The organism is Nostoc sp. DedQUE04 (assembly GCF_034530995.1).
Lineage (GTDB): Bacteria > Cyanobacteriota > Cyanobacteriia > Cyanobacteriales > Nostocaceae > Nostoc.
The window spans coordinates 145,166-202,836 of record NZ_JAVRCA010000004.1 but is presented as its reverse complement, the minus strand read 5'-3'; the positions used below and the strand labels follow the sequence as shown (position 1 = coordinate 202,836).

48 protein-coding genes and 1 pseudogene (2 of these 49 running past the window's edge) are annotated in these 57,671 nt (G+C 41.8%); 33 read left to right on the top strand and 16 right to left on the bottom strand.

Going from position 1 to position 57,671, the window contains the following annotated elements; genetic code table 11:
• Positions 1–560, top strand: the 3' portion of a protein-coding gene (locus tag RM049_RS04520) for a tetratricopeptide repeat protein (RefSeq protein ID WP_322703320.1). Its footprint begins 364 nt before the window's first position; 560 of the gene's 924 nt are visible here — the last part of the coding sequence; its start codon lies off the left edge, out of view; its stop codon occupies positions 558–560.
• Positions 561–571: 11 nt separating this feature from the next.
• On the opposite strand, the gene RM049_RS04515 is transcribed toward RM049_RS04520, so the two are convergent.
• Entirely contained in the window at positions 572–1,198 is a 627-nt protein-coding gene (locus tag RM049_RS04515; protein WP_322703319.1) for a Uma2 family endonuclease, read from the bottom strand.
• Positions 1,199–1,629: 431 nt separating this feature from the next.
• Between RM049_RS04515 and RM049_RS04510 the strand changes: the two genes are divergently transcribed.
• Together RM049_RS04510 and RM049_RS04505 are read left to right on the top strand one after the other, a co-directional pair.
• A complete protein-coding gene (locus RM049_RS04510) occupies positions 1,630–2,439 on the top strand; it encodes a hypothetical protein (protein WP_322703318.1) in 810 nt (269 codons plus the stop codon).
• Positions 2,440–2,451: 12 nt separating this feature from the next.
• Entirely contained in the window at positions 2,452–3,006 is a 555-nt protein-coding gene (locus RM049_RS04505; protein WP_322703317.1) for a hypothetical protein, read from the top strand.
• Positions 3,007–3,076: 70 nt separating this feature from the next.
• On the opposite strand, the gene glgX is transcribed toward RM049_RS04505, so the two are convergent.
• The gene (gene glgX, locus RM049_RS04500) at positions 3,077–5,203 is read right to left on the bottom strand and encodes a glycogen debranching protein GlgX (protein ID WP_322683642.1); all 2,127 of its coding nucleotides are present in this window, start codon (positions 5,201–5,203) and stop codon (positions 3,077–3,079) included.
• A gap of 541 nt (positions 5,204–5,744) precedes the next feature.
• On the opposite strand from glgX, the gene RM049_RS04495 reads away from it, so the two are divergent.
• Together RM049_RS04495 and RM049_RS04490 are read left to right on the top strand one after the other, a co-directional pair.
• Complete coding sequence (locus RM049_RS04495) at positions 5,745–7,838, top strand: TonB-dependent receptor (protein ID WP_322703316.1); 2,094 nt, start codon at positions 5,745–5,747, stop codon at positions 7,836–7,838.
• Between the two features lie 228 nt (positions 7,839–8,066).
• The gene (locus RM049_RS04490; protein WP_322669940.1) at positions 8,067–8,363 is read left to right on the top strand and encodes a hypothetical protein; all 297 of its coding nucleotides are present in this window, start codon (positions 8,067–8,069) and stop codon (positions 8,361–8,363) included.
• A gap of 169 nt (positions 8,364–8,532) precedes the next feature.
• Here the strand turns inward: RM049_RS04490 and nifH are convergent, their stop codons facing one another.
• Positions 8,533–9,426: a nitrogenase iron protein gene (gene nifH, locus RM049_RS04485; protein ID WP_229464468.1), complete on the bottom strand. Its 894-nt coding sequence runs from the start codon at positions 9,424–9,426 to the stop codon at positions 8,533–8,535.
• A gap of 224 nt (positions 9,427–9,650) precedes the next feature.
• On the opposite strand from nifH, the gene RM049_RS04480 reads away from it, so the two are divergent.
• On the top strand, positions 9,651–9,788 hold the full coding sequence (locus RM049_RS04480) for a hypothetical protein (protein ID WP_322703315.1): 138 nt from the start codon (positions 9,651–9,653) through the stop codon (positions 9,786–9,788).
• 869 nt (positions 9,789–10,657) lie between these two features.
• Here RM049_RS04480 and RM049_RS04475 read toward each other — a convergent pair.
• The gene (locus RM049_RS04475) at positions 10,658–11,638 is read right to left on the bottom strand and encodes an AraC family transcriptional regulator (RefSeq protein ID WP_322703314.1); all 981 of its coding nucleotides are present in this window, start codon (positions 11,636–11,638) and stop codon (positions 10,658–10,660) included.
• A 209-nt stretch (positions 11,639–11,847) separates the two neighbouring features.
• Between RM049_RS04475 and RM049_RS04470 the strand changes: the two genes are divergently transcribed.
• From RM049_RS04470 to RM049_RS04445, 6 genes are all read left to right on the top strand, one after another.
• Positions 11,848–12,249 (top strand): cupin domain-containing protein, encoded by a 402-nt coding sequence (locus tag RM049_RS04470; protein ID WP_322703313.1) that lies wholly within the window; start codon positions 11,848–11,850, stop codon positions 12,247–12,249.
• Positions 12,188–12,370 (top strand): hypothetical protein, encoded by a 183-nt coding sequence (locus RM049_RS04465; protein ID WP_322703340.1) that lies wholly within the window; start codon positions 12,188–12,190, stop codon positions 12,368–12,370. Before RM049_RS04470 ends, RM049_RS04465 begins: the two co-directional genes overlap by 62 nt.
• A 52-nt stretch (positions 12,371–12,422) precedes the next feature.
• The gene (locus tag RM049_RS04460; protein ID WP_322703312.1) at positions 12,423–12,776 is read left to right on the top strand and encodes a cyclophilin-like fold protein; all 354 of its coding nucleotides are present in this window, start codon (positions 12,423–12,425) and stop codon (positions 12,774–12,776) included.
• A 48-nt stretch (positions 12,777–12,824) separates the two neighbouring features.
• Positions 12,825–13,598, top strand: coding sequence for an SDR family oxidoreductase (locus RM049_RS04455; RefSeq protein ID WP_322703311.1), 774 nt, complete (start codon positions 12,825–12,827; stop codon positions 13,596–13,598).
• Positions 13,576–13,842: a hypothetical protein gene (locus tag RM049_RS04450; protein ID WP_322703310.1), complete on the top strand. Its 267-nt coding sequence runs from the start codon at positions 13,576–13,578 to the stop codon at positions 13,840–13,842. Before RM049_RS04455 ends, RM049_RS04450 begins: the two co-directional genes overlap by 23 nt.
• 175 nt (positions 13,843–14,017) lie before the next feature.
• Positions 14,018–15,025, top strand: coding sequence for an aldo/keto reductase (locus RM049_RS04445; RefSeq protein ID WP_322703309.1), 1,008 nt, complete (start codon positions 14,018–14,020; stop codon positions 15,023–15,025).
• A gap of 165 nt (positions 15,026–15,190) precedes the next feature.
• Here RM049_RS04445 and rsgA read toward each other — a convergent pair whose 3' ends face one another.
• The gene (gene rsgA / locus RM049_RS04440) at positions 15,191–16,252 is read right to left on the bottom strand and encodes a ribosome small subunit-dependent GTPase A (protein WP_322703308.1); all 1,062 of its coding nucleotides are present in this window, start codon (positions 16,250–16,252) and stop codon (positions 15,191–15,193) included.
• Positions 16,253–16,718: 466 nt separating this feature from the next.
• Here rsgA and RM049_RS04435 point away from each other — a divergent pair, with 466 nt between their 5' ends.
• A complete protein-coding gene (locus tag RM049_RS04435; RefSeq protein ID WP_322703307.1) occupies positions 16,719–19,100 on the top strand; it encodes a glycoside hydrolase family 31 protein in 2,382 nt (793 codons plus the stop codon).
• Positions 19,101–19,290: 190 nt separating this feature from the next.
• Positions 19,291–23,334 carry a PAS domain S-box protein gene (locus RM049_RS04430; RefSeq protein WP_322703306.1) on the top strand — a complete coding sequence of 1,348 codons (4,044 nt, stop codon included), beginning with the start codon at positions 19,291–19,293 and terminating at the stop codon, positions 23,332–23,334.
• Positions 23,335–23,678: 344 nt separating this feature from the next.
• On the opposite strand, the gene RM049_RS04425 is transcribed toward RM049_RS04430, so the two are convergent.
• A complete protein-coding gene (locus RM049_RS04425) occupies positions 23,679–24,161 on the bottom strand; it encodes a DUF4168 domain-containing protein (protein ID WP_322703305.1) in 483 nt (160 codons plus the stop codon).
• A 109-nt stretch (positions 24,162–24,270) separates the two neighbouring features.
• Positions 24,271–25,260 carry a DNA polymerase III subunit delta gene (gene holA, locus RM049_RS04420; RefSeq protein ID WP_322703304.1) on the bottom strand — a complete coding sequence of 330 codons (990 nt, stop codon included), beginning with the start codon at positions 25,258–25,260 and terminating at the stop codon, positions 24,271–24,273.
• Positions 25,261–25,673: 413 nt separating this feature from the next.
• On the opposite strand from holA, the gene RM049_RS04415 reads away from it, so the two are divergent.
• Positions 25,674–26,462, top strand: coding sequence for a DUF1868 domain-containing protein (locus tag RM049_RS04415; RefSeq protein WP_322703303.1), 789 nt, complete (start codon positions 25,674–25,676; stop codon positions 26,460–26,462).
• Between the two features lie 62 nt (positions 26,463–26,524).
• Here the strand turns inward: RM049_RS04415 and RM049_RS04410 are convergent, their stop codons facing one another.
• Both RM049_RS04410 and RM049_RS04405 read right to left on the bottom strand, forming a co-directional pair.
• Entirely contained in the window at positions 26,525–27,310 is a 786-nt protein-coding gene (locus tag RM049_RS04410; RefSeq protein WP_322703302.1) for an RDD family protein, read from the bottom strand.
• Positions 27,311–27,355: 45 nt separating this feature from the next.
• Complete coding sequence (locus RM049_RS04405) at positions 27,356–28,201, bottom strand: hypothetical protein (protein ID WP_322669954.1); 846 nt, start codon at positions 28,199–28,201, stop codon at positions 27,356–27,358.
• An 80-nt stretch (positions 28,202–28,281) separates the two neighbouring features.
• Between RM049_RS04405 and RM049_RS04400 the strand changes: the two genes are divergently transcribed.
• Positions 28,282–29,235 carry a stage II sporulation protein M gene (locus tag RM049_RS04400; protein ID WP_322703301.1) on the top strand — a complete coding sequence of 318 codons (954 nt, stop codon included), beginning with the start codon at positions 28,282–28,284 and terminating at the stop codon, positions 29,233–29,235.
• A gap of 54 nt (positions 29,236–29,289) precedes the next feature.
• Here RM049_RS04400 and RM049_RS04395 read toward each other — a convergent pair whose 3' ends face one another.
• The gene (locus RM049_RS04395) at positions 29,290–29,691 is read right to left on the bottom strand and encodes a pentapeptide repeat-containing protein (protein WP_322703300.1); all 402 of its coding nucleotides are present in this window, start codon (positions 29,689–29,691) and stop codon (positions 29,290–29,292) included.
• Between the two features lie 159 nt (positions 29,692–29,850).
• Here RM049_RS04395 and pstS point away from each other — a divergent pair, with 159 nt between their 5' ends.
• From pstS to RM049_RS04350, 9 genes are all read left to right on the top strand, one after another.
• A complete protein-coding gene (gene pstS / locus RM049_RS04390) occupies positions 29,851–30,894 on the top strand; it encodes a phosphate ABC transporter substrate-binding protein PstS (RefSeq protein WP_322703299.1) in 1,044 nt (347 codons plus the stop codon).
• Positions 30,895–31,074: 180 nt separating this feature from the next.
• Positions 31,075–32,052 carry a phosphate ABC transporter permease subunit PstC gene (pstC, locus tag RM049_RS04385; RefSeq protein ID WP_322703298.1) on the top strand — a complete coding sequence of 326 codons (978 nt, stop codon included), beginning with the start codon at positions 31,075–31,077 and terminating at the stop codon, positions 32,050–32,052.
• A 73-nt stretch (positions 32,053–32,125) separates the two neighbouring features.
• Complete coding sequence (gene pstA, locus RM049_RS04380) at positions 32,126–33,007, top strand: phosphate ABC transporter permease PstA (RefSeq protein ID WP_322699040.1); 882 nt, start codon at positions 32,126–32,128, stop codon at positions 33,005–33,007.
• A 71-nt stretch (positions 33,008–33,078) separates the two neighbouring features.
• Positions 33,079–33,858: a phosphate ABC transporter ATP-binding protein PstB gene (pstB, locus tag RM049_RS04375; RefSeq protein WP_322669961.1), complete on the top strand. Its 780-nt coding sequence runs from the start codon at positions 33,079–33,081 to the stop codon at positions 33,856–33,858.
• A gap of 416 nt (positions 33,859–34,274) precedes the next feature.
• Positions 34,275–35,054 carry a phosphate ABC transporter ATP-binding protein gene (locus RM049_RS04370; protein WP_322669962.1) on the top strand — a complete coding sequence of 260 codons (780 nt, stop codon included), beginning with the start codon at positions 34,275–34,277 and terminating at the stop codon, positions 35,052–35,054.
• Positions 35,055–35,235: 181 nt separating this feature from the next.
• On the top strand, positions 35,236–36,510 hold the full coding sequence (locus RM049_RS04365) for a transposase-like zinc-binding domain-containing protein (RefSeq protein WP_416212611.1): 1,275 nt from the start codon (positions 35,236–35,238) through the stop codon (positions 36,508–36,510).
• A gap of 81 nt (positions 36,511–36,591) precedes the next feature.
• Positions 36,592–37,296 (top strand): SDR family oxidoreductase, encoded by a 705-nt coding sequence (locus RM049_RS04360; RefSeq protein ID WP_322682449.1) that lies wholly within the window; start codon positions 36,592–36,594, stop codon positions 37,294–37,296.
• Positions 37,297–37,402: 106 nt separating this feature from the next.
• Positions 37,403–38,509 carry a 4-hydroxyphenylpyruvate dioxygenase gene (gene hppD, locus RM049_RS04355; RefSeq protein WP_322703296.1) on the top strand — a complete coding sequence of 369 codons (1,107 nt, stop codon included), beginning with the start codon at positions 37,403–37,405 and terminating at the stop codon, positions 38,507–38,509.
• 118 nt (positions 38,510–38,627) lie between these two features.
• A complete protein-coding gene (locus tag RM049_RS04350; RefSeq protein WP_322703295.1) occupies positions 38,628–39,308 on the top strand; it encodes an HAD family hydrolase in 681 nt (226 codons plus the stop codon).
• 166 nt (positions 39,309–39,474) lie between these two features.
• Here RM049_RS04350 and RM049_RS04345 read toward each other — a convergent pair whose 3' ends face one another.
• A complete protein-coding gene (locus RM049_RS04345) occupies positions 39,475–40,101 on the bottom strand; it encodes a CPP1-like family protein (protein ID WP_322703294.1) in 627 nt (208 codons plus the stop codon).
• A gap of 650 nt (positions 40,102–40,751) precedes the next feature.
• On the opposite strand from RM049_RS04345, the gene RM049_RS04340 reads away from it, so the two are divergent.
• Positions 40,752–41,471, top strand: a complete 720-nt coding sequence (locus tag RM049_RS04340) for a response regulator transcription factor (protein ID WP_194040360.1) — start codon at positions 40,752–40,754, stop codon at positions 41,469–41,471.
• A 651-nt stretch (positions 41,472–42,122) separates the two neighbouring features.
• On the opposite strand, the pseudogene RM049_RS04335 reads toward RM049_RS04340, so the two are convergent.
• Positions 42,123–42,314 (bottom strand): annotated as a pseudogene (locus tag RM049_RS04335) (DUF2811 domain-containing protein); the annotation flags it as partial.
• 471 nt (positions 42,315–42,785) lie between these two features.
• Here RM049_RS04335 and RM049_RS04330 point away from each other — a divergent pair.
• Positions 42,786–44,060 (top strand): MFS transporter, encoded by a 1,275-nt coding sequence (locus RM049_RS04330; protein ID WP_322703293.1) that lies wholly within the window; start codon positions 42,786–42,788, stop codon positions 44,058–44,060.
• A 37-nt stretch (positions 44,061–44,097) separates the two neighbouring features.
• On the opposite strand, the gene hisIE is transcribed toward RM049_RS04330, so the two are convergent.
• Positions 44,098–44,748 (bottom strand): bifunctional phosphoribosyl-AMP cyclohydrolase/phosphoribosyl-ATP diphosphatase HisIE, encoded by a 651-nt coding sequence (gene hisIE, locus RM049_RS04325; protein WP_322703292.1) that lies wholly within the window; start codon positions 44,746–44,748, stop codon positions 44,098–44,100.
• A gap of 230 nt (positions 44,749–44,978) precedes the next feature.
• Between hisIE and hemL the strand changes: the two genes are divergently transcribed.
• A complete protein-coding gene (hemL, locus tag RM049_RS04320; RefSeq protein ID WP_322703291.1) occupies positions 44,979–46,277 on the top strand; it encodes a glutamate-1-semialdehyde 2,1-aminomutase in 1,299 nt (432 codons plus the stop codon).
• A gap of 719 nt (positions 46,278–46,996) precedes the next feature.
• On the top strand, positions 46,997–47,917 hold the full coding sequence (locus RM049_RS04315) for a polysaccharide deacetylase family protein (RefSeq protein ID WP_322703290.1): 921 nt from the start codon (positions 46,997–46,999) through the stop codon (positions 47,915–47,917).
• A 76-nt stretch (positions 47,918–47,993) separates the two neighbouring features.
• Here the strand turns inward: RM049_RS04315 and RM049_RS04310 are convergent, their stop codons facing one another.
• Complete coding sequence (locus RM049_RS04310; protein WP_322669972.1) at positions 47,994–48,842, bottom strand: fasciclin domain-containing protein; 849 nt, start codon at positions 48,840–48,842, stop codon at positions 47,994–47,996.
• Between the two features lie 709 nt (positions 48,843–49,551).
• Between RM049_RS04310 and RM049_RS04305 the strand changes: the two genes are divergently transcribed.
• From RM049_RS04305 to RM049_RS04295, 3 genes are all read left to right on the top strand, one after another.
• Positions 49,552–50,346, top strand: a complete 795-nt coding sequence (locus RM049_RS04305) for a glutathione S-transferase family protein (protein ID WP_322699043.1) — start codon at positions 49,552–49,554, stop codon at positions 50,344–50,346.
• A 129-nt stretch (positions 50,347–50,475) separates the two neighbouring features.
• Positions 50,476–52,206: an ATP-binding protein gene (locus RM049_RS04300; protein ID WP_322670047.1), complete on the top strand. Its 1,731-nt coding sequence runs from the start codon at positions 50,476–50,478 to the stop codon at positions 52,204–52,206.
• A gap of 674 nt (positions 52,207–52,880) precedes the next feature.
• The gene (locus RM049_RS04295) at positions 52,881–53,864 is read left to right on the top strand and encodes an RNA polymerase sigma factor, RpoD/SigA family (RefSeq protein ID WP_322639107.1); all 984 of its coding nucleotides are present in this window, start codon (positions 52,881–52,883) and stop codon (positions 53,862–53,864) included.
• A gap of 415 nt (positions 53,865–54,279) precedes the next feature.
• Here the strand turns inward: RM049_RS04295 and RM049_RS04290 are convergent, their stop codons facing one another.
• Both RM049_RS04290 and RM049_RS04285 read right to left on the bottom strand, forming a co-directional pair.
• Positions 54,280–56,478: a CHASE2 domain-containing serine/threonine-protein kinase gene (locus RM049_RS04290; RefSeq protein ID WP_322703338.1), complete on the bottom strand. Its 2,199-nt coding sequence runs from the start codon at positions 56,476–56,478 to the stop codon at positions 54,280–54,282.
• Positions 56,479–56,669: 191 nt separating this feature from the next.
• Positions 56,670–56,954, bottom strand: a complete 285-nt coding sequence (locus RM049_RS04285) for a hypothetical protein (RefSeq protein WP_322703289.1) — start codon at positions 56,952–56,954, stop codon at positions 56,670–56,672.
• A gap of 248 nt (positions 56,955–57,202) precedes the next feature.
• On the opposite strand from RM049_RS04285, the gene RM049_RS04280 reads away from it, so the two are divergent.
• Positions 57,203–57,671 carry the 5' portion of a GAF domain-containing protein gene (locus RM049_RS04280; protein WP_322703288.1) on the top strand. 284 nt of this gene lie beyond the right edge of the window, so the window shows 469 of its 753 coding nt (coding positions 1–469); it begins with the start codon at positions 57,203–57,205; the stop codon falls past the right edge of the window.

Genomic DNA, 57,671 nt, shown 5'->3' with positions numbered 1-57,671 from the left:
CTGCCATTGTCGATCATAATCGAGCGATCGCACTTAAACCCTCCGATTTTCGAGCCTATTACAACCGAGCGCTAGCCCGTGCTGGTGATGGGAAAGACTCAGAGGCAATTCTTGACTTTAATTTAGCCCTAACTCAAATTCCTCGAATCAGCAGCTTACTGCTTGCAGATATATATAATGACCGAGGTTTAGCGCATTTTGTCTTGCAAGATATCCAAGCTGCGATGCTCGATTTTAATCTAGCAATTCGCCTCAATGCTAACGATTATAGAGCATACTTTAACCGGGCTTGTGTGTGCGGCCGAAATGGAGATGACTTGGGTGCAGTGCGTGATTTTTCGCAAGTCATCAGACTTAATCCCAGTAATGGTCAAGCTTATGTTAATCGGGGAGTAGCTCAGTATCGCTTAGGATATCACTTAGGAGCTATATCTGATTTACAAAAAGCATCTGAGTACTATGAACAGCAAGGAAAAAAAGTTGCTTACCAAAAAACTTTAGATTTACTGAAGAATCTGCGACAACAAATTTCGTCTGTAACGGAAATCGCTCTTTTCTAACAGTGTAATAACTATACAGGGTATCCACCAGCTTGAAAAATTTGTTCGGCGGTTAAGTTTAATTCGGGGAAAAGAGGTGAGATAATGCGATCGCTACCTTGAAACTGGCTGACTTGATATTCTCCCTCAATTAAAGTGAAAAGCGAGACTGTTGGTTGTTTGGGGTTGCCAATAAATCGCCTACCGCCTAAAGCAGCATAATCTACAATCCAGTATTCTGGGATGCCTACACCCTCATAATCAGCAGCTTTTTTTAAATAATCATCACGCCAATTGCTACTTACTACCTCAACTACTAAGGGTATTGATTCCGCTTGACTTACAGTAGATTCTTTTTTCCACAGAGGTTCATTTACCAAATTAGGGCGATTTAATATCAGCACATCTGATGAGTAAGCCGATTCATTTTCAGGCGGTTTGACTAATGCTGTTTTAGGTATGAAATAGGGGAGATTTAAACGAATACACTCTCTAGTAATTTCAAAGGCTAAAAAACCAACTACCTCTTCATGATCGCCCGTGGGTTGCGGCATTTCTACAATTACTCCATCATGCAATTCATAACGTTTTCCCGTGTTGTCAGGATATTTAGCAACAAATTCATCAAATGTAACTACTTTGCGTAAGGCTTGAATCATAAATTATTGTCTTCTATTGTGTTTGTAAAGCATCCAGTTTTCTCAATGCTAACGTAATTCGTAATTGCTACAAGGGAAAAGGCTTTGAGGCTTATTATCCTTCGCCTTTTGGAGCCTAGCTTGCTTATGAAGCCCAATATCATCTCTAGCTCTTGGAGAACGCACGTATGGGAATTTGAGTGTCTGAGACAGAATAAAATATATCTCAACTCAGAGTCAGATCATATTACCAGTAGAACCGAGATCACACTTCAATTAGTTCATCTCGGCTAAACTCAATATACTTAAATATCAAAAATGCTCAGATAGGAACTTAAATTATTATAATGAAAAGCACAAATCGCAGAGGTCGTGATTAGATCAACGCTGTTAATAATCCTCGCTCACGACAAAAAGAACCAGTTTCTTATCATGAACTTAAACAGTCATTGATGACTGTTCGCGCCAATCTAGAGGAAGCTACATCTCAACGCGATGAATGGCAACAACGTGCGAAAGAAAATGAGGAAGCTGCATCTCAACGCGATGAAGCAGAACAACGTGTAAAGGAAGCTGCATCACAACTGGTTCATATTCAGCAAGAAATTCAAACTTATCAAATTGAGGCTAATGAGCTAAAAGACCGATTCACTCAAAATTATCTCTTCTATATTGATGAGCAAGAGAATCATCAAAAAACGCTCTACCTCTACAACGAAGAAAAAGCGAAAATATCCCAGTTAGTTCATGTTCACCAGCGAGAGATTCAAACTTGTCAACTCGAAGCTAATGAGCTAAAAGAGCAAGTCACTCAAAATTATCGCTTCTATATTGATGAGCAACAAAGTCATCAACAAACACTTTGTCTCTACAATGAAGAAAAAGCCAGAGCAACTGAATTGCTTACCAAATATGATACAGCCAACTCTGAACGAGAAATGTATTTGACTTTATACAATGAGGCTAAAGCAGAACTCAAACATGAGCGTCGTTCCAAAGCTAGTATTAAGGGATGGGAAACGCGCCGGAAAGCCGAGAATGAAAAACTAAAACGAGAAATTGCTCAGATGGTTGTGCTATTGTGTGACTCTTTAGCAAGTAAAGATGAAGCAGTAAATAGTCTTTACGTTGTTGCAGAGCGTATGGATAGAATTCAATCTTTAGTTGATTCGGTGGAAGAAGAAACAACTAATAATCCTATAGGTGTAGTACAAAAATTTAAACGCATCTGGCTGGCAATTAAAGACATACTTTCTGAATAAACAAGCATACTCATGAACAAAAAATTACTACCTACCACGCAAAAACAAAGTAAAGCGAGGCTGGGAGATCAAATTCGCAGTATTGCCGATCGCCTTAAACAAGAGACAGATGTACAGATAACAGCAACTTCTCGAATTTTAGGCGCTGCTGCTCAAATTGCCGAAAATCATGACCGACTTATTAATGAAGTAGTTGATATGGTTGAGTCAGACCTAAATGTAGAGAAACAGGTATATCAAAAGCATATTTACACTATTGATTTTCTAAAGCAACAGTTTAAAACATTACGGGATGCAAAGGCTCACTTTAATCTGAAAGTTACTAGTTGGGAATCACTAGCTAATAAATTAAATGCTGCATCTTGCCAAACAACCATAATACAGAATAACCCTCAATCAAATCAGGATTTTGTAGAAACCAATATAATAAATGGTGAATATAATTTTTATAATATTGAAAAGTTGACAGTTTTTTTAGAACCTGATGTTGCCCAAATGTTTCCCAATTCGGAAGCAGTAAATGAAGCTTTGCGTTTCCTAATTAGAGTTACAAGTAAAAATGGTTAAAGTATTTTATCAACTGTATAGAAAAATATATTTTTCTATACAGTTGGCCATTTTTTTTCTCTTCATACTGCTAACTAATAAGGCGTAACACCATCAGAGAGCGATCTGAAACTGGTACAGTTTGAGAGCCAGAAACTAATTTTCCCCGATCTAAAAAGCGAGGTTCATTAGTGTCAATTACTATCTCCCATACCTTTTCTTTAAAGTCATCGGGTAAAGCAAACTCAATTAACTCGTAGTGAGCGTTAAAAAATATCAGAAAACTTTCATCAATAATCCGCTCACCACGATCGCCTGGAGTAGCAATTCCCTGCCCATTCAAAAAAATCTCCATTACTTTGGCATAACTAACTAGCCACTGCTGCTCAGTCATTTCACTGCCATCAGAATTAAACCAAGCAATATCATTGATACCTAAACCGTGAATGGGGCGGCCTTGAAACCACTTACGCCGCCGGAATACTGGATGCTGATGGCGAAAATTAATTAGTTCGCGTGTAAAGTCTAATAAATCCGAGTTCGCTTTGTGCAAATCCCAATGCCGCCAAGAAATCTCATTGTCTTGGCAGTAGACATTATTATTTCCCTTTTGACTACAGCCAATTTCATCCCCCTCTAATAGCATTGGGACACCTTGAGATAGCATTAGGGTTGCTAAAAAGTTTCGTCGTTGCCGTTCGCGCAAACGCATTACTTCTGGATCGTCGGTTTCGCCTTCTGCACCACAATTCCAGGATCTGTTATGGCTTTCACCATCTCTACTGTCTTCCCCATTTGCCTCGTTATGCTTTTCGTTGTAGCTAACCAAATCATTTAACGTAAAACCATCATGAGCAGTTATGAAATTAATACTTGCATTTGGGTTGCGCCCGTTTGTTTGATATAGATCGGGGCTACCGGTAAAACAGTAGGCAAATTGTCCTAAACTATCATCTACACCACGCCAAAAATCTCGTACTGTATCCCGATATCTTCCATTCCACTCAGACCAACGCAGTGGAAAGTTCCCGACTTGATAGCCGCCTTCTCCTAAGTCCCAAGGTTCAGCAATCAGCTTCACATCTGCCAAGATTGGGTCTTGATGAATAATATCAAAGAAAGCTGATAGATTATCTACTTCATATAGTTCCCGCGCCAGCGCCGAGGCCAAATCAAAGCGGAAGCCATCTACATGCATTTCTGTTACCCAATAGCGCAGGCTATCCATGATTAACTTCAGAACTTGAGCATGACGCACATTCAGAGAGTTACCGCAGCCTGTAAAATCCATGTAGTAGCGAGGATCGTCTTTTACCAAACGGTAATATACAGAATTATCAATACCTCGCAAAGACAGCGTTGGCCCGAAATGATTTCCTTCGCCAGTGTGGTTGTAGACTACATCTAAGATCACTTCAATTCCGGCAAAATGTAGTGCCTTGACCATTTGCTTGAATTCAGCGACTTGTTCTCCCGCTGTCCCACTAGCACTGTAACTAGAATAGGGAGCAAAATAGTTGATGGAATCGTAGCCCCAGTAATTGCTTAATCCTTTTCCTTCTAAATGTCCCGGATGAGATAAAAAATGATGTACTGGCATCAACTCTACTGCTGTAATTCCTAATTGCAGTAAGTGTTGAATTGCAGCAGGATGTGCCAAACCGGCATAAGTGCCGCGCAACTCTTCTGGAATAGCTGGGTGTAGTTTAGTAAAACCTTTGACGTGAGTTTCATAAATAACAGTTCTATACCAAGGTGTAGCAAGCAGTTTATCGCCTTCCCAATCAAAAGATTGATCGACCACAACACACTTGGGCATTATTTTGGCATCATCTAGTTCAGAAAAAACTAAGTCTTTTTCCTCAGCGTCTAGAGAGTAGCCAAAGACAGCTGGATCGTTACTAAACTCACCGTCAATTGCCTTAGCGTAGGGGTCAATTAATAGTTTGTTTGGATTGAATCGATGACCAACTTCCGGTGCCCACATCCCATGCACTCTAAACCCATACTTTTGACCTGGGCCAACTCCTGGTAAGTAACCATGCCAAACAAAATTGTTTTTTTCTGTCAAAGGCAAGCGGATTTCTTCGTCATCGTTATCAAATAAACAAAGCTCTACCCCTGTTGCATTTTCCGAAAATAAAGCAAAGTTTGTTCCTTTACCATCCCAAGTTGCACCTAAAGGATATACATTTCCCGGCCATAAAGCTACATACATAAATAAATCTTGAATATTAGTTTTTCGGCAAATGTTATTGACTTCAACTTTTTTGAATAATTAGTTAAAATCTAAGAGTTACTAATAATTCTTTAGAAGTCAATAACACTCAAATTTAACTTCAAAATAATATTATTGACTCTATCATTAGTAATAAAATCTCTATTCCTTAAGTTGGAAAAATTAATGTAGAGGGCAACAGACTGAAGGAAAACTGCGCTGTTTGCGACACGCCGCGCAATCTGCTTCAGTAAAGCGATGCCTGCGTTAGGATGCGCTAACGGTAAAGAGCAAGGGTTTTAAACCCTCACTGTTGCCACAGCTTCCCGCAAGGTACGGCTCTTTACATGGCTCCAAATCATCTAGGTCAAATCCCCTTCTACCTTCTTTAAATGCGATCGCTCTAGAGTCTAACACATAGTAACTTGACAAATAGTCTCATCCGGTCTTTAGAAATATGACAGCGTGTCTTTTGACACGATTTTACTATTACAGCCACAATGCTACGTAGTAACTGTTTTTACTTGGTGTGAAAGAGAACGTGAAAAAGGATTTTTTGTTGCTAACAGTTGCTTTACCTTTACTGATAGCATCTCCTAGTTATGCTGTTGAGAGTGAAATTGAGCAGAGAAATACTAATAAATCAACCGAAGTTATTTCAGATATTCCGAGTTTGAGTGAAATTGAGCTACCCGCCACTAATGCCGAATTATTATCTCAACAATCTGTACCAATTGAAGTTAATCCAGAAGAAACTCAGCCAGAAACAGAGCAAACTCCGAGCGATGATGCAGACATTTCGATAGAAGCGATCGCAGAACCAGACAACCTACCCCAATCTACTCCAACTTACGTAATCGATCGAGAAGAAATTAAAAAGCAGGGTGCTGCAAGTTTGGCCGATATTTTGAAAAGAATGCCTGGTTTTGCAATCAATGATGCAGGTCATGGTGCAGATATTCACACAGGTACATACTACCGGGGAGCCTCAATTAATCAATCTGTATTTTTGATTAATGGTAGACAAATTAACACTAATGTCAACATTTATCATGGTGGAACTGATTTAAATAGCATTCCTGTAGAGGCAATTGAACGAGTGGAATTATATAGCGGTACAGCCTCCGCTTTATTTGGTTCTTCAGCCTTTGGAGGAGTTGTGAATATTATCACTAAGGAAGGTTATGGCAAACCTAAATTCAGTGCTAGTGCAGAATTTGGCTCATTGAGCTTAAATAATCAACAAGCGACTTATGGTGGTTCATCCGATAAAGTCAAGTACAACTTTAGCTTTGAAAGATTCTTTACAGATAACCGTTACCGCGTTCCTGTAGGTGCAGCAAATCGTGACGAACAGGGATTTTTATCAAATGCAGACACAGCTACAAGTACCTATTTTGGTAGCATTGGAGTAGATTTAAATCAAAAAAATTCTCTGAATTTAGATGTTACTGCACTCAGCAGTCGTCGTGGCTTAATTTATTTTGGGTTTCCTCTCCAAAGAGATAGATTAGACCACGATGGTTTAAATATTGGCTTATCTTGGAAAACTCGGTTAGGTAATGGCGAAAGCTCTAACCTAACAACCTCAATTGGTTATAACCAAGATTATTTCAGCACTTACGGCCCTACAGGATCGTTTTACCGTACAGGAGCTTTAGATACCCAACAACTTACAGCCAGGGTAGATCATGAGTGGAAAATTACTGCGAATAATAAATTGCGTTGGGGATTAGATTTAAAAAACACCGACTTAACCGGTGATGTTTTGAGTACAAATCCTAGTAATATTGCCAAAAATGAAACTGAAGATAGGAGTTTATTCAATACAGCTTTATTTGCTGTCAATACTTGGAATATTAGCGATAACTTTCTGATAGATTTAGGGCTAAGGCAAACCTTTGACAGCCAATTTGGAAATTATCTCAACCCTAGTGTTGGGTTACGTTACGCCGTCACACCATTAATAGCAGTGCGTGGAAGTTGGGCAGGGGCACAACGCAATCCTGGGTTAGATCAGTTGTATGTTTATGATACAGTTCATGGTTGGGAACCTAATCCTGATTTAAGACCAGAAACTGGCTCTACTTGGAGTGCAGGAATCGATGTTAATTTTTCTCAAAATCTGATTGGACAGTTTACTTACTTTGGTAGTAGTATAGGCGATCGCTTAGGAGTCATCGCTGGAAAATGGGCAAACATTGGATTAGTAGATACCAATGGTTTAGAAGCTGCATTGCAATTAAAAATTGCCACTGGCTGGTCAACTTTCCTCAACTATACTTATACAGATTCCCAAATAAAAACAGGGACAGAGAAAGGTTTACAATTAGGTTTAATTCCCTACTCTGTACTGCAAACTGGTGTAGGTTATGAAAATTCAGGTTGGCAAGCTAACTTGTATGTTACCTACAATAGTGGCGCTCGCAGATCCATCTTTGCTAACTCTAATGACAAGCCTACAGATTTTGCACCGTCTTTCGTGAATTTAGATTTGAGCGGGCGTATACCTCTAACTAGCAATTTAGGACTAACAGTTTACTTAGAAAATCTACTGGATGAGCAATATGAGCGAGTTAATCGCATATATAGCCCTGGATTTACTTTTCGTCTGGGTTTAAACGCCAACTTTTAGGTATTCAATGTAGAGATTTTATCATTACGAAGTCTCTACATTCTTATATCTTGTCACATGATTTGGAAAATCTCACTTTCCTATAAGGATAGAATGTTAGGTTTGACAGTATTTTTGTAGTAAAGGTAAGGCACCACCGTACAACACAGTGCGTTAAGCTAAAGCCATAATGGCCCTACTTAAAATTTATTTTAATCTAAAATCTAAAATCTAAAATCTAAAATTGTTATGAGAGCCAAAATTGAAAATAAAATACTTTTTATCCACCACGAAGATTTGCCAGAGTTTAAAAAAGGTGGTTCGGTGGTAAGAAACTCTTATTTTTGGGCATTACGTTCAATAGCTGGTCAAGCTTCACGTTATCGTGATTGGGAATACGAACCGGAGGTTTGGCTAGCGCTTTCACGAATGCTTTTATCGTTTGCTGAATCGGGATATTTGGGTATTAGAGAAACTTTACTAGAGTTTCCCTTATCTCAAGGAGAAATTCCTAATTTGCTGCGAGATGTTTCGACTTGGGAGTAGGGATGTATAGCTATCAAATCTCGAAATATCTCTTGTACATAGACGCGTAGCGAATTCTTGCAGGGAACGAGCGATCGCTATATATTTCTATTAAGGATTCAAACAAAGAAATGCAAAAATTAGAGGAAAGGTGGGCAACAGCCCACCCTAAACCATTATTTAATTGGTACTACTTTACGGGTGCTTCAGTAGCAGACTTACCAACTAGCATTGCGGTATTTTCGTCGCTTTCAAGAATACCGAATTCAATCAACAACTCTTCTAACTCTTCCATCTCAATGGGGGTGGGGACGGCGAGTTTGTCGTTGTCGATGATCTTTTTAGCTAGTATCCGATATTCGTTACTTTGATTGCTATCAGGCGCGTACTCGTTAACAGTCATCCGGCGCAATTCTGCGTGTTGAACAATGTTGTCACGAGGTACGTAGTGAATCATTTGGGTGTTCAAACGTTTTGCCAAGGTTTCGATTAAATCGATTTCCCGGTCAACGTTACGGCTGTTACAAATCAAACCACCCAAGCGTACGCCGCCTGTGTGAGCATACTTGAGAACACCACGAGCAATGTTGTTAGCTGCATACATCGCCATCATTTCACCAGAGGTAACGATGTAGATTTCTTGTGCCTTACCTTCACGGATAGGCATAGCGAAACCACCGCACACAACGTCACCCAAAACGTCGTAACTTACAAAATCAACATCTTTGTAAGCACCGTTTTCTTCTAAGAAGTTGATAGCGGTAATAATACCACGACCAGCGCAACCCACACCAGGTTCAGGCCCACCAGACTCCACACAACGTACATCGCGGAAACCAGTAAGCATTACTTCTTCGAGTTCAATATCTTCTACAGCACCGCGTTCAGCAGCCAATTGCAGAACACTTGTTTGAGCTTTACTGTGTAGCATCAAACGGGTAGAGTCAGCTTTAGGGTCGCAACCAACAATTAGAATGCGTTGACCCATTTCAGCCATTGCTGCTAAGGTATTTTGAGAAGTAGTAGATTTCCCAATACCGCCTTTACCATAGAAAGCTATTTGTCTAATCTTTTCGTCAGTCATGGTTGTGTTTCCTACAATGATTTAATTGATGAGTCGTAAGCTTGATGTAGTTGTTTACCCTTGGCGTCGTAGGGAAGTAGAGCCTATTGGCGTAGACGCGTAGCGACTTGTCGCTAGACATCGCATCCTGGCAAAAGCAGTTAAAATCAGAACATATTTACCCACGAAGCGATGGCTTAAGAGATAGATAAATCTAATCTCCTAATAACAAAGCCTTTGAAACTATGACTTCAGCATTATCAGTTGTTGCAACGAATCCCAAATGGTTGCTCAAGCCTCAAGAGTGGTTGCAGCAGGAATTCAAATTAACGCAGATTTATTCCTTGAACCACACAACCAACCAAATTGCAATCCACTCTTAAATGGTTGCTACAACTTGTCTGATTTTGCTGATGTCAAGTAACCAAGAAAATCTATAGTGCTTCTCGTTTCGTGATTGATGCAGCAAGATAAATTCCAGCCTAAAAGTGGTAGCTACCAGTGCAGTAATATAATATCTGCACAGACAACATCTGATACTTCAGCTTAGATAATATCTTGGTGATTTTTGACAGATGGCTAAATTCCTAGAAATTATGGAAAGACACCATTCTGCTTGAAGTTTTCGTTCCAAAAGTCAGCAACTGCTTCAACTTAGTTTGCGGTTGAAAACGTTTACTTCCGCAAGACGAAGTTAGTAAATATTCTGTATTTCTATTGAATTGTCAGGCTGTACTAAGAGTCTTTCTTCCCAGACTCCAAGAGTAATTGCCTTGGCGGGTAATGCTCTAGCTAGGTTAGCCAACTCTTATTGGCTCGTACCCAGATAAATTTTGATTGACTTCAAGTTGTTACAAAGGCTACTATCCTACTCAATCTAGTTTTAGATTTTCGTTAAAAAAAGATGTAGCTAATTGAAGGGGACTTACCAGAGCAAAAAAACTTTCTTGAGCTTGCCTCAAACTTGTCTTGAAGTCTTTTTGTGTTTTCACTTGTTTGATTCCTATACAAACCATAACATACATCCCACTAATTAATTTGCCGAATCTCAAATTATTTATTTATTTAATAGAACATTATCTTTAAAACCTTTAATAGTCACAGGTTACACCCTCGCTAGTAGCTAGTTAATAAAATTATTTATCATAGCCAAGATGTGCAGTTAGATACTTTTGTAAATTTGATAAAAGTATTTAAAACTAATGTTTAAAAAAAACATAAACTCTTATTTTTGCAGTCAAAAATTTTGTCATCATATTGAACTAGCAGTCTCCCTAGCAGCTTCTCGTAACCGCTCCACATCGCGCATCGGTGGCGCACCAAACAGCCGCTTGTACTCCCGGTTAAAATGCGAGGCATCGTCATAACCCACGCGGTAGGCAGCACTGGTAGCATCAAGCTTTTCCCCCAGCATCAGACGGCGAGCCTCCTGGAGCCGCAGTTGCTTTTGGTACTGCAAGGGACTCATGGCAGTGACAGATTTAAAGTGATGGTGGAAGCCCGATACACTCATTCCCAGTTCTCGGGCGATGCTTTCAATCTTGATCGGCTCGTTAAAGTCTTTACGAAGTCGCTGGACGGCAAGAGCGATGTGGTAGGTGCAGCCACCCAAAACTGCAATATGACGGAGCCGATTACCTTGCTCTCCCATCAAGAGTCGGTAAATGATTTCTCGCTTAATCAGTGGTGCGAGAACATGAGCTTCAGCAGGGGAATCTAAAAGCCTGACCAGCCGCACCACAGCGTCCAACAGATTTGCATTCAACGGACTTACATCAATAGCTTTCACATCAGCACGGCTGCGCGAGGGATACCCTGCTTCGACCATCACTGAGCCAACAAGGGTGGGGTCAAGATCGAGGCGAATACTAAGGTACGGTTGCGCCTTTGACGCTTCCAGAATTTGGCTGATAATTGGCAGTTCGACCGTAGCAAGCAGATAATGCATTGGGTCGTACTGATAGCGATCGCTACCCAAAAGAACTTCTTTGCTGCCCTGAGCGATCGCACAAAACGCAGGGATAGAGACACTATGAACGCATTCCGAAGGCGAAGAGGCGCGGTTGAAGTGCAAACCTTTGAGCGGTTCAATCGTCCCATCATGACGAATCGCGTGTGCAATCCGCTCTTTCAGTTCGTCTCTATTGGCTTGCGCTCTGTCTGCCTCACGCTTTGCCTGCAAGTCGTTCATTAAATCGCGATCGGACTTTTCACTCGTTTTGGCAGCGTTCATTTCTAAGTTTGCAGAATTGTACAACTATCTTAGACGATCGTCCTATTACTTGTTCTTCAAGATTCTTAGAATGAAGCTAAAGCAATGAAAAATGATTTCGGCTTCTTATAAGCATTCTGGATTTTTATTTAATAGAAAACTCAGTTTTGATTGGGTAAGAGGCTTGCCTCCTAGCCACAAAAATTACATCAAGTGAAGGAATTAAGAAAATGGACATCAAAAGAAGTGGCTCACAGCCTTCTGCCAAAGGGCCGGCTGATTATTTTACCGGCACTGTCCGCATTGATCCCCTATTCGAGGCGCACGATCCAGCACGCACGTCTGGAGCCAGTGTCACGTTTGAGCCTGGCGCTCGGACAGCATGGCACACGCACCCATTGGGACAAACCTTGATCGTGACGGCTGGCTGTGGTCTTGTACAGCGCTGGGGTGGCGCGATCGAGCAAATTCGACCGGGGGATACAATCTGGATCTCGCCGGGTGAGAAGCATTGGCACGGTGCTACAGCAACCACGGCGATGACGCACATCGCTATTCAGGAATGGCTCGATGGTAAGCCTGTGGACTGGATGGAGCATGTCAGCGACGAGCAGTATGGAGGAATATCTTAGTGCTGTTGAGATGGTTTTTCATCAAGGGGAAAAACTGCCAGCAGAGAATGCTGATTTTGGTTCTCGCCCTAGTGATGTCCCTGAATTACTCAGCCTGCCGTGCCGACAACAGTATAACTAGCAGTGCATCGTTGAAGATGCCGACTGAAATATCAACCAAGCAGGCAGACAGTATGAAGATAAACATCAAGGTCAAAGACAAAGTTGTTACAGCCACTTTGATCGACAGCAAAACCACTCAGGATTTTATTTCCCTGCTGCCATTAACGCTGACTTTAGAAGATTACGCGAGAACTGAAAAAATCAGCGATCTGCCAAAAAAATTATCTACAGAAGATGCATCCCCAGGCAGCGATCCTGCTGTTGGAGATATTGCTTATTACGCTCCCTGGGGGAATTTGGCGATATATTATCGAGATTTTGGATACTCAAACGGACTCGTTATCCTCGGAAAAATAGACGGTGGCATCGAGGCATTTAATGTGCCTGGCTCTGTAGAAGTGACAATCGAGCTTGTTCAATCGTAATAAAAGGGGCGACAGGCTTGTTAAGTAAAGAATTAAAGGAAAAAAATCATGACAACGAACGAGAATGGAAAGTACACAGGAAAAGTTGCGTTTGTGACTGGAGCAGCGAACGGCATTGGTCGAGCTACGGCACTGGCATTTGCCCGTGAGGGCGCTAATGTAGTGGTCGCCGACGTTTCAGAACAGGGCAATCAAGAAACGGCACGCACGATCGAAGAACTCGGCAAACGAGCGATCGCCGTCAAGTGCGATGTGACGCGAACGGAGGACGTGAAGGCGGCTCTTTCCAAGACCATTGAGGCCTTCGGGCGGCTGGACTTTGCCTTCAACAACGCCGGTGTGGAGCAGAAAAAGGCAGCAACAGCCCAAATCGAAGAGTCAGAGTGGGATCGGATCGTAAACATCGATCTGCGCGGCGTTTTTCTGTGTATGAAGTATGAAATTCCGCTGCTACTCAAGCAAGGCGGCGGCGCGATCGTGAACACATCATCGGGTGCTGGGGTCATAGGCATCAAGGGCGGAGCCGCATACACCGCCGCAAAACACGGCGTAATCGGACTCACCAAGTCGGCGGCTCTCGATTATGCCTCGCAGAACATCCGCGTCAACGCCGTTGCCCCTGGTTACATTAACACACCGATGATGGATCGCTTCACTGGCGGCACTGCTGAAGGACGCAAGCAGGTAATCTCGGAGGAGCCGGTCGGACGGATGGGCCAGCCCGAAGAGATTGCCAATGCCGTTGTCTGGCTGTGTTCAGACGCGGCTGCCTTTATCATCGGACACGCCTTGGTCGTCGATGGCGGTCAAACAGTGCAGTGATTGTTCGTCGCCAACTGCCGACTTTGCGGTATTACCAGCTTGGTCGGTCTACAACGGCACGCAGCAGGGTGATCCAGCAAAGTTGGGCGATGCTCTGGTCAAAATCGCCGGGATGGAGAATCCGCCGAAGTTGTTCGTTGCCGGAAGTGATGCCCTTGCCGCGATCGCACCGGCTATCGAGGAACGGTTGCAGGCGACGCGCGCCCATGAAGAGCTATCGAAATCAACAGATGGTTCGTTCTAGCGATCGCGCAAGAAGCATCATCATCAAATCTACGGACATGATGCACATCGCCATTCAGCAACAGATCGATCAAGACTGTGGACTAAATCAGCGATGAACAATACCAGACCCGATCTTGAAGTAGGACAGTTCCGACCTTTAATTCACCTTTAAATCAAAGACAGGAGTTCAAAAAATGCAAAAGCGCAAACTTGGAAACAGTAATCTGGAAGTCTCGGCGATCGGGCTGGGCTGTATGGGAATGAGCTTTTCTTATGGCCCACCCAAAGACACACAAGAGATGATCGCTCTTTTGGGGGCCGCTATCGATCGCGGCATTACATTCTTTGACACCGCCGAGGTCTACGGCCCGTTCCTAAACGAAGAGCTGGTGGGCGAAGCCCTCGCTCCCTTCCGCGATCGAGTGGCGATCGCCACCAAATTCGGGTTCGACATCAGTCCGAATTCCGATCCTCGTGGGATGAAGGGTTCACCCGGATTGAATAGCCGACCGGAGCATATTAAGGAAGTCGTGGAGGGTTCACTCAAGCGACTCAAGGTCGAGGCGATCGACCTCCTTTATCAGCACCGAGTTGACCCGAACGTGCCGATCGAAGACGTGGCAGGAGCGGTGAAAGAACTGATTCAGTCAGGTAAGGTGAAGCACTTTGGACTCTCAGAAGCAGGAGTGCAAACGATTCGTCGCGCCCACGCCGTTCAGCCTGTCACTGCTCTCCAGAGCGAGTACTCACTGTGGTGGAGAAAGCCTGAAGCGGAAGTGATACCGACCCTGGAGGAACTTGGCATCGGCTTTGTCCCCTACAGCCCTTTGGGCAAGGGCTTTCTCACGGGCAAGATCGACGAAAGCACGACTTTTGACAGCTCCGACTTCCGCAGCACCCTGCCTCGCTTCACTAAGGAGGCTCTGAAAGTGAATCAAGCCCTGATCGATCTGCTCGGCAGCATCGCCGAACGGAAGCAGGCGACACCTGCTCAAATCGCGATCGCCTGGCTGCTGGCCCAGAAGCCGTGGATTGTTCCGATTCCAGGCACCACAAAGCTGCATCGCTTGGACGAAAACATCGGGGCAGTCTCAGTTGAACTCACACCCGACGATCTGCGTGACATCGATGACGCCGCCTCCAAAATTGCGGTGCAAGGCGCTCGGTATCCCGAAAAGCTGGAACAAATGACCGATCGTTAAACTGGCACTAAGTTAAGCCGTATAGTAGGCAAGGTAAGGTATGACTGGTTCCCTGCCTCTAGTAGTCTGCCAAGGGAACTTGGCGGGGAAAAGGGGAAGGGGGCCCCACCTTCCCCTTTCCCCTTTCCCCAGTCCTCACAAGCGCATTTTTGGGTTGGCAGACTACTAGCGTTTGTGATGATTTCGCATGGATTTATGAATCTTTTTCCATCGTTCTTTCTCAGCTAATTGCGCCCTTTGGTCTTGTTTGCGGTTAAGGTAGTCAAGTTCTTTTTGTAACTTTTGGTAGCTAAGAAATCTAGAATAATCAAGTTCTCCCTCAGCCAAAGCCTCCTGCACGACACAACCCGGTTCGTTATTATGCTGACAATTTCGGAAATGGCATTCTTGCGCCAAGGTTTCGATGTCTGCAAAAGTTTCTTGCAAACCTTCATCACCCGCCCAAATTTGAATTTCCCGCATTCCTGGAGTATCAATAATTAATCCGCCAGTAGAGAGCAAAATCAACTCACGATGAGTTGTTGTGTGTCTACCTCGGTCATCACCTTGCCGTACTGGTTGCACAACTTGCACAGATGCACCTTGCAGTTGGTTGGTGATGGTGGATTTACCAACACCAGAAGACCCCAACAAAGCAACTGTCTGTCCTGGTTGCAAGTAAGGTTTTAAGGCATCCAATCCTTGATGATTGGTGGCACTTAAAACTACAATTGGTACACCCAAAGCAACTGTTTCTACTTGGGTTAAATACTCTTCCAGAGAATTGCACAAATCTGCTTTATTTAACACAATTACCGGATTTGCACCACTTTCCCAAGCCAGAATCAGATAACGCTCAACTCTTCTTGGATTAAAATCGCCATCCAATCCTGAGACTAAGAAGACTGTATCAATATTCGCTGCAACAATTTGTTCTTCTGTTTTACTACCTACTGTCTTGCGAGAAAATTTGCTTTTCCTGGGTAAAATCTCGTTGATAGTGGCTCGTCCTTCAGATTCTCTGACACTAATCGCAACCCAATCTCCAACGGCGGGAAAATCTTGTGCTTGAGAAGCACGATGCCGCAATTTACCTGAAACTTCTGCTGAAAGTTCCCCTTGTTCGCTATAGAGGGTGTAAGTATTTCTATATTCAATGGCAACCCTAGCAACGCTAAATCCTTGTAAGCGATAGGGTTCAAAACTGCGAGCAAAAAAGTTACTCCAGCCTAAATAATCCAAATTCATTGATGTTTCCTCGATGTGTGCTACTTGTTTTGCACAAGGTTCCACAGAGGAAGACACTTCTATGCAGGAGAACTCCCCGCACCAGAATGTCTGTGAATTCTAGTTTTCATTCCTGTAGAAAAGAGGACTGAACAGAATCTCTGCGCCTTGCGTTCTTTGAGTTGAGATGGTCAAAGTAACCCGGACTGCTAGTAATTCAGTCATAGTTCGTCCTCCTTATGTACTACAGTAAATAATCTACATTACTACATTAGCCTATTCCAGAAAATTGTTTAAATTATGCAATTTTAACTTTGATATTTATCGCGTCTTGAAAGACCAATGCACAAGTTTGCACATTATCAAAACAATTTTGGTAAAAAATATCTTTTCATCTTTCACCAACTTCTAGCGAAAGAAAGAGTTTGAGGCTGAGTATCTCTGTAATCATGAATGCGGATAAGTGTTTACCTGCTAAATAACTGATATGCCGCAATATTTCGGAAAATTACCCACCACAAACCAAGCTTGGACAACTGTTAGCAATGTAAAATCTGTAAACTGGGAAAATAATATTGTTAATTTTGACTGTGGCGACTCACGCCTGACCATCAGCGTACTTACTCCAAATTTAATCCGCGTGCGTTTCGCACCAAATGGGGAATTTATGCCCCGCCGCTCTTGGGCAGTGACGCCAGATGATGCAGAATGGGCAATAACACCTTTTGCAGTGCGCGAAACTGAAGCAACAATCGAAATTGAAACAGCACAGATTCGTGTGTGCGTTCAGCGGGAAAAGTGTCGCATCGCCTGTTTTGACAAAGCTAATCGTCCCTTCGCCCAAGATGCAGATATGGGAATGGGTTGGCGGATGGGTGCAGTTGCAGGGTGGAAGGAAATTGCAGCCGACGAACATTTTTATGGCTTTGGCGAACGTACTGGCTTTCTGGATAAACTCAGCGAAGTAAAAACTAACTGGACAACGGATGCCTTAGATTATGATTCGCTGACTGATGAAATGTACCAGGCAATTCCATTTTTTATGGCTTTGCGTCCGCAAGTAAGCTATGGCATCTTTTTCAACACCACTTTTTGGAGTCAGTTCGATATCGGTGCTGAACAACCAGGTATTTGGAAGATGGAAACTCGTGGCGGTGAATTGGATTATTACATTATTTACGGCCCCGAACCAGCCCAAATCCTGGAGACTTACACTCAACTAACTGGGAGAATGCCATTACCGCCGAAATGGGCGCTAGGTTATCATCAATGCCGTTGGAGTTACGAATCAGAAAACGTTGTGCGAGAACTAGCAAAGGAATTTCGTCAACGCCGCATTCCCTGCGATGTTATTCACTTGGATATTGACTATATGCGGGGCTATCGAGTGTTTACTTGGAGTCCTCAACGTTTCTCCAATGCGGCAAAACTCATTAGTGATTTAGCAAAGGATGGTTTCAAAACAGTCACAATTATCGATCCTGGTGTGAAGTATGAACCAGAAGGTAATTATCATGTTTTTGACGAAGGAGTAGAAAACGACTATTTTGTGCGTAAAGCTGATGGTACGTTGTTTCACGGCTATGTTTGGCCTGAGAAAGCTGTTTTTCCTGATTTTTTACGTCCAGATGTGAGCAACTGGTGGGCTGATTTACACAAAAGCTTAACTGATATTGGTGTGGCAGGAATTTGGAATGATATGAATGAACCTGCCATAAACGATCGCCCTTTCGGCGATGATGGTGAAAAGATTTGGTTTCCCCTAGATGCACCGCAGGGAGGACAAGGGGACAAGGGGACAAGGGGACAAGGGGACAAGGGAGATATCCCTGCATCTTTTTCAACCCATACAGAAGTGCATAATTTGTATGGGTTGATGATGGCTAAAGCTTGTTATGAAGGGTTACGACGGCATCGAAGTTCACAGCGATCTTTTGTGTTAACGCGATCGGGTTATGCTGGTGTGCAACGCTGGTCTTCTGTGTGGATGGGAGATAACCAATCGTTGTGGGAGCATTTAGAAATGTCTCTGCCGATGCTTTGTAACATGGGACTTTCGGGTGTGGGATTTGTGGGTTGCGATATTGGCGGGTTTGCTGGTAACGCCACTGCTGAATTATTCGCTCGGTGGATGCAGGTAGGAATGCTTTACCCATTGATGCGCGGTCACTCGGCAATGTCTACTGCTCGTCATGAACCTTGGGTATTTGGCGATCGCGTTGAAAATATCTGTCGAGAATATATTAATCTACGTTACCAGTTACTTCCCTATATCTACAGTCTTTTTTGGGAAGCGGCAACAACGGGCGCACCGATTTTAAGACCATTATTATACCACTTCCCCAACGATCCGAAAACCTATAGCCTCTACGATCAAGTGTTGCTAGGTGCATCGCTGATGGCTGCACCAATTTACCGCCCTGGAGTTGAGCATCGAGCTGTCTACTTACCCGCTGGCACTTGGTATGATTGGTGGAGTGGCGATCGCTATGAAGGCCCGATTCACATTCTTGCTCATGCACCATTAGAAAGAATGCCACTGTATGTCCGTAGCGGTGCGATCGTTCCTATGCAACCTGTCAGCCAATACGTTGATGAATCGCCACTCGACGAGATTCGGTTACGAATTTGGCCTGGTAACAACGAATATCAGTTATTTGAAGATGATGGACAGACAAGCAAGTATCAAGATAATAACCACTCAATAACTAACATCCGTGTATTTACCCAGGCAAGCCAAACAGTAGTGGAAATTGCAGCAAGAGTTGGAAAGTGGACACCTCCAACACGCGAAGCGATCGTAGAACTTGTAGGTGTTGGAGAGCAACGCTTTCAAGATGACGGTAAGCGACATAGCTTACAATTCTGAAATACTCGTAAAGGTGGTTTTTGAGCCACCATTATTTCCTACTTGAAATTATGCAAGCAAGAAAAAATATGCATAGAGGTAGATGAAAAAGTAGCCGAAGTGTAACCTACAATACAAAGAACATCAATGATTAGCTCGTAAGAAATACGTAAGTTTACCACGCTAGATAGATGCGGTTAGAGAACACTCAATGTTAAATATTAACCGCTTGCGGCTGCAAGATAGATTTAAAATCTCTACAAATGCACTTGTGGCAAGAGTCGCAAGTGCGATCGCTGTTTTTGTTGGTAGCTTGGTATTAGTTGGCTGGTGTCTTGGAATTGAGGTTCTTAAGCGCGGCTTCCCTGGTAGTCCTGCCACGATGAAAGTCAACACGGCGTTGTGTTTTGTGTTGTCTGGTGTGTCACTGTGGCTATTTTTCAAAGATGAGCAGGGGAGCAGGGGAGCAGGGGAGCAGGGGAGGCAGTGCGGTCTTGGGGGTTTCCCCCAGGAGCAACTGCCGTCGAGCAGGGGGGAAAGAAGAATTCAAAATTACCCGCATAGTTCCACAGCCTCCTTGCCCGTACTTACTTTTCTCATCTCTCAGGTCTGTGCAATAGCTGTCACCACAATTGCGGCGCTTACTCTATGTCAATATATATTCGGTTGGAATCTGGGCATTGATGAGTTGGTGTTTTGTGATTCGCGAACTAGTCTAGCGACATTGCATCCGGGGCGGATGGGGGTGAACACAGCACTGAACTTTATACTAGTCAGTGTCGCCCTACAGATTCTGATTCATCCAAAAACCCACCGCAGTTATTGGTATGCCCAAATTATTACTCTGATTGCTACTTTAATTTCCTTTCAGGCGCTGATGGGCTATGCCTACCAAGTGAAAGTTCTTTACGGACTCGCCCCTTATACAACATCAATGGCGTTACACACGGCGCTGTTGTTCTTATTACTAAGTATAGGGATTCTGTGGGCGCGGGCAGAACATGGCTTAATGAGGGTAGTTACAAGTGATAGTTACGGCGGCTTACTTGCACGTCGTTTACTAGTTGCCGCGATCGCAGTACCTTTTATATTAGGATGGGTAATTGTCGAAGGTCAACGGGCAGGACAATACGATCCGGCATTTGCAATATCGGTATTTGCGATCGTTCTGATTGTAATTTTTACTATTTTGATTTGGCAAAGTGCCAGGGTTATTGAACGCCTCAGCTATCAACGCGACCTTGCCCAAAAAGCACTGAGAACCTACGAAGCTAAACTAGGAAGTTTTGTAGATGCTAACGTCATCGGTATTCTCTTTAGCGATGTGTATGGCGGTATCCAGCAAGCAAACGACGAATTCTTGAGGATGATTGGTTACGCGCGGGAGGATTTGTTAACTGGTAAGTTCAGTTGGCGCAATATCACACCACCAGAGTATTTATATTTAGACGAACAAGGTATCGCTGAAGCCCAAGGAAACACCGACGCTGCTTGTACGCCCTACGAGAAAGAATTTATTCGCAAGGATGGTAGCCGTATCCCGATTTTAGTTGGTTACGTGCTGCTAGGAGAAAACCGCGAAGAGTCAGTAGCCTTTATCCTCGACTTGAGCGAACGCAAACAAGCAGAAGCAGAACAACAAAAATTAGCATTGCTGGTAGAAAATAGCTCTGACTTTATCGGCATTGCCACCCTTGAGGGTCAATTACTCTACATAAATGATGCAGGTCAAAAGTTGGTAGGGTTTGCCAACCTGAATGAAGTCAGGCAAAAAGCAGTATTAGATTACTTCATGCCCAAAGACAAAGCCTATTTTCAAAAATATATACTGCCGACTGTACTATCAGAAGGGCGCTGGCAGGGAGAATTTTGCTTCCGGCATCTCCAAACAGGTCAACCGATACCAGTTGATTACAATATCTTCACTGTTACAGATAACAAAACAGGTCAGCCAATTGCCTTAGCAACTGTGACTCGCGACATCAGCGAGCAAAAGCAGACCCAGGAACAAATCTTACAGCTAAACAGGGATCTACAGCGCCGCATAACTGAATTACAAACTTTGTTGGAGGTCATTCCTATTGGAATTGGCATTGCCGAAGATCCAAAATGCCAAAATATTAAGGTCAACCTTTCTTTTGCGAAGCAGTTGGGGATATCGTCAGATACAAATGCCTCCCTCAGTGCTGACTTGGACGAAAGACCAACAAGCTTTAAAATCTATCGCCAGGGAAGGGAACTGTCAACAGAAGAACTCCCAATGCAGTACTCTGCTGCTCATGGTGTCGAAGTTCTGGATTGTGAACTTGATGTCGTCCATGAAAATGGCAAAATCGTCAACTTGTTGGAGTACGTTGCACCCTTGTTTGACGAAGAGGGTAAAACCAGAGGAAGCGTTGGCGCATTTTTAGATATTACGGAGCGCAAACAGGCAGAGGAAGTACTCCTAAAGCAGCAAAAATGGCTAGAGAATGTGTTAAATCTGATGCCAAGACCATTGCTGTTTATCGAACCAGGAACGGCGCGGGTAACTTTTGCCAATCGCTCTGCTGACGAATTAGCTGGGGGCGAATTTCCCAAAGGGATACCCGCCGAAGATTATCACACAGCTTACTACTATACAGATGCAGCTGGCGATCGCATCCCCAATGAACTTATGCCAGGAGTGCGGGTTGCCCGTGGCGAAAGCCTGAATGGATTGGAGGTGGACTGGCATACTCCCGCTGGCGTGCGCTCTCTACTAGTATTTGCTGATACCTTACCAGCAATGCACGGTCATCCGGCTACCTGTATCTTAGTGTTCCAAGAAATCAGCAACCTCAAGACTGCACAAAAAGCCCTCTCATTAAGTTACAAAAGGTTAAAGCTACTATTTGACACAGCCAATGATTTATTATCGAGTCAGCAACCAGTAGTACTAATCGATAGCGTCTACCAAAAACTAAGAGACCAAATTGGTTTAGATATTTACTTTAACTATTTGGTTGAGGATAACTCTCAGGTAATGCGGCTAGAGTCTTACAGCGGCTTTTCCCCAGAACTAGCAAACCAAATCGAATCCTTGGAATTTACTGAGGCGGTTTGTGCGACTGTCGCCCATGAGCGTTATGCGATTGCTCTAGAGAATGTGCAGCAATCAATTGACCCGAAAACAGAATTGATTCGTTCTTTTGGAATTACAGCTTATTATGCATACCCATTAATAGCCCAAGGACGGTTATTAGGTACTCTTTCTTTTGGCAGCCGCACTCGGTTAAGCTTCACCGACAATCAAAAAGGGATGATGCAAGCAGTATGCGACCAAATAGCGATCGCAATGGAACGGGCTAGTTTAATTGCTTCTTTGCAACAACAAACTGAGCAGTTACAACAAGCCAACCGGATGAAGGATGAGTTTCTAGGAATATTATCCCATGAATTGCGATCGCCCCTCAATGCCATCCTTGGCTGGGCGCAATTACTGCAACGAAGCAAGCTCAGTGATAGCCAAATGGCTAGAGCAACGGAGACAATTGAACGCAACGCCAAAGCGCAAACCCAGTTAATTGAAGACTTACTGGATATATCGCGGATGAGTAGAGGCCAGTTACGCCTCAATGTCCGTACTTGTAATTTGGTTCCCATCATTGAGTCAGCCATCAAGACTGTTAGTTTAGCCGCCCAATCCAAGGAAATCGATTTGAGATTTTCCCTAATTTCCTCAAAAGCAACACCAAATTCAGATTGGGAATTAGGAGTTAATCGCGAAAATCTCGAATTTCCAGCAGCACAATCTCAAACTAATCAACATTCCAATGACAGCAAGCCGAGTGAAAATTCTCAATATTTAGTTTCCGGGGATTTCGAGCGCTTACAACAAATTATCTGGAATCTGCTATCCAATGCCATCAAATTTACACCCGTTGGCGGAAGGGTAGAGTTGCAATTGTCAGTGGTTAGTGGACAAGAAAAACAACAGACAACGGATAAATATGCCCAAATTCAGGTGATTGATACAGGCATTGGTATCAGTTCTGATTTTCTTCCTTACGTTTTCGATCGCTTTCGTCAAGCTGATAGTTCTAGCACTAGAATCTATGGTGGATTAGGACTAGGATTAGCGATCGTCCGTCATTTAGTAGAATTACATGGCGGTACTGTCCGCGCAGATAGCCCAGGCAAAGAACAAGGAGCGACGTTTACCGTCAAACTACCACTTCTGAAGAATGCCCACCTCGGCTCTTTTGCCCCTCTGCCCCCACCCCCTGGAGTTTAGTCAGCGACATCAGTATGCCCCACAAGGATGTGAGAACAAAAGAGAATTCCAGCCGCAACGTTAACAGATGATGCTATTACGAAAGACCAATTATTATTGTAGAGACGGCGATTCATCGCGTCTCTTGCCTTAACCGAAGAGTATTAGGACGGAATTAGAAATGGGGCATTGGGGAATATGAATTAAATTCACCCCTATGTCTCCTAGAGAAAGAGGTTCGTTGCCTTATCTATATTTTCATGAATCAAATAGGACTACGATAATGTCCGAATAATTGAGTTTTGATTCCCATAGTAATTAGCCACTTTCTTACTAAGTGCCTTAATTGAAGTAGCCTCTTCTACTTATCGAGACTCAGCAGGTTGTTGCAGGCGTAATAGGGTATTGTAAACCTGCCTTTTTAAGATCGTATTATTTTGTAGTTCTATAGTAATTTTATTGAACTGTTCAAATTTTAAACCATTATCTTCGACAATTTTTTGAGCGTGGTTACAGTAGTTGACTGCGATATCTTGAGCCTTCTTTGGAAGACCATTTATGCTATTAGAATCGTTGCAAACAATTTGGGGGATTTCTCCATTGCCAATAAGTTTTTTAATTTCTTCAAAAGCATTTTGACGGGCTGGCTCCATTGCTAGCACGGCTTGAGCGTAACTGTCGATTTCAGTATTGTTAACTATTGGTGCTGGAGTTTGAGCGTTAGCTTTAGAACTCAATGAAAAACCGTTAGAAATCACACTTACAGTAGCGATCGCACCGAACAATAACGATCGCGACAGGGTTCGCTTTCGGCCAGTTCGGGAAAATAAATCAGAAATTTTCTTCATATAGTGTATGACACGAAACTACATCAGGGATATTATAAGAACTTTGAATTATTTTCAGAGTTGGAAGTTCCAGGAACTGCTCAATAGATTAAGCTTTTATATTTGATTGTCAATTTCCTCGGCATACTTGACAAAGTTCGATAACTTTAGTCTGGAGTGTTAACATTTCTGATGCTCCTTGCTTAAGGCTAACCTCTAATTCCAGCAGTAGGGGTAAGCAAAAGATTAACTGTTGCACAGAAAGCAGCTTAATTTCTTGCTGCAAGAAGTAAATTCGTTTGGGATTACCGATATCAGCGGCAACAGCGATCGCTTGTTGATTCCGTTCCCCACTTTCTATCATAATCTTCACCCACAGCCAGGTGCGAAATTGTCCAATCAGTGTCGCAACTATCCGTAATCCCGGCTCGGAAGCATTGCTCAAATCTGCTAGTGTTGTCAAAGCTTTACCTGTATCTCCTGTTCTGATTGCTGCTGCTAATTGTAAGCTATTTTGGGTAGTATTTCTTACTAACTTTGTAACAGTATCTGTGTCTAAAGGCTGATTGCTATCTTGGACATATAGCCGTAATTTCTCTAACTCATTGTAAAGGAGCCGTGTATCATTTCCTACGGCTTCTGCCAACAGATGGGAAGTATTGGCAGTCAGTTTCACGCCTACAGTCTGGGCTGCTTGATTAACAGATTGCACCAGTAATTCTGTTTTCCAAGGTGGGATAAGAGGAAATTCTCGGAATTCGGTAGCAAACTGTTTTAACAATTTCGTGGATTTGAGGCGTTCATCTGGCTTATTGCGGCTGGTGAGCAATAAAAATGAGTTTTCGGGAATGACACTTAGCGATCGCCCCAATTCTGCCAACACATTCTCAGGACAGTGCTGACACAGAGTGGTGTTTATCAGCCATACCAAACGCCCACCAGCGCCAAAAGTAGGCGTCATCACTTGATTTAACGCCTGGATAGCAGCATCAGCTCGATCTGGGGAGAATGCAGTGTAATTAAAACTTGTCCATTGAGGATCGAGGACGCGATCGCGCAAAAGTGCGATCGCCTTTTCCATCGCAAAATCATCTTCACCCCAGTAAACATAGATTGGCATAGATAAACCTCTTAGTAGATGGGCATTAGGAGTCCTGAGTTAGGAGTTAAGAGTTAGGAGTTTTGTTTACCCCCTTGTCCATACGTGTCAACTTAACGCAAAACCCCTTGTCCGCCGGGAATTGAAATTCCCGTCTCATCGCTAAAGTCATCTGAAGATGACTAAATATCGCCAAAAATCTCCAATCTACTTCAGTAGACTTAAGCTAAAAGCCGGAAAATTTATTTCTGGGCGGGCATGGAAGCCAACAGATAAGCTATTTCCAGCTGAAGTTGACACCTATGCCCCTTGTCCCCCTATCTCCCTCATCTCCCCATTCCCCATTCGCAAAAATTAAATACTTTTGAAATCATTCTCTTAATCAAGGTAATTTTCCCTAAAATCTATCAAGTGAGAGCGTGAGGCTATGAAGATTGGACGACAACTATCAAACTTACTTAAATCGGTTAGCAAGACTGACGCTGCCAGAAGCCTACAGATCCCAAGCCCAGCATATTCAGGAATCTTCTAAATTTCAGCTACATTCTGGGTTGAGACAAGCGGCATCCTTTCCTGGCTATACGCTAATTACCCCGCCGGCAGAAGAAGAATCACACAATTCTGCTTTCTATGCCAAATTACAGACTTATCAACAGGAACTTTTGCAGTTGCCTGTAAACCGTAATTTGATTGTACCTGTACCTCCTGCTAGCTTCCATCTGACTTTAGCGGATTTAATTTGGGACAATGCTTACCTTGATGCCTACGAAAAAAATCCTAAATTTGACGAGGAGTTACACTCTTGTTTAGCTGAAATATTTCAAAAATATCAACAATTGATGACAAACAGAAGTCATCCAATTAAATGGCAAATGCTGGGACTAATACTGATGCCAAGAGCCATAGCCATTTGTTTAGTCCCCCAAGATGAACGTTGTTACGAGGAAATTATTCAATTTCGTCGAACAATTTATCAAAATCCCAAGTTAATTGCCTTGGGTATTGAGCAGCATTATCACTTCACAGCCCATGTTACATTAGCCTATTTTGGGGAGGTTTCATCTGACCTAGACCGGATAAATTTCAGCACTATACTTTCTCAATTGAATGAACAATGGCTGTTGAATTTGCCAGAATTCTCGATCGATCGTGTTGAATTACGAAAGTTTGACAACATGACACGCTATTATCGTGAATCAGACTGGCCGATTTTGGATTTTTAAGTAATTAGTTAGTAGTCAGTAGTTTCCATTCACTGGCTACTGACTACTCATTATCAATCAGCTTAAAATTTCGGTTGTTGATAACCGAGGTAAATTGCTTCTAAAAAAACATCAGGCGTAACAGCTTCTGGCAATTTTTCTAAATTAATAATAGCTTTAACTTGCTCGGCTAGCTTTAGAGATAGTGAGGTTCTTGCCTTTAACGACATTGCACCGCGTCGCTGTAAATACTCACGAATCACAGCAAAATCATCTGGCATCAATTGCGAGAAATCAGCAATTTCGATTAACTGTTCATGAAGTCCTTTTGCCTGTTCCGAAATTATCAATCTTGCAGATGCAGTCGGTGTTTGGGCTTGAATGACAATTGTGCCAGCAGCCAAATCACCTAAGCGCTTTTCGCGGCTACCCAACATAATTAAAAAAGCACCGATAAACAAAGTTTCATCAAAGGGTCGCAGTAAAGCACGTAGTGTTGCTTGTTGTAGCCCGATCAGTCTACCATCATCTCGAACTACACGAATTTTGGCAAACCGTTTACCAGGAGTTTCCCCAAACCATAGGGTTTCAAAAAATACAAAATAGCCGATGTAAATTGCAAAGGCGATAATGAAGAAAATTGCTAACAACCAAATATCTAAACTTGGTAATTTAGCAAAAAAGTATTCAACAAAATTTAACAGCTGTGTCGAGAAGATACTCCAGGTAAGGACAAACAGAAGCAAAGTTACACCCAACACTGTATAGTCAATCAGGAGTGCCAAAGCTCGATTCCCGATTCCTGCTAGAGTGAATTCCAACTCTACACTTTCTGGAGTCTGGAATGTAATGCGATTAAAAAAGCGCATATTTTAACTAATTCAAAATTAATAGAGTTGGATTAAGATGTTGAGTTAACGAAAATCTTGCGAGGGAGGTTCTCGTAATTGCAAACCTAGACCTTCACGCCGACTACGCAAGTCCAAGTATAAAACAGCTTTTAGTGCTTGCCAAAATGGCATGACTAAAACTCCACCGATCAAACTGCCAATCACAGAAATAATATACACAATCGAGTAAATAGCAGTACCAGGCTCAAGTTTAATTAGGAATAAGCTAGGTATATAGTTTAATACAAACACCAACGGCATTGTCACGATAAAAGCAACTAAAACAATGCCTTGAATGCGAAAGACTGAGGCTTTAGTTAACTCCCAACTTCTGGCAACACTTTCGCCACCATTGATATTTTCCTCAACTGCTAAGGGTACTTCAGCTACTATCCAACGGGAGTAGAACCAGGTTAGTCCTAACAATATAATGCCTGCCGTTACAATTATTACCAATGTGGTTATGACTATAACGCCTGAAGTACCTAATATTCCTCCTAATGCTACTCCGATCAAGCTAGCTACTACACCGCCCACGATCGCTAATCCAATATAAATTAGCAGTAAATATATACCTACTTGCAAACCAACTCTTAAAAATGACCAAAGGCGTGGATTAATATGGCTCCTGGCAGTTTGAACACCTTCAGGTTGGTAAATCAATTCTCCAAAAGCCAAGCGTGAAATGAGTCCAGAAATGGCTGCATATTTTGCCCAACCATACACAGGAACCAGAACCCACAAGTGCGCGATCGCAGCTAGGTTAAGATAAGTCTTCAAATGAGAACGATACAACCGTACCGCAGCACTGACAACGTTACCGATACTCAGTGGTTGTATCTGGCCGGAAGATCCAAAGTTTTCAGACATAATGCTAAATTTCCCTTGAAATTACGGAGATCAATTTGAGGCTATCTTAAGCTAAGTTAAACTCAGTGTTCCCAAAATTCATGAATATTCAACGTTGGATTGCGCGACGAGAACCTAATTGGCAGCGTTTGGATGCTTTATTAAGGCAGATAGAAAAAAAAGGGTTAAAGTCCTTACGGGCAGCAGAAATTAGAGAGTTAGCGAGTTTGTATCGTTCCGTAGCCGCAGATTTGGCACGCGCCCGCACTCAGCAAATCGGCAATACTTTAATCCAAAGTTTACAATCTTTAACAACTCGTGCTTACACGCAGATTTACCAAGGTTCGCGGCGGCAGGAATGGCAGGCAATCTTAGAATTTTATCGTTGGGGATTACCATCTGTAGTCCAGAAAACATTTGTATATATTGCTATGGCAACGGCGCTATTTCTACTAGGCGCACTAGTGGCTTGGTGGTATTCTTGGCAAAACCCCAGCTTTATGCCTTTGATTGTACCTGAAAGCTTGATTACCAAAGTGCGAGATGAGCATAAATTATGGATGGGTTCAATTGTTGGTGTTGAACCTTTGGCATCCAGCGGCATCGCAATCAATAATTTGTCGGTGTCTTTTGGGGCTGTTGCTGGTGGTATGACAGGTGGAGCATACACAGCCTATTTGATGGTATTTAATGGTTTATTAATTGGTGCTGTTAGTACTTTAGTCGGTCAAAATAATCTGGCTTATCCTTTTTGGGCCTTTGTATTTCCGCATGGTTCTTTGGAGTTACCTGCAATCTTTTTTGCTGGGGGTGCGGGATTTTTATTAGCAAGAGCAATTTTATTTCCTGGTAAATATCGCCGTGGAGATGCACTGAAATTTTATGGATATCAGGCAGTGCAGCTAGTATTTGGGATTGTACCAATGTTAATTCTTGCTGGTGCGATCGAAGGTTTTTTCTCCCCTAATCCTAATGTACCTGAGCCGATTAAATATCTAGCAGGGATAGGATTATTTATACTTTTGGTAATGTATTGTAGCCGCAAGCAAACATAAAATAATTTAGATTCAGAAAGCGTTGAGCTTTTGACCTCAAATCAAAATTATTCTTCATCCACGTCCACAACCATCATTGCTAATTCTTCCATTTGGCAAAATGGTATTGCAGAGAATGGCATCACGAAGGTTCCCGATAATGGCATTTCTAAGATTGGCATTACTGAGGTCGGCATTCTCAAAGTTGGTGCCGTCCAAATCAGCACCACTGAGGTCAGCCCCTATAAAAATAGCGTATTCTAAGTTGGCATTCAGCAAAATAGCACCACTGAGGTTAGCACCCATCAAGTTGACACGAGCCAAATCTACATCAGTCAGGTCAGCATTTCTGAGGTCAGATCCACTAAGGTTGATATCTCTCAGGCCGGATCTGATCAAGCAAGCACCTCTCAAGTCAATATCGGTAAAATTAGTCTCTCCAGCATTCAAACGACTGAAAAATTCTTCAACATTCATACCTTAACTCCCGCATCCCTTTCTATCATAAACTTTATTGGATTTAAGCATATCTTAAAGTGTTGCTTATCAATTGTTAAATAAGCTTTAACCATACAAAATGTAGCCTATTTAAGACTGGAATTCCAGCAGTAAAATATTCCTTTAATCAGAGGCAATATGATTTTTTCGATCGCCATATTGAATCGTGTCGTTGCTACTTCAATGGTGACAACTTCTGTTGCACTTAGTCCATTTTTTGGTGCGATCGCACAAGCTGAAACTCTCAATGGTGCAGGAGCAACTTTCCCAGCTCCGCTTTACGAACGCTATGCTCGTGAAGTGAAGAAGAAATATCCAGACTTGAAAATTAACTACCAAGCAATTGGTAGTGGTGGTGGTATTCGTCAAGTCATCGCTGGAACCGTTGACTTTGGTGGTAGTGATGCTGCAATGAAAGATGATGAAATTGCTAAAGTCAAGAATGGTGCAATTTTAGTACCTACAGCAGGCGGTGCTGTTTCTGTTGTTTACAATCTTCCAGGCGTTAACAATCTCAAATTATCCCGCGCTACACTACCAGCAATTTATTCAGGTCAAATTACCAAATGGAATGACGCGAAAATTAAAGCTGATAATCCAGGCGCTAATCTACCAAATCAAACAATTAAATTTGCTGTTCGTGCTGATGGTAGCGGTACAACTTTCATTTTTACAAATCACTTAAGTGCCATCAGCGGTTATTTTAAAGGCAGAGTTGGAACTAACACTGCTCCAAAATGGAATCTGCCAAATGTCCTCAAAGGCAAAGGAAATCCAGGTGTAGCTGCTATAGTAGCTCGTACTCCTGGTTCTATTGGTTATGTAGAATATAGCTACGCTGTCAAAAACAATCTGAAATCAGCACTGGTACAAAATAAGAACGGAGAATTTGTTGCTCCTTCTTTAGAATCTGCAAATGCAGCTTTATCAACTGTCACTTTCCCAGACAACTACCGCGTTTTTATAGGAGATCCAGGACAAGGTTATCCCATTGTCGGTCTTACTTGGATAATGGTTTACAAACAGTATGCTAATGCTGCTAAAGCTGATGCAATCAAAAAATGGATTAATTGGGTATTAAAAGACGGTCAACAGTATAACGATGACCTTAACTACACCAAAATTCCATCTGATGTAGCAAATCGAGTGCTTCAGACAGTGAATAGTTCTGTCAAGCCTTAATTTACAATTTTTAAGACTTACGCATAAGAAATCCCTCTATTCCCTTAAAAAGGAAAGAATGCTTTGAATATATCCCCCTTTTAAGAGGTTTAGGGGGATTATTTTACTATTTTCCTCCCCTAATAGACTGAGTTAATAACTCGCTCTAATAGTAAGAAAAAACTATTTTATTGATTTGTAATGGCAAATTTATCAGAGAAATCAAATCTAGGCGATGAAAATTTCAATCTAACTACTACTAGCGGCACAAATTTCTGGTTTGACCAAGGTTTTACACGGCTAGTATACTTTTTTGCTGTGATTACTGTTGCAGTACTATTGTTAATGAGTTGGGTAATTTTACACGAAGCTCTACCAGCCATTAAGCAGTTTGGAATAGGGTTTTTGTGGGGACAAGATTGGGATACAGGTAATCAGATTTTTGGTGCATTACCCTATATTTATGGAACTTTGGTAAGTAGTGCGATCGCTATTTTATTCGCTGTCCCTGTGGGAATTGCAGTAGCCTTGGTCACAAGTGAAAATTTTTTACCTACATCGCTGCGAATCACCCTAGCATTTGTTGTTGAATTAATTGCTGCAATTCCTAGTGTAATTATTGGTTTATGGGCGATTTTTGTCTTTATTCCAGTTCTAGAACCTCTACAAAAGTGGTTAGCCAGTACTTTTAAATGGATACCACTGTTTAATACAGAAGATCCTTCTGGGACTAATATGTTGACTGCTGGAATTATTCTCGCCATCATGATTTTGCCCACAATGGCAGCAATTAGTCGTGATGTCTTAATGGCTATCCCTAAAGAATTACGTTCTGCATCTATGGCTTTGGGTGGCACTCGTTGGGAAACAATTTTTCGAGTCTTGCTACCATCTGGATTTTCTGGAATAGTAAGTGCAGCAATGCTTGCTTTAGGACGAGCTTTGGGTGAAACAATGGCCGTTACTATGGTGATTGGTAACTCTGCTCAAATCAGCGCTTCTTTACTCGATCCAGCTTATACAATTCCCTCTGTATTAGCTAATGAATTTGCCGAAGCTGAACCGGGTTTGCATATAGGTGCTTTAAGCTATTTAGCATTGATTTTGTTTGGGTTGACTTTAGCTGTAAATATTGGCGCTGTCATCTTAGTGAAGTGGGTTGGCAGAAAAAATAAATAACACTATCTTATTTTTAAATTCCTACAAATACCTCAGTTAACAAGACATTTATCAATAAAAATTTGTCAAACTTATGAGTGGTTACATTCAATCAGAAAAAGATGAATCTTTGGCGGCAGAATTATGCAGTCCTCTGCCAAGAAAGCGGGTAATATTTACCTATACAATGAATGCGATCGCCTTTGGTCTTACAGGTCTAGTACTCATTCCTTTATTATCAATTTTGTGGGAAATTTTTATTCGGGGAATATCTGGACTCAAATCAGAAATGTTTGTCAAAGCAGTTATTGATAATGGCTTTGGCAATGCTATCTTGGGAACCATAATTATGGTGGTAATTGGTGCTATTTTAAGCATTCCCACAGGAATCATGACAGGAATTTTCTTAGCAGAATTTAGTCAAACTAATCCAGTTGCTAGTATTGTTCGCTTTGTCACCAGCATTCTTACAGGCGTACCTTCAATTGTTGTCGGCGTGTTTGCTTATGGTGTAATAGTTTTGGTCACTAAAGGATTTAGTGCGATCGCAGGTGGTTTTGCTTTAGCCGTAATTATGTTACCTGTAATTATACTGACAACAGAAGAATCCTTAAAACTGATTCCTACATCTCAACGCCTCGCCTCTGCTGCTTTAGGTGGAACTCGCTTCCAAACTACTTTTCGCATTGTTGTAACTACTGCAATCCCCGGAATTACTACAGGTATTTTATTAGCTGTAGCTCGTGCGGCTGGTGAAACAGCACCTTTAATTTTTACCGCTTTATTTAGTTTAGATTGGTCAGAAGGATTGTTAAGTCCTACAGCTTCTTTACCAGTATTAATTTTTAACCTTTATAACGACCCCGACCCACAAAAAAGTCAATTGGTCTGGACTACTTCTATAGTTCTACTCGGCTTAATTTTATCTGTCAGTATTCTTTCTCGCTTAGTTATTAGGCAAAGAAAAATCAAATGAGAATTATATAATATTTATCCGGGTTCCTGAATCCTATTTTTATCAATTTTTCTTTCGCACCTTGGGCAAGCATGAGTAACCTAATTCCAGCTATCAAAGTTAAAAACATCAGCTTTTACTATGGAACAACAAAAGCTATTGAAAAGGTATCAATAGATATTTATCAGAACCAAGTAACTGCAATTATTGGCCCTAGTGGTTGTGGTAAATCTACCTTCATCAAAATTCTTAATCGCATTAGCGAATTAGAAGGGCCTGTCAAAGTTGAAGGAGATGTAGAATTTTTTGGTCAGAATATTTACGATCGTCGTGTCAACATCAATCGGTTACGCCGCCAAATTGGTATGGTGTTTCAAAAACCGAATCCTTTTGGGATCAGTATTTATGAAAATGTTGCCTACGGGATGAGAATAGCAGGTAGGCATTCAAAATTAGAATTAGATGAAATTGTCGAATCTGCACTTCACAGCGCTGCTCTTTGGGATGAAGTCAAAGATAAGCTCGATAAATCAGCTTTAGGGCTTTCTGGCGGTCAGCAACAAAGATTATGTATTGCCCGTGCCTTAGCAGTCAAGCCAAAAGTTTTGCTAATGGATGAGCCTTGCTCGGCTCTTGACCCCATCGCCACCATGAAAGTTGAGGAACTACTTCATAGCTTACAGTCTGAGTTGACAATTGCGATCGTTACCCATAATATGCAGCAAGCCGCTCGCGTTTCTGATTTTACGGCTTTCTTTAGCACCGATGAAAGTCGGATTGGTCAAATGGTTGAATTTGGCGCTACAGAGCAAATATTTAACAATCCACTCGATCCTCGCACCCGCGACTACATTTCAGGGCGTTTCGGTTAAGGTACGTTCTAGCGTGACTTATTGATTTTTGTCGAGCTATCTTGTACTAAAAGATACTTATAAAGTGTAGTTGAAAAAAGTTACTAATTTATTTATAAAAATAAATTAACTCCTTACTACCCATGAGGAGTATATAATATTCGTATTTTGATTTCTACATAGCTATTTTAAATCGAACCAGACCTAATCCTTGTTCAATAGTTAAGGTGTGAAAGGTGGGTATAAAAAGTTTGTAAAAGATAAATTTTGAGGCATAACTTTAATATAAGTATCGACTAACAGTTTATCTGCTGTATAGCTACTGCATGGCTACGTAATTTCCATGAATATCTTCTTTTGGGGGTAACATAGTGAAACAGCGGCGCTAATTTGTACTACTTTACCTAGTCAGGTTTTGTTTCACACGTTTTAGGAATATGAGTAAACTAATTCCAGCCATCAGAGTCAAAAACTTCAGCTTCTCTTACGACACTCAAAAGATAGTTGAAGGCGTGTCAATGGATATTTACCAAAACAAAGTCACGGCAATTATTGGTTCTAGTGGTTGTGGGAAGTCTACTTTTCTTAAATCGTTAAATCGCATGAGTGAATTAGAGGCAGAAGTAAGGGTTGAAGGAAAAGTAGAATTTTTTGGGCAGAGTATTTATGAGCGTCGCGTTAACATCAATCGCTTACGCCGCCAAGTTAGTATGGTTTTTCCCAAGCCAAATCTTTTTCCCATGAGCGTTTACGATAATGTTGCTTATGGGGTGAAGTTAGTTGGATGGCATCCGAAAGTAGAATTAGATGGAATTGTTGAATCTGCCATCAAAGCTGCCGAACTTTGGGATGAAGTGAAAAATAAACTGCACAAATCTGCTTTAGAGCTTTCTGGCGGTCAACAGCAAAGATTATGTATTGCCCGTGCTTTAGCGGTCAAACCGAACGTTCTATTAATGGATGAGCCTTGTTCAGGTCTCGATCCTATGGGTAGTATGAAAATCGAGAATTTGATCCATAATTTGCGCTCTGAGTTAACAATTGTGATTGTTACTCACAATATGCAGCAAGTTACTCGCCTATCTGATTTTACGGCTTTCTTTCATAGTAATGAAAATCGGATTACTCAAATGGTTGAATTTGGTACTACAAATAAAATCTTTACTAACCCTGTGGATTTTCGCACCCGCGACTACATTTTCGCCCGCGTCAGTTAAAGCGTTTCACTCTAGCGATTTAGAAGTATATGACATAGTGCAAGTGGAAATTAAGATTGAATTTAATTTCTGCTTGCTTTGAGTTTTTCTTGTCTTAGGCAATGCAGACTGATATTGACAGTCTGTTTTTATACTCTATATTTAGAGGAAAGTATCTTCTCTAAACCACTTAAATCATAAAATGAAATGTCCTCGGTGCGAATCTACTTCATATCGTAAAAATGGTCGTCGGAATGACAAGCAGAATTACCTCTGCAAAAATTGTGGTAAACAATTCCTAGAATCTGCATTCTCTCGTTCCTTAGAAACTGACTTGCTTGCTAACAGCAACGGATATACTAAAGTATCTACGGCTGAAACGACGGAACTTTCTTTATTAAAAAACCTGCCCGAAGAAGAAATCACAGAAAAAAGCCTTAGCTCTTTTAGTTTGACATTAGCTGAACAACTGCTGCAAACAATATTATCGCCTAGTTGGTTAGAATCTGCTGCTTTGAGCCAATTTATCCAAAAAATTCAACCAAAAGCTGAAATAAAATATCAATTAGATACAGGAATATCACTTCTACTTTTGGATGCAGAAAACTTAAAATTAGATATTAATTCAGAATTATTTTTAGCTAGTGTCTGCAAGTATCCTCTCCAATTTAAAATGGCATTTGCTAACTGGAAAAATCCAAGTATTGGAAAGCAAGATATTGAACTATATAACCGTGGCTATCAACTTGTCCATGTGCCAGAAGGTAAGGATAGTGCTGATGCAAAAATGATTGCTTTCGGTGCTTGTATTGTACGTTCTTATCCAACCGTTAAAGAAATATTAGTCTGTTCTAGCGATGGGATTTTAAGTCACCTCTGTAATGAACTCCAAAACCAAGGATTAATTGTCTATTGGGTACGTAGACAAGGGCAAACTTTGCATATAGAAAACCGGAATACTGGCAAGTTCACTCATTATTCTTTAGCAATGGCAACAGAAGTTCCATCTTTAGAAAAAGTGGTTGAGCAAATTCAAGATTTAATTAAAAATGAACAAGATTCAATCAATACTCGATTACACAGGTTAACAACGATTACAAGTTTGTTTCAAGAAAGATCCAATATCAATAATAAATCTCATCATAAGCAACCAGAAATTGAAGAAATTACCCCGATTATAAATAATTTATCTGCACAATTAATTCAAGAAGATCCTGCGGAAATCCCTAATGAAAAAACATTAGATAAATTATTATTAAAAATTATTCAAGATATACAAACAAAGTCTCCCCAAACTCAAGTGTCTGTGTCCAAACTAGGCTCAGAGTTACGGAGAATAACTGGAGAATCTCCTAATTCAATTATTAAAAAATTAAAGTTATGTTCCAATTTTACCAAATATCTACAATCATCTCCCACGTTTACATTAAAAATGAATGGCAAGGAATATGAGGTAATGCCGCTATTCTCCGAATAGATACTTTTTAGATGTCTACGTATAACCTGAGCCTATAATTCAGTATTATGTACAAAGATGTAAAGAAATGTAAATAATACGATGCAGAATAAAGTTGTTGTTATTGTCGGAGCTACTGGTGGTATTGGTTCAGCTTTAACACAAAAACTTGCGCCTACCGGAGTCCGGTTGGTACTGGCTGCGAGAGATACAGTTCGTTTAACCACATTGGCTGCTGATTTACCAGGACAAGTTTTGACTGTTCCCACCGATATTACTGACCCACAGCAGGTAGATACTTTGATAGAAAAGACCATCGCTGAGTTTGGTCAAATTGATATTTTAGTGAATGCAGCTGGCGCTGGTATACTCAAACCCTACAACAGCCTAGAACCCGCTGATTTAGACAAGATGTTAGATGTCAACTTAAAAGGTAGCTTTTACACCACTCAGGCGGCTGCTGAAGAGATGCAAAAGCGCAAGTCTGGTCACATCTGTAATATCGTAGGAATTCTGGGCAAACATTCGATGGGGATGGCAGCGGCTTATTCGGCTTCTAAGTTTGGTGTTGTCGGTTTTAGCAAGTGCATGGCAGAAGAACTCAAGCGTTTTGGTATCAAGTTCACGCTATTCTACTTTGGTGGGGTAGATTCTCCTTTTTGGGATAACGTCAACCTAAAAGTAGACCGAAAAAAAATGCTTAGTCCTGAAACTGCTGCCAATGCGATTTTCTTTGCTCTTTCTGCCGAACCGCAGGCTGTGCCAATGGAAATTAACATTCAACCTGATAGTCATTTATTCTTTTAAAAGGGGAGTATGCTTACATAATTCTTGCTTAGGAAAGAAGTGAAAATCTAGCAAAAAAGGCAAAATTTACAGATATATAAACTGTTATGCTTGATTTTCAATATTTATGAAAATTGATCGCGTTCATTTCTATGTAGAAGACGCCAAAGTTTGGCGAGATTGGTTTGTACGCCATCTTGGTTTTCAAGCAGTGACTGACGATCGCAGCAGTTCATTTCACACTTGTACAGAAGTGGTAAAAAGTGGTACTGTTTGCTTTTTTCTGTCTTCACCACTGTTACCCACAAGTCCAGTAGCTGAATTTCTGCGTCACTATCCACCTGGTGTGGCAGATGTCGCTTTTGCTGTCGAAGATGTCGAAGGCGCGATCGCACTAGCTCAAATGCACGGTGCTACAATCCTACAACCCATCCAGGAACGCCAGGTAGGTACGGCGTTCATCAAATGTGGCAAAATTGCCGCCTGGGGTGGATTGACTCATACGTTGATAGAAAGGTCATTGGTTTTTGAGAAAGGACAAATGACTAATGACATAGACGCTTCTGCGGCTTCTTGCAGGGTAGGACAAATCACAAATGACAACACTATTACTGCCATAGATCACATAGTGCTAAACGTGGCTGTTGGTGAATTAGATCGTGCCGTCGCTTGGTACGAAAATATCTTAGATTTTCAACCCCAGCAAACATTTAAAATTAAAACCAATCACTCTGCTTTACACAGCCAGGTGATGGTTTCGCGTAACGGTAGCGTTCAATTGCCAATTAATGAACCTGCTTCCAAGAATTCTCAAATTCAGGAATTTCTAGATGTCAATCGGGGGCCAGGAATTCAACATATTGCCTTGCGGACGACTAATCTTGTGAGTGCGATCGCGAAATTTCGTGCCAGTGGTTTATCCTTACTCTCGGTTCCCCAAACCTACTACTCACAACTAAAACAGCGACCAGGACTCACGCTATCACCTCTAGAATTAGAAGCGATCGCTCAACAGGAAATTCTCGTGGACTGGCAAGAATATACTCCTTTAGACGGAGGAAATACTGCACCCTTATTACTACAAATTTTCACCCAGCCCATTTTTGAACAGCCGACATTTTTCTTTGAGTTTATTGAACGTCGTTACCAAGCTCAAGGTTTTGGCGAAGGTAATTTTCGCGCCTTATTTGAAGCCATTGAAAGCGAACAAATTAAACGCGGTACGCTGCAATGAGGTAATTGTCGATACTTTCTTAAAAATAGTTTACAAAAAACCTTTAGCTAGACTTGATACCCTCAAAAAATAGCCATACATCTGAGATAAACTTAATAAAAATTAACTTTTACCGCCGATGCTAAGACTTATTACTGACTTCGACGGCCCAATTATTGATGTTTCCGAACGGTACTACCGTGTTTATCAATTCTGCTTAGATAAAACCCGTCGCCCAGATCAAGTAGTGCAAGAACTTCCGAAAGCGGAATTTTGGCAGTTAAAGCGATCGCGTGTTCCCGAAAAACAAATCGCCTTAAATTCCGGGTTAGACGAAGCCCAAGCCCAAGAATTTGCCCAGCTGCGACGACAAACTGTGCATACAGAACCCTACTTTGACTATGACACCCTCGCGCCTGGTGCTGTGGATGCACTGCTAAAAATTCAACAAGCTGGAATTGATTTAGCAGTTATGACCATGCGCCGATTTCGGGAACTAGATTATGCCTTCCAAAAACACGATTTAGGGAGATTTTTCCCAGAAAATCGTTGTTTTTGCTTGACTAACGACTATGTAAAGACTCGTGATATTGAAGATAAACCCTTGTTAATGGCTAGGGCTTTAGAAGAACTGCCCCCCGCAGCTGATACCTGGATGGTAGGCGATACGGAAGCCGACATCACCGCTGCGAAAAATTATGGTATTAAGGTAATGGCTGTGGAATCCGGGATTCGCGATCGCACCCAATTAGAACTTTACCACCCCGACTTAATTGTTCAGGATTTTAGCGCTGCTGTAGATTTAGTTTTAAAAGCTTAACACCTTGTCTAAAAGGCTCTGTACCTGCAACATAATTCAATTAATCAGCATTCGGGTTGCAAATTAAAATAGGAGTCAGAATACCTATTCTGACTCCTGACTTTTTATCTTAGAAGAACACACATAAACCATGTCTTCTTTATCGAAACCTGCTTACGGCAGTGGTTTAACGTAGAAAACTACTAACTAACCACAACAATATAAACGTCACTACAGTAGAGAACTGATTCGTTTCCAGACTGATAAATGATATTTGTGGTAAGAGCCAGCTAGCAACTAGTCCCCCAACGATTAGGCCAATTATTAAACTGACCAGGGTGAACAAAACTGCTCGGCCAAATTTGCCTTCCTTGCGATTAAGAAAGTAAATACTAGTGCCTACGCCAACCACTAATGCTAACTGCAAAACTTGATCGCCTCCCTCTGGATAGAACAGGCTAATAGAACTCAAACCGAGAAACCAAGCTCCTGGTAAGAGTATATCGGCAGGTGTTGGCTGATCCAGCATCCGTTGCAGCCATGCGGGTGACTGCTCGCGAGGGGTTGGACTTTCTTTAGGAGGCGATGGCACTCGCAACTCTGGAAACCGTATCCGCTCAGGGACTTTGATTTTACCTTCCTGGCGCATCCGTAAGCGATCCATTAAAATCGCATCGTAAGCCGCCTCAATAACTTCTAAATGCTTGGCGTCGCCATTATGTTGATCGAATAGGCGATTACGAGCATCTTGAATTTCATCGAAGCTAGCCTCTTCTGATACCCCAAGTTTTTCGTAGGGATTTTGATCGCTCATGGGAGTTTGTTACTTCAGCCTCAATCAGCGGCAGTCTTTTATCGAATAAAAAACAATTTTAGGTTTTATTTCGATCGAAACTAAAGTCTCGACCTATTTATATGCCCTACCAGGATAGTAGCACGGGTTAGTTTGATCGACTTTGTAATTTCAACTATAGTCACTTTAACATATCGCTATAACTCCGTGTATACCCTCATGTCGTTGTCTAATTCTGGCTCTAATCTAGAATTTGAACGGAGAGTACCTAAAAGTCATGGTTTTTATGAAAAAATCAACTTTAATGTTTCAAATTTGGCAACTTACTGTGCCCTAAAAGAGTTTTTTTTTAATTATACTGAATAATCGCTTGTGGTATATATCCACATATCGATTTAAAATTGAAACGTTTTAAGTTACCAGCTAACTGGGATCGAGAAGGTGTCTTGCTATCAAGAACGGTTGCAGTTGAAGTCAGAGCGCTTATATACTGTTGGCTAACAGAAGTTTCGCCTTCTCATTGCCCACAATCCTGATTAGAGTATTTATTTTAGAATAATCGGGATTGTTATACCGTAGCCATGTAGATTCTTAGTTAGTCCTAAAGTGGCAACTGCGTTTTTACGCAACTCTCTTGTTAATCTTACGAATTTTTGTGCAAAGTAATGGTCATGGCTCCCGCCAAGATTCTTGTAGTTGACGACGACCCTGCGGTTCGGAATTTAATCCAACGCTTTTTGATTAAACAGAACTATCAGGTGGAGGCTGCCGAAGACGGAAAGACAGCCTTAAATCTATTTGAGCAATTTAACCCTGATTTGGTGATTCTAGATGTGAATTTACCAGATGTCACAGGGTTTAACCTCTGCCAAGAGATGCAAAGTCGTAATGGTGTTTTTGTTTTGATGTTGACTAGCCGTGCTGACGAAGCTGATAAAATTCGCGGCTTTGCTAAAGGTGCTGACGACTATCTCACCAAGCCTTTTGGATTAGGAGAGCTAGAAGTCAGAGTTGGAGCTATTTTGAGGCGTCAGCGAGTGATAACTACGGCCGAGCAGAAACGCTTGGTATTTGAAAAACTTATGATCGATCCAGTGCGACGGGAGGTAGCACTTAATAACCAACCAGTACCCTTAACTGCTCTGGAATTTGACTTGTTGCATTTTTTAGCTAGTCATCCAGGCCGAGTTTGGCGGCGTGCAGAGCTAATCCAAGAGGTGTGGGATTATGAATATGTCGGCGACCAGCGGGTTGTAGATGTTCATATCGGCCAAATTCGCAAGAAGATTGAAATTGATGCTAGTCAGCCAGCATTAATTCAAACTGTACGTGGCGTAGGCTATAAGTTTGAATCTGCTGCTCACCCCCAGCAGTTGGAAGGCAAGTCCTGAGTTTATAGTCTAGAGTTTTTTAACTCTTGACTGTTGACTCTTGGGGTAGTGGTTGGTGAATTTTCTTAGTTTTAGTAACAGACAAATTTAGATAATCAAAATAAGTAGATATTCCTCAAATACACGCCAAACAGTGATTTGAGATATTTATCTATCTATTTAAGATAGTAAACAGGGGAGAAAGTCCACTGGAAAATATTTCTTGGTATGTAACCGTTTTGGTAGATATAACGGTACTGAGATTGGAGTTCATAGGGTACATAGCTGTGCATTGGTAGTCAAATGAAGCTAAAATCCCATTAAAAGCCCGTTTATAGCCTCTGTCTGGAAATGCTGCCGTAAGTCAGGGAAGCGGCAGCCTCAAAATAGATATTTCCAATTGGAGACTGAGAACAAAGGTAAATTCCGCTCTATTAGCAACTACTTTTGGCAATAAAAGAAACTATTAGAACTTTTTTATGGATCGGAATCTACCGATCTTTTTTATTGTAATATTGCCGATCGCTATCAGCTGAAAATCCCGTTAATGGGGCACGGTATGCCGTGCCCCATTAATAAATAGGGGAATAAGGCCCTTTATACCAGTAGCTATGGGGTGTCTAGTAAATTAGCTGTTGCTGGTGAGTCGGTACAGGGCATTTCTACTGTGGAGTGATGGAACAAAGTTTCCAGATAGACTCGAGCAGCACGGCGATCGCTATCTCCATTTTGGAGTAAAAACAATGATAGTGCCGCCGTCAGTACTCTGTTTTCATCCCAATCGGGATGGGTTTCTAAGTAGTTTTTTAAGGATTCGTGGAGTGTTTCAGGAATTTCTGTAAAGATACTAACCGTTGATTTCATGAGATTTTCCTCCTATGAGGATAATCAAGAGGGACAAGTTGCTTGCGGTAAAGCGGTTTAGGGCTTTACACGCTCTTTCGCTATCCCGACAATCTGCGTTTACATCTAGTAGTAATATATTTTACACATTTGATGCCAGCGGTTGAACGGAATTATAAAAGCAAGCCGCATCATTGTGCGCCAAGAGGGGGTGGGTTTGTCAATGCTGCGAAATGTTAAAAACGATGGTATAAAAAATAAATGCGAACGAAAGAATCGGGATTTAAGCCGATTTTTTGTTACTTTACTTCATAAAAACTCAGTCCTTAAACTTCTTTCCTACTTGTAATCAACAATCCCCAGTTAGACAGCAAGAAGCCTATTAGCTCGTATAGCACCTGTGGAAAACTGCTAAAATCCCTGTGGAAACCCTGTGGAATCAGTGAGGAAAATAGTAACCAATGATAAGAATTACAAAAATGTCATCAAGTTATGACATTTAAACTCATGAAATTAGCTTCTCAATCTCAGTTATCATCGTGGTTGCCCTCGATACATCCCCAGGTCTGGGTTTTCGCAATTGGTAGATTTCTCTCGGAAGTTGGTACTGGCTGTACCCTGTTTTACGCCCCCATCTTTTTTGTCAATCAACTTGGTTTATCTGCAACCAGTGTTGGGGTAGCCTTGGGTAGCGCCTCGATTTCCGGCATCGTAGGGCGGATTGCGGGTGGTTCTTTGGCTGATTCTGAATATTGGGGACGCCGCCGCACTTTGTTGCTAGCGACGGCGATTTCAGCAATTGCTTCTCTAGTTTTAGCTGCAACCGATAATTTCAGTTCTTTGGTAATCGGTAGCTTGATTAGCGGTTTAGGGATAGGTTTCTATTGGCCTGCGGCTGAAGCTGTGGTTGCTGACGCTAGCCAAATTGACAATCGCCGAGAAACTTTTGCGATCGCTCGACTAGCTGATAATCTGGGGTTAGCGATCGGAATTGTGCTGGCTGGGTTTTTGATCGCGATAATTGGGAGTTATCGCTGGCTATTTGTGATTGATGCCATCTCTTTTATGGCATTTTTTGGAGTTGTCTATGTAGGGATTAATGAAACCGAACAACAGCAGATAGAGGAACCTGAAAAGACAGAACTTTTTGCTGCTTGGATGGCAGTATTAAGAGATTGGCGTTTCCTAGTCTACATCGCAGTTAATATATTTTTTACAATCTATATTTCTCAAATCCACAGCACCCTACCGCTTTACTTCAAAAATTTTGTCCTTGTCGAAAGTACCGTCAAGGGATTTACTGAAACTACCATTAGCGGACTATTTGCTTGGCATTTGGTGTTCGCAATTATTTGTCAGTTGCCTGTCACCAGCATCTTAAAACGATGCTCTCACACACTTGCACTAACTGTTTCCGCTATTTTCTGGGCAATTGGTTTTGGACTGATTTGGGTAAGCGCTACAGTCTCATCTCATCATCTGCTTTGGGTAACATTAGCATTGGGAGTATTGGCTGTGGCGATTGTTTCCTATACGCCATCTGCTGCTTCTTTAGTGACTGAGTTAGCCCCAGAAAATCAACGCGGCGTGTATTTTTCTATCAACGCTTTATGCTGGGCTGTTGGCTCTTTTATTGGTCATCCTTTGGGTGGATGGGCATTAGACCAACCACAAATTATTACTAATAGTTACTGGCTAGGCTTCATTTTGAGTGTAGCGATCGCTGTGCTAATTTTACAGTATCTCAATCGAATTTTGGCTGAGTAACATAACTCCCCACGGTAAGATGACCTGTTTTTTTACTCTATTGGCGGCGTTCTTGCAGCTTACGATACACCGAGTTTAAATCAACTTGATGGTGAGCTAGGGCAACCAAAGTATGATATAGCAAATCAGCCACTTCACCTGCGATCGCATCTGCTTCATCATCCTTAAAAGCCATTACCACCTCAGCGGTTTCCTCACCAATCTTTTTTAAAATTTTGTTATCGCCACCTGCAAATAGTTTACAAGTGTAAGAACTTTCAGTAGGATTATCGCGGCGATCGCATATTATTTGAAACAATTGTGACAATGTATCGCCTGGAGGTGCAGCAATTTTCCCTTCTATTTGGTGAAAACAACTGCGCTCTCCAGTATGGCAGGCAACATCTCCTAATTGTTCTACCCCAATGAGCAGCGCATCACTATCACAGTCATAACGGATACTTTGCACTTTTTGGATATGCCCAGAAGTCGCCCCCTTGTGCCACAATTCTTGCCGGGAACGGCTCCAAAACCAAGTTTCTTCAGTTTCTAAAGTCTTTTGTAACGACTCCTGATTCATCCACGCCATCATCAGGACAGTACCATCTAGATAGTCTTGGACAATTGCAGGCACCAGACCCCGTTCATCGTAGCGAATTTTCTCAACCGGGATAGTGTAATGCAGCGATCGCGAATCGTAAGAAGACATACCAGCTAGTTTGCTCTCATGAGAATAATTTATGGATTCACGATACCATTCAAAATAGGACAGCCGATATGTTTTTTTTGAATTAAATATCTAAAGTCAAGTCTTCACTCGACTTGCATAACATAATGTTATTTTTTTGGTTCCGCTAATTTTATAGGATAGAAATTCTAAGCAGTGTTTGACTTTATCCTAAGATAGAGCGTTTTATTGCCCACTGTTAGGAGAGAACTTTGGTAAATACCACAATTAAAACAACAAAATCACAAGAAGTCTTCGCCGCCGCTCAAAATCTCATGCCCGGAGGAGTCAGTTCTCCAGTTCGTGCTTTTAAATCTGTGGGCGGACAACCCATCGTTTTCGATCGTGTCAAAGGCGCGTATATTTGGGATGTAGATGGCAATAAATACATAGACTATGTAGGCACTTGGGGCCCAGCTATTTGTGGTCATGCTCATCCAGAAGTCATTGCAGCATTGCATGAAGCTTTAGAAAAAGGCACCAGTTTCGGCGCACCCTCAGTCCTAGAAAATATTTTGGCAGAAATGGTCATCGATGCCGTTCCTAGCATCGAAATGGTCAGATTTGTCAACTCTGGAACTGAAGCCTGTATGGGAGTTTTGCGGCTGATGCGGGCTTTCACCAACCGAGACAAAATCATTAAATTTGAAGGCTGCTACCACGGACACGCCGATACGTTTCTAGTGAAAGCGGGTTCTGGTGTTGCCACACTTGGCTTGCCAGACTCACCGGGAGTTCCTAAAGCAGCAACTAGCAGTACTCTTACTGCACCTTTCAATGACTTAGAAGCAGTCAAAGCTTTATTTGAAGAAAATCGCGACGAGATTGCTGGTGTCATTCTTGAGCCAGTCGTCGGCAATGCTGGATTTATCGCACCTGATGCTGGCTTCCTAGAAGGGTTACGGGAACTAACTCACGAATATGGAGCGTTGTTGGTATTTGATGAAGTGATGACAGGTTTCCGCATTGCTTACGGTGGCGCTCAAGAAAAATTTGGCGTCACTCCCGATTTAACAACCTTGGGTAAGGTGATTGGTGGTGGTTTGCCAGTAGGGGCTTATGGTGGTCGCCGAGATATTATGTCAATGGTTGCGCCCGCCGGCCCCGTGTATCAAGCTGGGACTCTTTCTGGTAATCCCTTGGCGATGACTGCTGGGATTAAGACTTTAGAATTGCTGCAAAAGCCAGGTACTTACGAGTCTCTTGAGCGAATTACTAAAAAGCTAGCAGATGGGTTGCTGCAAATTGCTAAAGAAACTGGTCATGCAGCTTGCGGCGGTCAAATCAGCGCCATGTTCGGCTTATTCTTTACCGCCGGCCCAGTTCATAACTACGAAGATGCGAAAAAGTCTGATACAGCCAAATTTGGACGCTTCCATCGCGGGATGTTAGAGCGTGGTGTTTATTTAGCACCCTCTCAATTTGAAGCTGGGTTTACATCTTTTGCCCACACAGAAGAAGACATTGAGCAGACTTTAGCAGTTGCACGGGATGTAATGTCTAGTCTGTAACCTTTTCAGATAAGGGATTTCCAAATAAAAGTATCCTGTTAACTCTTGTGGGGTAGGCATCTTGACCCACAAAATGGATGATTTATCGGAAGTCCCTTTTTTGAGACAGAAACAAGTGTGCGGAAGTTTTGGACTCACTTTAAAGCATTATTTGCAGAATTTTCAGCAGTTAATAGTGTTCAATCTTCTGACGCTGCTGGGGATCGAAGAAATTTTTTAACAGATTTGCTCTCTACCGTCATTACTCAAGAAAGGTCACATCTTCGTCATCATTTCGCAATAGCTTCGTCAATAGAATATGCAATATTTGGCCTACATTAAGATTCACAGTTAGTGAGGCAAGGATTAATAAATTATAGGGGGTTAAGTTCTTGGCAACTAAGAGGTGTCAAGTTTTGTGGTTCTTGTCTGAATCTCTGTTGCAAAACTTAACTTAATTACAAATTATTTTACTTGCCTTTTACAGTTCTTGAAATTCCCTTATTCCCCATAGATTACAAAAATTAATGCGTAATAAGGTTCTCACCTTTATGGTGAGGGTTGTGCTTATAGATATTAGATTATCCATCGGGTAAGGTATTTTTTCAGAGTCAGGGTTGGAGCCAACTTAAAAAAATATACTAGTCATAACTGTAGCTTGGATGGCAAGGCTTACAGAGTAGAAAAAGCTGCCATAAGTATTGTGAAAAAAAATGGTTCGACCTTGAAGGAGCTATGAAGTGGACGACAATAAGTCATTTTTTGGTCTGCAAAAAATATTAGTTACGTTGCTTGTATTGAGTGGGAGTGTGAGTGTCAGCACGATGATGCTTATTAAGTCAAGCTCTTCTAATGCTCAAAGTACAGAGAATATAAATGTAAACAATCAACCAAGCAAAGCTGGAATTCAGCAGCAGATTGAAGAACTCAAAGCGACGATGCTTAGAAGTTGGCAGCAACAAGTACAAACAAAAGGTTTTTCATATACTGTGCCACAGCGTTTTCAAGGGGCAATAGTTGATGCGGCAAAATTGACTCCCGACCAGAAAGTAATTGCGCTCACCTTTGATGATGGGCCATGGCCTGAAAGTACCGGGGAAGTACTAGATATTCTCAAAAAAAATCAGATAAAAGGGACATTTTTTCTGATTGGGCAAAACGTGAAGAATTATCCAGGCTTAGTAAAGCGGGAGATTGCTGAAGGTCACGTAATTGGTAATCACACTTGGCATCATTGGTATCAATTCTTAAATCCACAAGCAGCTGCCTATGAAATTGACCACACAGCAGACTTGATTTATCAAGTGACAGGGATTAAAACAAATTTATTTCGACCACCAGGGGGAATCATGCACAATGGGGTGGCTAGTTACGCTAGAAATAGCAAATATGCCATCATTCGCTGGTCATCTGACTCTGTAGACTACTCACGTCCTGCTGTACCAAAATTAATTAATAATGTGTTTAGGAGGGCCAAGCCAGGTGGAATTGTGCTAATGCATGATGGTGGTGGTAATCGCTCTAAAACTGTGCAAGCTTTACCAGAAATTATTGCCAACTTTCGGAAACAGGGCTATAAATTTGTTACTATTCCTGAACTTTTAGAAATGCAAGATAAAGATCAAAAGCTAACTGCAAACAAAAAAACCGTCCAAAACTAACATCTGAACGGAACTTTAACGTATTAATACTTTATGCCAATCTAGTTATGTTGCCAGTTGTGCTGATACCTTACAACTACAAGTCAGGAGGTAAAATCACCTGATCGATCGCGTGGATTACGCCGTTACTACCTGTAATATCTGCCTGTGTCACTTTAGCATCATTGACAGTGACACCAGTAGCAGGATCGACTTTAACGTTGATTGTGCCACCTTCGAGGCTTTTAACTTCGCCAGACTTTAAATCAGTAGACAATACCTTACCAGGCACCACATGGTAAGTTAAAATCTTGAGCAATACTTCTTTGTTATCTGGCTTTAATAATTCTTGCAAAGCATCTGCTGGTAACTTAGCAAAAGCTGCATCTGTGGGTGCAAAAATAGTTAAGTTATCTTTGCCTTGCAAAGCTGCGGTTAATCCTGCTGCTTTCAAAGCCTTGGTCAACGTGGTAAAGGAAGCGTTTGACTCTGCCAAGGCTAATAAGTTTTTGCCTTGATTGCTACTTGCCCCTGGTTTTGGTGGAGTTGTAGTAGGTGTATTAGTAGATGGTGTGGTAGGTTGAGTTTCTGGGGTAGTACTTGGGGTGACGGGTGTAGGTTCACTAGGTGTAGCACTACCACCACCACGGTTATAGGGAGGCTCGTTGAAAATACTTGGTCTGGGATTTACCGTTCCACCACTTCTCTGTGCTACTGGTTTGCGTTTGGTATTGCCCTTTTCGATTTGGGAAACGGCTTCAGCAGGTGCGTATTGAGTGTTTGCTTGAAGGCGTTGACCTTGGTTATAGGGAGCTTCGTTGAAAATACTGGGGTTAGGATTTAATACCTCTTTCGCATCAGATGGTAAAGTAATGAGGACGCTGAAACTAGTAAATCCTGCTATGCCTGCCAACGTGGTCAGCAATTTGCTGTAATTTGTCTTCATAAATTTTGTTTTTTTTGTCCACACATTACATAAAGATTTATAACATTTTGCTATGCACAAAATCTAACTCAAGAGGGAAGTAAGGTTTTTCTGTAGAATAGTTTGTGCTAGTGAGGTTAAATATTTAACCTCGATTCACGCCGATCGTCATGAAATATATCTACCATATTATTTCTTGGAAATTGAACAAATTTTCTCCATCACACAAAAATTTAAAAACCCCACTCGGATAACATAAATTATCGAAAAGTATGAAAATCTCACCTCTACAAGCTATAAGTTACAATTAGCTCCAAAGAAAGATTATACTTGAAAGATAATTTATATACAAAGTTGTACTTAAATTAATAGTTGATTCATAAATGTTGAATTACATTGATTATTCAGCAAAAGCACAGAAATTAATTCCCGAAATATTTTAAGGTAGGCTAACGCTGACAAAAATTGAAGTAACTGTTGAAGACCCACGAATGAGGGGTTAGGGCTATTTATATAATACATGCCGAATTAAATTACTTAGTTATTTGATATTTTAATCAATCAGAAAACAAGATTTTTTCAAATCGATAATTTTGCCAAAAATCAGGCATCGGTTAAACCTTAATGTCAATTAAATAGACAGTTAACCAACTAATACCAATAAAAATTACTTAAACTAAAGATACAATTGTAAAGTTAATAAGTTGACCAGTTACAAGAGATAGAACACATGCTGGAATTATACCAATGGGAACTCTCTCAATACTCAGAGAAAGTGCGCCTAATTCTAGATTTTAAAGGACTAGATTACCGCAAAATAGAGGTCACGCCTGGGATTGGACAAGTGGAACTGTTCCGGCTGACTGGTCAAAGACAAGTGCCTGTATTAAAGGATCGTCATAAATACATTGCGGATTCTACGGAAATAGCTAAGTATTTAGACTTAGAGTATCCCGATCGCCCCATAATACCGCAAGATCCTAAACAACGGGGTTTAACTTTATTAATAGAAGAATGGGCGGATGAGTCCATAGGCATTAAAGGTCGCAAAGCACTATTTGCAGCCGTAAGTCAAGACCAAAATTTCCGTAAGTCTTTATTACCCACCTCAACACCAGATATATTTAAAAGTCTGGTTCAAGGAGTACCTAGTGACTTACTGACAGTGTTGGGTTTTGGCGTAGGTTACAGCCCAGATGTGATACAGTCAGCGATCGCATCTTTAAAACAAGACTTGGAAGCCTTAACGTTATTATTGGCAGATAGTCCTTATTTAACAGGAGATGAGCCGACTTTAGCTGACTTAGCGGTGGCTGGCTTATCGATATTACTCAAGTTCCCCTCTGGCCCCTATCTGGATTTACCAGCTTCTATCAGAGGTAAAGGATTGCCAATCTTTGCCGAGAATATAGATTATCAACCATTCTTTACCTGGCGCGATCGCCTTTACGCCCAATTCCGCAAACCGTTAATTAGTACTACTCCATCAACAGGAAGTGCGCCAACCTCGATTCAGATTGATTAGATAATTGGGCATGGGGAATTGGGCATAGGGGATGGAAAAGAAAAACAAATGACCAATAATACTTCGACTACGCTCAGTACAAGTGACCAATGACCAATGACAAATGACAAATGACAAATGACTAATCAGATGAATTCGGCACAGCCATTAGGTTCGGTCATTCAAGGTTCTCTAACTGAAGGTTTAGAAGTCCGATTGCATCCTGACATTTCTGTAGAAGATATGCGGGTGGGTAAATTTCTTGTTGTGCAAGGGATGCGATCGCGTTTTTTTTGTATGCTGACAGATGTAGCATTGGGAGCTGCTAATGCCCGAATTATTGCTAATCCCCCCAATTGGGAAGACACTTTTTTACGAGATGTTTTAGCCGGAAGTGGTACTTATGGTACTATCAACCTCGCGCCGATGTTGATGTTCACTCCCGAAACTGAAGAATCTTTCTCCCCAACAAATGGCAAATCGGCAAATCCTTTCCTTCCATCGGTGACGGGTTTAGCTTCATTTATGCCACAAACCAGCACGACAATAGAATTGTTGCCGGTGAAAACTATTCCTAGTCACTTTAGTCAAGTTTACGAAGCAAGTGTTGACGATTTTCGCCGCGTATTTGGTTGGGAAGATGACCCCCAAAGGCGCAACTTTTCCATCGGCAAACCTTTGGATATGGATGTACCCGTTTGTATCGATTTGAATCGCTTTGTAGAACGGAGTAATGGGGTTTTTGGGAAATCCGGTACTGGGAAATCTTTTCTAACCCGGCTACTTTTAGCTGGCGTTATCCGTAAAAATGCGGCAGTCAACTTGATTTTTGATATGCATTCTGAGTATGGCTGGGAAGCTGTTGCAGAAGGTAAAAATGTTAATACTGTTAAAGGCTTAAAGCAACTTTTTCCTAGTAAGGTAGAAGTTTATACCCTCGACCCGGAATCGACAAAGCGTCGGGGTGTGCGTGATGCTCAAGAACTTTATTTGAGTTACGAGCAAATAGAAGTTGAAGATATTAAGTTATGTAGCCGAGATTTAGGACTCTCTGACGCAGCCTTGGATAATGCCAATATTTTGTATAGCGAATTTGGCAAGTCTTGGATTGTCCAATTGTTGAATATGACTAACGAAGAAATCGAGATGTTCTGCGAGGAGAAACGCGGACACAAAGGCTCGATTATGGCATTGCAGCGCAAACTCTTGCGGATGGATAGCTTGAAGTATATGCGAGCCGTTTGCCCCCAGAATTACATTAGTAAAATTGTGCAATGCCTGGAATCTGGGAAGAATGTTGTGATAGAATTTGGTTCCCAGTCTAATATGCTCTCTTATATGTTGGTGACAAATATGATCACCCGCCGTATTCACGAGCATTACGTCAAGAAAGCAGACAAATTCCTGCAAAGCAAAAATCCTAGCGATCGCCCAACGCCACTGATGATTACCATTGAAGAGGCGCATCGCTTCCTTGACCCAGCTATTGTCCAAAGTACTATCTTTGGGACTATTGCCCGCGAACTGCGGAAGTATTTTGTCACACTTTTGGTAGTCGATCAACGTCCATCAGGCATTGATAATGAAGTGATGTCGCAAATAGGGACTCGCATTACCGCTTTGCTGAATGATGAAAAAGACATTGAGGCGATTTTTACAGGTGTATCTGGTGGTAGCGGACTGCGATCGGTATTGGCAAAGCTAGACTCGAAACAACAAGCTTTAATATTGGGTCACGCCGTTCCTATGCCCGTAGTAGTCCGTACCCGTCCTTATGACGCAACTTTTTATGCCGAAATTGGTGAGCCAGCCTGGGAAGAAAAACCTGACGCAGAAGTATTCGCCGCTGCGGAACTAGCTAAAGCTGACCTGGGATTTTAGATTGTCCTTTGATCCTTTGTAAATGACCAATACTTCTGTGCGAACGCTAACAGCGTGTCAAAGGCAGAGATTGCGCCAACGACTTACCTCGGCTCCACTACCTCGACTTCGCTCGGCACAAGTCGGCAGGAGTCGTTCAGTACAAGTGACCAATGACCAATGACCAATAACAAATGACAAATGACTAATTCGTGACATCCCTCCATTATCACAGCAAATTAAGTTCGGTTATCCCGCTAGTTTTGGCAACAGAAGAGGGGTTTTTGGCGTCACTATAGAAGTAGTCAGCAATTTAGAGGAAATTTAAAAATTTTTTATATAACGGCTGCTTTTAAATTATAATAATAGGTTTTATCTTAAGAGAGTTTACTATTTGCCTGATTTATCGTATCATAAGTTAAGTAGAACTCATACCGACTTCGGATTTACCGATTGGTGTTAGTAACAGTCCAAGAGAAGAATTCTCAAAAATAACCAGCGTGCTTATAAAAAATTGAAAATTTAGGGAAGGTAGGGGAACCTATCAATGGGGGCTTACCGTCTTAACAACGGCTGTATCAATTAACTAATTGCTTTTGATAGCTCCCGATATTTCGTGATAGATGTACTACTTCTCCCCATCCATTTAGTAATAAAACATACATTATCTTTACGAAGTAGAGGACATCGCACCAATGCCTACTGTCAATACCCAAACGGAAAACCTCAACACCAAATTCACGGCTGATATGGTGCGAACCTATCTGCGAGAAATTGGTCGTGTACCACTGCTAACCCGCGAACAAGAAATTGTCTTTGGCAAGCAAGTGCAACAAATGATGACGCTCATCGATGCCAAGGAAGCTTTGGCGAAGAAGTTGCAACGCGAACCGGATATTTCAGAGTGGGCTGACCACGTTAAACAATCGGAAACCGATGTGCAGCAGACAGTGGCACAAGGTAAGCGGGCGAAGCAAAAAATGATCGAAGCGAATTTGCGCTTGGTTGTCGCTATTGCTAAAAAATATCAAAAGCGAAATATGGAGTTTCTGGATTTAATCCAGGAAGGAACACTAGGGTTAGAGCGGGGTGTGGAGAAATTTGATCCGATGAGGGGTTATAAGTTCTCGACTTATGCTTACTGGTGGATTCGCCAAGCAATTACTCGGGCGATCGCTCAACAAGGTCGGACTATTCGCTTACCGATCCACATTACCGAGAAACTGAACAAAATCAAAAAAGTGCAGCGCGAGTTGGCTCAAAGCTTGGGGCGATCGCCAACTCCAGCCGAAATTGCCAAAGCACTGGAACTAGAACCTGCTCAGATTCGCGAGTACCTGAATATGGCTCGTCAACCAGTGTCTTTGGATGTGCGAGTTGGTGAAAACCAAGATACTGAGTTGCAAGAAATGCTCGAAGATGATGGGCCATCACCAGAGTATTACACCAACCAGGAATTCTTACGCCAAGACTTAAACAACCTGCTAGCAGAACTAACCCCGCAACAGCGTGAAGTTGTAGCCCTGCGCTTTGGTTTAGAAGATGGTAATGAAATGTCATTGGCGAAAGTGGGTGAGAGATTGAATCTCAGCCGCGAACGCGTTCGTCAGTTAGAGCATCAAGCTTTGGCTCATCTGCGTCGCCGTCGTGCCAATGTCAAAGAATACGTTGCTAGCTAAAATAAGAGACGCGGAACTTCCTTCGCGTCTCTACAGCACCTTAGTGATGCGCTTCCTGAATTCAGGGGGCGATTTTTTTTGCTGAAAACCAGGAAACGCAGTTAATCAGGTATTCGCTAAAATGAATAGCATTAATAATTAACGTGAGTTCGACAAGTCCCTTGCTTTTTTTGACCTCTTTCCCAACCCCTCTTGGACACCCAGAGGGGAGCCAAAACCCTAATTTCTCCTTGCTCCTCTCTTTACCGTAGGAGAGGGAGTTTGGGAGGGAGAGGTCGCTCGAACTCACGTTAATAATTAATACAAGTATAAACCCTTGAGATTACAGATAAAACCCCATATGCGGGTTGCAAACCATTAATTTTTTGTATCGGCAAACGAAAGTATGTGTAGCCGCGATTTCTAATCGTCAGGGCTACATCCGTTTTAAATCTTGTAAAACTGCGGTGGCTGATTGATAGCGATCGCTAAAATGATAGCAAACCATTTTATCTAAAATTGCTGCTAATTCTTCACTTACTTGCACGGTTTGCCGCCAGATCGCATTACCCGTTTCTGGATCTGGGTGAAGTTCTTGCGGTGGTATCCCAGTTATCGCTTGAATAGCAATCATTCCTAAAGCATAGATGTCACTGCATAAGCGGGGATGACCGGCAAATTGTTCTGGAGGTGCATAACCCCGCGTCCCAATGGCTACTGTGGCTAATTCTGTTTGCTCGCTACTCGACGGTTGCATCAATTTGACAGCACCAAAGTCAATCAATACCAGGCGATTATTTTGAGCGCACCTAATAATATTAGTCGGTTTGAGATCGCGATGAATCACTCGATGTTGATGAACAAATTCTAGAACTTCTAAAACTTGTTTGAGCATTTCCATCACAAATGATTCGTTTTGCAGATTTTGTACGGGTGGTAATTCTTCACTTAGGGTATGTCCCTGAATATATTGTTGAATTAAATAAAATTCTTGATTATCTTCAAAATAAGCAAGTAGTTCAGGAATCTGATGATGTTTACCCAAAATCTCTAAAATTTCAGCTTCACTATGAAACAACCTGCGGGCGACTTGCAAAAATCGTGTATCTTGACGGGCTGGCATTAACTTTTTAACTACACAAGTAGGATTACCGGGTCGTTGAGTATCCTGTGCTAAATAAGTCCGACCAAATCCACCAGCGCCGAGAGTTTGAGAGATTTTGTAGCGTCCACTCAAAAGCAAATCACCTGATTTTATTTCTGGTGAATCAACTGGAGGAGGAAAGTCAACAGACGAGTCGGGAATTGCTGTTTTATCTTCTAAGAGTACATTTAATTGGGCGATCGCTTCTTGTTGTTTTTCAACTTGCAGAACAATCACCTGAGTTTGCTGCTGATTTTGGTAGCTAGTATAAGCGATCGCACAGATACTACTGGTCGCCAAAGCAAGAGCAGGAGGGATTAATGGCACCCATCCAGCTTGTAAAAACAAAGCAACGCAGATTACTACTAAGCCAAATAGAGTTATCCCTAACACCACTAGCAAAAGCAGCGGATTTTGCCACCGCAATACTAAAACACCACCTAATAGCGACCAGCCCCACACCCAAATAAGTTCTACCCAGTCGGGCCAATACCAAATCAAGGGTCGCCTATCCAACACTGTACTGATGAGTTGACTTGCTATTTGTGCATGAATAAACAGAGCAGGCATTCTAGCTGGTTGATCTGGTAAAGCGCTGTAAGGCGTATAAAAGCCACTTGGAGGGATATTAGCTGCTGTAGTGCCAATAATTACCAGACGGTCTTTGAATAAATTGGGGTTGACTCGATCGCTAAGAACATCTGTGAGGCTTACTTGGTCGGCGAGGCTATTGGGGTGACGGTAATTTAATAATATTTGATAGCCCTGTGTATCCAAATGTTGGTAGCCACCAGAATTAGATTGTAAACGCCGGAACAAGGTTTTACCTAAGATAAAATCTCCTTTTTTAGTGAAATCGTATGCGATACCTTGTTTTTCTAGATAATTAATTGCAATTAATGCACCAAATGCAAATGATGTTGTACATTTCTTGTCTGTAGAGTTGGCAAATAATAAAGTGCGGCGGAGACTTTGGTCGTTTTCATTGTCAGCAACCACATCGCTAAACCCAACATTATCTATAGGGACATTCGGCGGCGGGGGAATTTCATCTCTACCTAAACTGCTGAACAAACAGGTAGTGACAATGTTATCTTTATTTTGGAAATTAGCCGCCAAATTATTGTCTTCTGGTCGGAAAAGATATAAACCAACAATTCGCGGTTGATAAGACTCTATTTTTTTTAATAGCTGATTGATTCTCCGATCTGATAGAGGCCATTTCTCGCGTTTGAGATCGTCATCAGTAATTTTTACTAGCACAATCCGCCGATCGGGTGCCTCTGATGGACGCGATCGCAACATCTGGTCATAAACTCTTAACTCCCAAGGCTGTAACCATTTGAGTTCCCGAACTCCCCAGATAAAGCCAGTGACTCCTATACTGGTAACAAAAATAATTGGCAGCCAACTTTTGCTCTTAGAAGTTTCACGGGAATCCTGAACTTTGACAAAAGGTACGCGGAGTTTTTCTAATAGTCCACTAATCACGGCGTTGAGGCGGTAGCCTGAATTGGGTAGATGTTGTCGGTACAAAAGTCAATTTTGGGAATCTAGGTTAAAAGTTAATTAACCTAAAGCTCCTATTAATGTAACAATTTACTTGTTAGTTAGAGATTTTGACGTATTCCTACTTTTAAAGCAAGCTTACGCCCAGCGTCAACCATAGAATTAGACAAGCCCTAATCATCTGTTTGAGATGTTTGAACATCTTCAACAGGATTGCTAATTGGCAAAGAAATCGGATTAATAGATGGAGTTAGTGAATCTAACTGAGGTTGTTCAAGTGATGCTTCAATGCTGGAATCAGCAGTGGAGGAGCCGACAATTTTATCATAGTTAGAAGCAACAGCTAAAAAAGCGCCACCCAAAATATAGATAGGTAATGGCAGATTAAATTCTTGCAACCAGTCAAACAGTTCTGCTAAGGCAAACAGCACTAAAAAGCAAGCAAGCCAAACCTTCATATTCTTATCCCCTGAATTGAAACAATTCTATTACTAGCTTAAATAGCTTGCATCATAGTTGATGTAATACATAATCACCAACTTACAAGGTCTATAGCCGTAGATAGATGGAGTCAAAGTTGTAGCAGATGCTATATTCCAATATTTAAGTAGGTGGGTGGAAAAATTTATTGTTGAAATGAGGCAGGAGGCAAAAGGGAAGAGAGTTTTAGCCTAGTTAATTTTTCTTCACATAATTTGGTTTTATTATGCCGACTTACTTACTAGAAAAATTTACAGTAAATTTTGAGTATTTCTATCCAAAATGGCATCGCTGGTTGGAAAACTGCATTTATGCCTCAGAAAGTGGTGTATCAATCTTAATCAGAGATATTACTGAGTGCAAACGCAGCCAACAGCTTCTAACTGCACAGTATGCGATCGCTTACGTCCTTTCTGAGACAACTACGCTTGTGAATGGGGTTCTAGCTATTCTACAATCCTTGTGCGAAAGTTTAGGATGGCAAGCTGGTATTTTCTGGAGTGTAGACGATGAAGCTAATGTTGTACACCCCATGAGTACTTGGTATTCACCTGATTTGGAGAAAAAACCATTTAACCAGCACACAATTACTTTTAGTGAAGGTTTACCCGATCGGATTTGGGCAAGTGGTCAACCTGTTTGGATTTCAGAACCCGCCCAAGACGAGAATTTTTTTGCCACCGCCATCAGATTTC

Coding starts and splice junctions, on each gene's coding strand:
- RM049_RS04460 (WP_322703312.1), top strand. CDS start 12,423: ATGAAGATAAACATCAAGGTCAAAGACAAAGTTGTTACAGCCACTTTG.
- pstB (WP_322669961.1), top strand. CDS start 33,079: ATGAGTAACCTAATTCCAGCTATCAAAGTTAAAAACATCAGCTTTTAC.
- pstS (WP_322703299.1), top strand. CDS start 29,851: ATGATTTTTTCGATCGCCATATTGAATCGTGTCGTTGCTACTTCAATG.
- RM049_RS04510 (WP_322703318.1), top strand. CDS start 1,630: ATGACTGTTCGCGCCAATCTAGAGGAAGCTACATCTCAACGCGATGAA.
- hisIE (WP_322703292.1), bottom strand. CDS start 44,748: ATGTCTTCTTACGATTCGCGATCGCTGCATTACACTATCCCGGTTGAG.
- RM049_RS04480 (WP_322703315.1), top strand. CDS start 9,651: ATGACTTCAGCATTATCAGTTGTTGCAACGAATCCCAAATGGTTGCTC.
- RM049_RS04285 (WP_322703289.1), bottom strand. CDS start 56,954: ATGAAGGTTTGGCTTGCTTGCTTTTTAGTGCTGTTTGCCTTAGCAGAA.
- RM049_RS04310 (WP_322669972.1), bottom strand. CDS start 48,842: ATGAAGACAAATTACAGCAAATTGCTGACCACGTTGGCAGGCATAGCA.
- RM049_RS04340 (WP_194040360.1), top strand. CDS start 40,752: ATGGCTCCCGCCAAGATTCTTGTAGTTGACGACGACCCTGCGGTTCGG.
- RM049_RS04350 (WP_322703295.1), top strand. CDS start 38,628: ATGCTAAGACTTATTACTGACTTCGACGGCCCAATTATTGATGTTTCC.
- RM049_RS04515 (WP_322703319.1), bottom strand. CDS start 1,198: ATGATTCAAGCCTTACGCAAAGTAGTTACATTTGATGAATTTGTTGCT.
- RM049_RS04400 (WP_322703301.1), top strand. CDS start 28,282: ATGAATATTCAACGTTGGATTGCGCGACGAGAACCTAATTGGCAGCGT.
- RM049_RS04410 (WP_322703302.1), bottom strand. CDS start 27,310: ATGCGCTTTTTTAATCGCATTACATTCCAGACTCCAGAAAGTGTAGAG.
- rsgA (WP_322703308.1), bottom strand. CDS start 16,252: ATGAATTTGGATTATTTAGGCTGGAGTAACTTTTTTGCTCGCAGTTTT.
- RM049_RS04475 (WP_322703314.1), bottom strand. CDS start 11,638: ATGAACGCTGCCAAAACGAGTGAAAAGTCCGATCGCGATTTAATGAAC.
- RM049_RS04330 (WP_322703293.1), top strand. CDS start 42,786: ATGACATTTAAACTCATGAAATTAGCTTCTCAATCTCAGTTATCATCG.
- RM049_RS04360 (WP_322682449.1), top strand. CDS start 36,592: ATGCAGAATAAAGTTGTTGTTATTGTCGGAGCTACTGGTGGTATTGGT.
- RM049_RS04395 (WP_322703300.1), bottom strand. CDS start 29,691: ATGAATGTTGAAGAATTTTTCAGTCGTTTGAATGCTGGAGAGACTAAT.
- RM049_RS04445 (WP_322703309.1), top strand. CDS start 14,018: ATGCAAAAGCGCAAACTTGGAAACAGTAATCTGGAAGTCTCGGCGATC.
- RM049_RS04370 (WP_322669962.1), top strand. CDS start 34,275: ATGAGTAAACTAATTCCAGCCATCAGAGTCAAAAACTTCAGCTTCTCT.
- RM049_RS04305 (WP_322699043.1), top strand. CDS start 49,552: ATGCTGGAATTATACCAATGGGAACTCTCTCAATACTCAGAGAAAGTG.
- RM049_RS04300 (WP_322670047.1), top strand. CDS start 50,476: ATGAATTCGGCACAGCCATTAGGTTCGGTCATTCAAGGTTCTCTAACT.
- glgX (WP_322683642.1), bottom strand. CDS start 5,203: ATGTATGTAGCTTTATGGCCGGGAAATGTATATCCTTTAGGTGCAACT.
- RM049_RS04345 (WP_322703294.1), bottom strand. CDS start 40,101: ATGAGCGATCAAAATCCCTACGAAAAACTTGGGGTATCAGAAGAGGCT.
- pstA (WP_322699040.1), top strand. CDS start 32,126: ATGAGTGGTTACATTCAATCAGAAAAAGATGAATCTTTGGCGGCAGAA.
- RM049_RS04435 (WP_322703307.1), top strand. CDS start 16,719: ATGCCGCAATATTTCGGAAAATTACCCACCACAAACCAAGCTTGGACA.
- RM049_RS04455 (WP_322703311.1), top strand. CDS start 12,825: ATGACAACGAACGAGAATGGAAAGTACACAGGAAAAGTTGCGTTTGTG.
- RM049_RS04450 (WP_322703310.1), top strand. CDS start 13,576: ATGGCGGTCAAACAGTGCAGTGATTGTTCGTCGCCAACTGCCGACTTT.
- RM049_RS04430 (WP_322703306.1), top strand. CDS start 19,291: ATGTTAAATATTAACCGCTTGCGGCTGCAAGATAGATTTAAAATCTCT.
- nifH (WP_229464468.1), bottom strand. CDS start 9,426: ATGACTGACGAAAAGATTAGACAAATAGCTTTCTATGGTAAAGGCGGT.
- RM049_RS04295 (WP_322639107.1), top strand. CDS start 52,881: ATGCCTACTGTCAATACCCAAACGGAAAACCTCAACACCAAATTCACG.
- RM049_RS04490 (WP_322669940.1), top strand. CDS start 8,067: ATGAGAGCCAAAATTGAAAATAAAATACTTTTTATCCACCACGAAGAT.
- pstC (WP_322703298.1), top strand. CDS start 31,075: ATGGCAAATTTATCAGAGAAATCAAATCTAGGCGATGAAAATTTCAAT.
- holA (WP_322703304.1), bottom strand. CDS start 25,260: ATGCCAATCTATGTTTACTGGGGTGAAGATGATTTTGCGATGGAAAAG.
- RM049_RS04425 (WP_322703305.1), bottom strand. CDS start 24,161: ATGAAGAAAATTTCTGATTTATTTTCCCGAACTGGCCGAAAGCGAACC.
- hppD (WP_322703296.1), top strand. CDS start 37,403: ATGAAAATTGATCGCGTTCATTTCTATGTAGAAGACGCCAAAGTTTGG.
- RM049_RS04470 (WP_322703313.1), top strand. CDS start 11,848: ATGGACATCAAAAGAAGTGGCTCACAGCCTTCTGCCAAAGGGCCGGCT.
- RM049_RS04505 (WP_322703317.1), top strand. CDS start 2,452: ATGAACAAAAAATTACTACCTACCACGCAAAAACAAAGTAAAGCGAGG.
- RM049_RS04465 (WP_322703340.1), top strand. CDS start 12,188: ATGGTAAGCCTGTGGACTGGATGGAGCATGTCAGCGACGAGCAGTATG.
- RM049_RS04405 (WP_322669954.1), bottom strand. CDS start 28,201: ATGTCTGAAAACTTTGGATCTTCCGGCCAGATACAACCACTGAGTATC.
- RM049_RS04365 (WP_416212611.1), top strand. CDS start 35,236: ATGAAATGTCCTCGGTGCGAATCTACTTCATATCGTAAAAATGGTCGT.